Genomic DNA, 56603 nt, shown 5'->3' with positions numbered 1-56603 from the left:
TACGCCTACCCCTATGGCATCTCGGTGAACACGAACGGCGAGCGGTTCTTCGACGAGTCCGAGCGCCACCGCACGTACACCTACGCCAAGACCGGCTGGGCCGTGTCGCGTCAGCCCGACGGCATCGCGTACCAGATCTACGACCAGCAGGCGACGGCGCTGTTCCCCGACGCGTACCGCTCGGCGACGCCCTACCAGGCCGACTCGATCGCGGAGCTCGCCGAGAAGATCGGGATCGACCCCGTGGCGCTCGAGCGCACCGTGTCGGAGTACAACGCCTCCGTCAACGAGTCGGTCACCTACGACCCGACGGTCGAAGACGGCCGCAACGCGCAGGGCCTGGTGCCGCCCCACAGCAACTGGGCGCTGCCGATCGAGAAGGGTCCCTTCCTCGCCTACGCCGTCACCGGAGCGATCACGTTCAGCTTCGGCGGCGTCAAGACGAACGCGGACGGCCAGGTGCTCAACACCTCGCAGAAGCCGATCAAGGGTCTCTACGCCAACGGCGACATCGTCGGCATGTTCTACCACAACTACCCCTCCACCAGCGGCATGACCCGCAACGTGGTGTTCGGCGGCCGCGCCGGTGCGCATGCGGCCACCGAGGCAGGACGATGACGACCCTCGCCGCCGACGTGCGGGTCACCCGCGCCGTGGCGGAGTTCGCCTCGGGACTCGAGTACGCCCAGATCCCGACCGATGTGCTCGAGCGCACGCGCCTGCTGCTGCTGGACGGCATCGGATGCGGTCTGGTCGGGGCGAAGCTGCCGTGGGCGCGTAAGGCTGTCGAGGCCCTCGGCATCGTCGAGTCGGGCACCGGCGCCACGCTGTGGGGGTGGGGCAAGAGCGTCTCGCCCTCCAGCGCAGCGCTGCTCAACGGCACGTTCGTGCAGGGCTTCGAGCTCGACGACTTCCACGCGCACGGTGCGCTGCACTCCTCCGCGGTCGTCGTCACGGCGGCGATGGCGGCGGCGGACGTGCATCCCGATGCCACGGTGGGCGACCTCCTGCGCGCCTTCACCGTCGGCTACGAGGTCGGCCCGCGGGTGGGCATGGCCATGGGTGGCGGGCGTCTGAGCACCATCGGCTGGCACACCGGATCGGTGTACGGCACGGCCGCCTCCGCCGTCGCGGCGGGCTCGGTGTTCGGGCTGGATGCCGCGCAGATGGAAAGCGCCATCGGCAACTCGGTGACGCGGGCCAGCGGACTCATGGCGGCACAGTACAAGTCGATGGTCAAGCGCATGCACCACGGCATGGCCGCGCAGTCGGGTCTGGTGGGTGCCGCCCTGGCCAGCCGCGGCTTCGTCGGCACGGAGTCCGTCATCGAGCATCCCTACGGGGGTCTCGCTGCGGCGATCCTGGGCGACGCCGGCGAGGCGGACTTCACCAAGCTCACCGACGGGCTCGGTGACGAGTGGATCCTGAAGAGCATCGGCATCAAGCGGCACGCGTGCCTCATCATGCTCCACTCGACGATCGATGCCATGGTCGAGCAGCGCGGCGAGGGCCTGCGGGCAGACGATGTCCAGAGCATCCGCATCGGCGTGAGTGAGAGCGTCGCCCGCCGGACGTCCTGGGAGATGGAGCCGCCGGGGGAACCCTTGAGCGCGCAGATGAACCTGCGGTTCGCGACCGCCGTGGCGCTGCTGGACGGCGCCGCCTACGTCGAGCAGTTCTCGCGCGCGTCGCTCGCCCGGCCCGAGGTCTGGGATCTCATGCGACGCATCGACGTCGTGCATGACCCCCGCATCGACGAGCTCGGGCGTGCCCGGCGCTTCGTCACCGATGTCGAGATCCGCCTCGCGGACGGCTCGGTGCGGACGCTTCAGACCACGCCCCCGCAGGATCGGGAGTTCGACGGCGACGTCGTCAAGACGAAGTTCCGCGGTCTCGTGCGGGGGCTCGTCACCGATGAGCGCCTCGCAGCGATCGAGGACTTCGTGCTCACCGCCGGGCCGGACGTGCCCGCCGCAGCGCTCTCGGAACTTCTGGCAGCACCCGTCGAGCCCGCACTCGCGGACCTCGACTGAGTTCTGGAGGCGGGTCGCCGAAGTAAAACCCATTCGGCGACCCGCATATCCAGTATTCTATAGTTTATATTTAGTAGGTCTGTCAGGCTCTCGGGCGATGGCACAGCCTGCGTTCCTGACGATGGGAGTGGAAACGATGAAGTTGCCGACTCAACAAGGCGGATCCGACACGATCCTCCGGGTCGAAGGGCTCCGCGTGCAGTTCGGTGCGGTCAACGCGGTGGTCGACACATCGTTCGAGCTACGCAAGGGGGAGTTCCTCGGTGTCGTCGGCGAGTCGGGGGCCGGTAAGAGCGCCACCGCCAAGGCCATCGTCGGGTTGCTCGCCAAGAACGCCCGGGTCTCGGGGCGCATCGAGTTCGACGGGCACAACCTCGTCGAGGCGTCCCGCGCCCACATGCGCAAGGTGCGCGGCCGTCGCATCGGCTACATCTTCCAGGACGCGCTGACGGCGCTGGACCCGGTGTACACCGTCGGCTACCAGCTCGTCGAGGCCTACCGCGCGGCGAACCCGAAGGCGACGAAGGCCCAGGCGCGCCAGCGCGCCCTCGAGATCCTCGAGGAGGTCCAGATCCGCGACGCGCGCTCCCGGCTGGACGCCTACCCGCACCAGCTCTCCGGCGGCATGCGCCAGCGCGTTGCGATCGCGGTCGCGCTGATCGGCGACCCCGACATCATCATCGCCGACGAGCCCACGAGCGCCCTCGATGTCACCGTGCAGCAGCGCATCCTCGAGCTGCTGCAGAAGGTCTGCCGCGACCGCAACGCCGCCGTCGTCCTCATCACGCACGACCTCGGCGTCGTCGCGCAGACCTGTGACCGCGTGGTCGTCCTCTACGGCGGCATCGTCGCCGAGGAGGCCGGGGTCTTCGACCTCTTCGATGAGCCGCGGCATCCCTACACCAGGGCGCTGCTGGACACGCTGCCCAAGCGCGGCCAGAAGTCCGCGCTGCGCCCGATCCCGGGGCAGGCGGTGCCCGTGGTGGGGGAGGCCAGGTCCTGTCCGTTCGTGCACCGCTGCGCCTCGGCGACGCCCGTGTGCCACCAGCAGGTGCCCCAGCCGGAGCCGGTGGGCGCGAGCACCGTGCGCTGCTTCAACCCGCTCCCGCAGCCCTCGCTCCTGGCGGAAGGGGTACTCCGATGACCATCGCACTGGACGTCCGCAACCTCGACAAGGTGTTCCGGGCGGGAGGGCTGTTCGCCAAGAAGTCGGCCGTCCACGCCGTGAACGACGTGTCCCTGTCCGTCCGCGAGGGGACGACGATGGGCCTGATCGGCGAATCCGGCTCGGGCAAGTCGACGACCGCGCGCATGGTGTGCCGGCTGCTGACCCCGGACAGCGGGCAGATCTTCTGGCGCGGCAAGGACATCGTCAAGCTCTCGCGCAAGGACGCCGCCGAGGTGACGCGTGAGATCCAGATCGTGTTCCAGGACCCGGGCTCGTCGCTCAACCCGCGCTGGCGCGTGGGGTCCCTCGTCGCCGAGGGCATGCTGACGCACGGGCTCGGTGATGCGGCGCAGCGCCGTGCGCGGGTCGCGGAACTGCTGGAGATGTGCGGGCTGCCCGGCTCCGCCGCGGAGAAGTTCCCCCACGAGTTCTCCGGTGGTCAGCGCCAGCGCATCGCCATCGCCCGGGCGCTGGCCGTGGCGCCGAAGCTGCTCATCCTCGATGAGCCGGTCTCCGCGCTCGACGTGTCCATCCAGGCGCAGATCCTCACGCTCCTCCAGGACCTGCAGCGGGAACTCGGCATGACCTACCTCATGGTGTCGCACGACCTCGCCGTGGTCGAGCAGTTCTGCGACGACGTCTGCGTGATGCGCAACGGTCAGGTCGTCGAGCAGGGCGAGGCGGGCAGAGTGCTCAGCTCCCCCGCCGCGGAGTACACCCAAGAGCTCATCAACGCGCATCCCGAGCCCGATCCGCGACGATCGCGGCTTCGTGTCGAGAACGGAAGGTAAGACAGTGAATCCCCAGAAGCAACGACGCTCCAGGATGACCCGCACGCCCGCGCGGGCGATCGCCGTGGGCATCGCCGGCCTCGCGCTGGTCCTCACCTCCTGCGCGGGCGGATCGGGCCAGGCCGGCGGGTCGGTGCAGGGCACCGAGCTCGTCATCGCCCAGACCGAAGCGGTGCAGACGTTCGACCCGGCCGCCTTCCGCGGGCGGGCGACGCAGTACGTCGTGCGGCAGATCATGACCCCCCTCGTGGAGCTCGACAACGACCTGCAGGTCATCCCCGCTCTCGCCACGGACTGGGAGATGGTCTCGGACACCACCTGGCAGCTGAAGCTGCGGGACGACGTCACGTTCACCAACGGTGAGGCTTTCGATGCCGCCGCCGTGAAGTACAACTTCGACCGCATCCTCGACCCCGCCACGGCCTCGCCGCGTCGTTCTCTCGTGGTCACCCTCGACAGCGTCGAGATCGTCGACGAGCACACCGTCAACTTCCACACCACGCAGCGTGACGGGGCGTTCCCCCTTGCGCTCGCCTACATCGAGATGGCAGCTCCCGGCTATATGGAGGAGGTCGGTCCGGAGGAGTTCGCGAAGCACCCGATCGGCACCGGTCCGTTCGTCTTCGTGAGCAACAACCCCGGCCGCGGCATCATCATGGAGCGCAACGACGACTTCTTCGGCGACGTGGCGAAGGTCGAGCGCCTGGTGATCAAGATCATCCCCGAGACGGCGAGCCGCATCGCGGCGCTGCAGTCGGGCGAGGCGCACATCATCGGCAACGTGCCCGCGGACCTGGCCGCCACGCTGTTCGGCAGCACCGAGGCCGTCGCCGCCTCGGGCACCGAGGTGTGGCACCTGGGGATGCAGGTCGAGCGCGGCCAGTTCGCCGACAAGAGCGTCCGCCAGGCGATGCAGCAGGCGGTCAACCAGAAGGAGATCGCCGAGGCGGTCTTCGAGGGTGGGGCCGAGCCGTTGAACCAGCCGGCGTTCGAGAACATGAACTGCCACAACCCCGACTTCAAGGGCTACGAGTTCGACCCCGAGGAGGCGTCGAAGGTTCTCAGCGACCTTCCCGCCGTCACGCTCGACACCGTCGAGAGCGAGAAGCACGTCGCCGAGGCGATCGCCGGCCAGCTGCGCGCAGCCGGGCTGAAGGTGAACGTCAACTCGATGGAGGACGGCGCCTACCTCGCCCGCATCAACGCGGGAGACAGCGAGCTGTACCTGGCCAGTTGGGGTGCCGGTCGCGGCACCTGCGACGAGATCTGGCGTCAGCACTTCCACAGCACGACGCGCGAATCGCAGGTGTTCACCGGCTACACCTCCCCCGAGGTCGACCGGCTCATCGACACCGCGTTCAGCCACGTCCCCGACATGGACGCGGCGAACGAGTACTACGAGCCGCTCATCGAGATGCTGATGGACGACTCCCCGTGGGTGCCGATCGTCAACCCCGACCAGATCTACGGCGTCTCCACGTCGGTCAAGGGATTCGTCCCCTCGCCGATCGGGCAGTACAACGTCACCGGCGTCGAGCTGAAGGAGTGACGGCGGCATGATCGGCTTCATCGGACGCAGAGTCGCACAGGCGCTGCTGGTTCTGTTCGGCGCATCCATCATGGTGTTCCTCCTCGTGCGCGTGCTGCCGGGAGATCCGGTCGATCTCCTGTCGGCGGAGGAGGGGGCCACCGCGGAGCAGCGGGCGCTGCTGCGCGCGGAGATGGGACTGGATCAGCCCCTGCCGCTGCAGTACGCGACCTTCATCCTGCAAGCCATCCGGGGCGACCTCGGCATCTCGATCACCCAGCGCATCCCGGTGTCGACGGCGCTGCTGGAAGGGCTCGGCGCGACGCTGCAGCTGACGATCGCCGGCATGATCGTGGCCGTCTTGATCGCCCTGCCGCTCGCGCTCGTCTCCGCCCTCAAGCAGAACAGCGTGTGGGACCGCCTGGGCACCGTCGGCAGCATGTTCGGGGTCTCGATGCCGACGTTCTGGCAGGGCATCATGCTGATCCTCCTGCTGTGCGTGGCGTTTCCGATCTTCCCCACGGGCGGGATCATGGGGTCCTCGTACAACGTGCCGGTCGTGACGTACATGCCCATCATCGATGCGATGATCGCGGGCTCCCCGGATGCCGTCTGGTCCAACCTCCGCCACCTGGTCCTGCCGGCGATCACCCTCGGCACGTCCGCGGCGGCCATGCTGACCAGGCTTCTCCGCGCCAGCCTGCTGGAGGTGAAGAACCAGGACTTCGTGGATGCCCTGCGCGCCCGCGGCATCTCCGACGGGCGGGTCATCATGCACATGCTGCGAAACGCCCTGCCGACGACGGTCATCGTGTTCGGCTCGAAGCTGGGCACCCTGCTCGGTGGAACCCTCGTGATCGAGGTGGTCTTCAGCTGGCCGGGCCTGGGAGCGCTGCTGGTCGAGGCGATCAGCGCGCGCGACTACCCGGTCGTCCAGGGCGCCGTGCTCGTCGCCACGATCATGGTGATCCTCTGCAACCTGCTCGCCGACGTCGCCCAAGGGTGGCTCGATCCGCGCGTGCAGTACGCGAAGTGAAGCGGAACCGGAGAGAGAAATGACGTCATCCATCCACCTTCCGCGCACCGAGTTCGACCCACGCGGCCCGGCGACGGGCGTGGTCACCACACGGCTCGCGCGGCGCAGACGCCCGCTGCCGCCGCTGTTCGTCGCGGTGCCGATGCTCATCATGCTCGTGTTCCTGTTCGTGGGCATCTTCGGGCAGTGGATCACCCCCTACGACTACAGCGAGCAGAACCTGTCCAACCGCTTCGCCCCGCCGGGAAGCGAAGGGCATCTGCTCGGCACGGACCACCTGGGGCGCGACATCCTCTCGGGCCTCATCGGGGGAGCGCGCATCACCCTCATCATCGGCTTCGTCGTGCTCATCTTCGGCGTCGTGCTGGGCGTGGGCATCGGCGTGATCAGCGGATACGTCGGCGGCCGGTTCGATGCGTTCATGATGCGCATCACCGACATCTGGCTCGCCTTCCCGTTCCTGATCCTCGCGATCGCCCTCGTCTCGGCCCTGGGTGGGGGGCTCGACAAGCTGATCATCGCCCTGGTCCTGGTCGCCTGGGTCGTCTTCGCACGCCCGATCCGCGGCGAGGCGATGTCTCTGCGGGAGCGGGAGTACGTCCTCTCGGCGCGGGCTCTCGGCGTCTCGCCGACGAAGATCGTCGTGAAGCATCTGCTCCCCAACCTGCTGCCGTCGATCCTGGTGCTGTCCTCGCTGGAGCTGGGCGCGATCATCCTCATGGAGGCGTCACTGTCGTTCCTCGGGCTGGGCGTGACCGGCGGCGAGGCGACGTGGGGCGGGATGCTGTCCGACGGCCGTGCGTACATCGGCTCGTCCTGGTGGCTCGCAACCATCCCGGGCCTCGCGATCTTCGCGCTGGTGATGTCGGTGAACGTCATCGGCGAGTGGTTCCGCGACGTGTTCGACCCGCGCAACAGCTCGCGGGCGCAGGTCTCGCAGGAGATCACCCTGCCGTGAGCCCGCGTCCGGGCGAGCCGAGTTTCGAAGTTCTTTCATCAAAGGAGTGGGAATGACCGATCTGTCAGCATCCGACGTGCGACCGATGTACGTAGGCGGCGAATGGACCCATGGACGCGGCGGCAACCCGCCGATGGCGACGTTCGACCCGACCACCGGGCGCGAGATCGCGCGGGTGACCGCGGCGACGGCAGCCGACGTCGACGACGCCGTCCTCGCCGCGCAGCGAGGGGCCGCCCAGTGGCGCGCGCTGTCCTGGACCGCGCGGGCGACCGTGCTCCGCGAGATGGCGAAGCGCATCCGCGACGACGTGGAGCGCCTGTGCCTCATCGACGTCGAGAACGCCGGCATCCCGATCTCGGCCGCACGCCGCGACGTGCTGCGCGCGGCCGATGAGATCGAGTACTTCGCCGGCATCGCCGGTGAGGTCAAGGGCAGCACGATCCCGGCTCCGGCCGGTGGACTCGCGTACACCCTGCGGGAGCCGTACGGCGTGGTCGGGCGGATCATCCCGTTCAACCACCCCTTCAATTTCGCGGCGGCCAAGGTCGCCGCACCCCTGGCAGCCGGCAACGCCGTGATCCTCAAGGCGCCCGACCAGGCGCCCCTCGGGCCGCTCGCCCTCGCGGAGCTGGTCGGCGATCTGTTCCCCGCCGGCGTCCTGAACGTCCTCACCGGCACAGGCATCGAGGTCGGCCACGCCATCTCGTCGCACCCGAAGATCCCGCGCATCGGGTTCATCGGCAGCGTCCCCGCCGGTCAGGCCGTGATGCGGGCGGGCGCCGAGCACATCAAGCACGTGACGCTGGAGCTCGGCGGCAAGAACCCCATGATCATCTGCGAGGACATGGACCCGAAGCTGGCCGCCCGCGAGGCGATCAACGGCATGAACATGCGCAAGACCATGGGGCAGTCGTGCCAGTCGAACTCGCGCGTGTTCGTGCACGAGAGCATCGCCGAGGAGTTCGTCGCGGAGCTCGAGCGCATCGTCCGCGGAATCGAGATCGGCGACCCCCGCGAGGAGAGCACCGAAATGGGGCCCGTCGCGTTCGAGGCGCACTTCGATCGCGTGCTCACGCACATCGATCAGGCCCGCGAAGACGGCGCGCGCCTGGTGTTCGGCGGCGGCCGCCCGGAGGGTCGTGAGGAGGGCTACTTCATCGCGCCGACCGTCTTCGACGGCGTCACGCCCGAGATGCGCCTGTTCCACAACGAGGTCTTCGGCCCCGTCATGGCGGTGTGCCGCTGGAGCGACGAGGACGAGATGATCGAGCAGATCAACGCCACCGAGTTCGGCCTCACCGCCCGCATCTGGACGAACGACCTGGGCCGGGCGAACCGCATCGTGTCGAAGGTGGATGCCGGGTTCGTCTGGATCAACGAGTCGGGACGCAAGGACCGTGGCATCCCCGTCGGCGGGTTCAAGCTCAGCGGTCTGGGCAAGGAGTCCTGCCTCGAGGAGATCATCAGCTACACCCGCGAGAAGTCGGTCACGACGACGTTCGCCGTCCACGCATGAGCGCGCGTCGAGTGCTGGCCGCGGTGATGAGGAGCGCGCGATGAAGGGTCTGGTGTTCACCGGCGAGGAGTCGGTGGAGGTACGGGACTTCCCGGACCCGCAGGCCGGCGCCGGCGAGGCCGTCGTGCGGGTGCGTGCGTCGGGCATCTGCGGCAGCGACCTGCCACGGTTCCGCGATGCGGCGGGCAGCAAGGGCATCATCCCCGGTCACGAGCCGGCGGGCGAGGTCGTCGAGCTCGGACCCGGCGTGCCGCCGGGGCTGCGCGTGGGCGACCGGGTCATGGTGCACCACTACGCCGGGTGCGGTTTCTGCGAGGTCTGCTCGATGGGATTCGAGCAGGCGTGCCCGAACGACCGCGTGACGTACGGCACGGGGGCCCACGGTGGCCACGCCGAGTACGTCACCGTGCCGGCGCGTACGCTCGTGCACCTCCCGGAGGAGCTGTCGTTCGAGGCCGGCGCGGCGATCGCGTGCGGCACCGGAACGGCGTGGAACGGCCTGAAGAAGATGGACATCTCGGGGCGGGACACCGTCGCCGTCTTCGGGCAGGGCCCGGTCGGGGTCAGCGGCGTCGTGAGCGCGAAGGCGATGGGTGCGCGCGTGATCGCGGTCGACATCTCCGCCGAGCGGCTCGATTTCGCCCGTGACCTCGGCGCCGACGTGACGATCAACCCGATGGAGACGGACGTCGTCGCCGCGATCGCGGAGGTCACCGGGGGCCGCGGCGCGTCGGCATCCCTCGAGACCTCCGGTGCGGAGGTCGCGCGTCAGCAGGCCCTCGAAGTGCTCGCGTACTTCGGGCGCTGCAGCTACATCGGCAACGGGGCGCCGAGCCGCATCGACATCCGGGGCGAGGTGATCCGCAAGGTGCTCACGATCTACGGCTCGTGGACGTTCACGAAGGCCGAGCAGATCGAGATCGCCCGCTTCATGGTCGACAACCGTGTGGACCTCGACGCGCTCATCAGCACGCGCTACCCCCTCGATGAGGCGGGCCGCGCGTACCGCGAGTTCGCCGCGGGTGCCATCGGCAAGCCGATGATCGTCTTCGACGCCTGACGCAGGCCCTGTGATCCACCGCCGTCGCCCTCCCCCCAGGGCGGCGGCGGTGCTTTCTAAGCATCGAGCCCGGTGACGAACTCCAGAATCGCGGCGGCCATGCGCTCCGGAGCCTCGAGGGCGACATAGTGGCCGACCCCCTCGAGCTCGACGTGCGTGACCGGCCCCGCGACGACCTGCTCGAGCGTCGTCGCGGTGAAGCGTCCGCCGAATCCTCCGATGGCGAGTGCGGGGACCTTCAGGGGTGTTGCGCTGCGGGAGCGGAAGTCCTCGCCCTCGGCGAGCATCGACCGGTACAGGCCCACCGCGCCGTTCCACCCGCCCTCGCGCGAGTACCCACGGGTGAACTCCTCGACGTCCGCGGCGCCGATCGATCCCGTCACGGCCGTCATCGAGGGGAACGCCCACGTCTCGAGGAGTTCGCGTTCACGACCGGTGAAGAGCATGCGGGCGATTCCCGGTGCCGCGAGCGCGCCGATATGCCAGGAGCCGCCGTGCGTGATGTCGCCGAAGGCTTCGAGGCCGAAACCCGCGAGCCCCATCTCCACCGCGGTGATGCTCCGCACGTTGTGCCGGTGGTCGGTCGCCAGCCGGTACAGGGTGCCGCCGGCGATGTCCTGCCCGACCACGTGTACGGGACCGACGCCGAGGGTGTCGATCAGGGCGTGCACGTCATCCGCCGCCGTGGCGCTGGTGAAATCCTCCTCGGCGACGGCGGAGTCGCCGAAGCCGCGCAGATCCACGGCGAAGACGCGCAGGCGTGACGACAGGAGCGGGATGAGCTTGTGGAAGGCCCACCAGGATTCCGGGAAGCCGTGCAGGAGCAGGACGGCTGGTGCGCCAGCATCCCCGGCAGACACATAGTGCAACGTGGTGCCGTTGACCTCGGCGGTGTGGTGCTCGACCTCGGGGATCGATGCGCCTCGCGGCGCGACGGTGGGGTTCATGGCGGATCTCGCTTTCATGGATAGGCAACGTGGTTGTCAATGTAGGTAACGACAACCGGGTTGTCAATGTTCCTGCGCCGCGATAACGTCGACGCGTGGACGAGATGACCGGTGCCCGCTTCGCCCAGCTGCTGTACCGCTCCTTCGATGCGATGGTCGACGCCGTCCACGCGGATCTCGTTCGGGCGGGACACGGCGGCCTCAGCGTCACTCACGAGTTCGCCATGCAGGCGATCGACGGCGGTGCCGCCGACGCTGCCGGGCTCGCCAGGGCGCTCGGCGTCACGCGGCAGGCGGCCGCCAAGACGATCGCGGCCCTCGAGGCGCTGGGCTACGTCGTGCGCACGCCGGATCCCGGCGACGCGCGCCGCAAGCGCCTCGTCGTCACCGAACGGGGCCACGACGCCATCGCCATCGGCGCCCGCGGGTTCGACTCGCTCTATGAGAGGTGGCGAGCGGTGGTCGGCGGGGAGAGGGCGGATGCCGCCATCGCGGCGCTGCAGGAGATCTCGGCGCCGCGGGTCGTCGGGCCGGCGGAGCGATCCGCCGATTAGCCGATCAGGCCGTCAGCCGATCAGCTGAACGAGATCGTCCACCGTCATCCCGTAGTTGATGCGGATGCAGGGGAGCGCGAGCTTGTCGGCGCCCGGGCGCACGTAGCCCTGCTCGATCGTGCGGGCCAGCTCGAAGCCCGCCTGGCGCAGGCCTTCCTTGGCGGTGTCGTTGTAATGGCCGAAGGGGTACGCCACGACCTCCTTCGCGCCGAGGATCTGCGCAGACGTCTCCATGTCGGCAGCGATCTCGGCAGGCGACCAGTTGACGATGCGTCCCTCGCCGTTCGAGCCCGCCTCGTGCATGGCATGCGTGTGGGAGCGCTGCAGCACGAACGGGTTCGGTGACGGCTCGGAGCGGAACTCGGTGATGACGAACGACGTCGCGAGCAGCCCCTTGGCCGCGACGATCGGGGTGGCCAGCTCCAGCCAGGTGTGGTGGGCATCGTCGTCGGTGATGATCACCGAGCGGTCAGGCAGGAACAGCGCGCCGTCGATGAAGGCGCTGAGCTCATCCCACGTCGGCAGGTAGAACCCGCCGGCGGCGATGTGATCCATGTGCGCCTCGAAGTCGCCGATGTAGGCGTAGTTCAGCCGCAGCCAGTCGTCTTCGCCCTCGGGTTTGGTCGTGAACTGGTGGTACATCAGGATCGGGACGGCCGTTTGTTCGGCCGCGACCTCGTCGGCGGTCTTCCACGCTCCGTAGACCGTCTGCTGCCGGTCGGTGCAGGTGGCGAGATCCGCGCCGTTGATCCGCGTCGGCGTCGCGTAGCCCGCGGCATCCGCCGCCGTCGCGTACCAGCCGGCGAACACCGCGCCGTCGCGGCGGGGGATGGGCAGGCCACCGTAGAGCCGGCCCTCGGCGACCAGCACCGGGTCGAGTGGGGTGCCGTCGAGGTCGAAGGAGACCGCGCACGCGTTGGGGTCGGTCGTCGTCGCGAGCAGCTGTTCCGCCGCGGTCAGCGGCGTCGGAGTCGGCGTGGGGGTCGCGGTGGTGGGAGGGGCGGTCGGGGGTGGGTTACTGGATGCCGTGAGGCTCGGGATCAACCCCGTCGCGACGGCCACACCACCCGCGACCACGACTGCCGCCGCGATCGCCGCCACTGCTGCGGCCCGGCGCCGTCGACTGCTCGTCCGCCGTCCGCTTGATCCGTGGCCAGCCATCGCCATCGTCGCTCCCCTTGATGCGCCCCCAGCGGCGCCTATGACGCGAGCCTAGGGGAAGTGGATCGTGCGCTTGGACCTGCGGGGATGTGGTGGCGAGCTGTCCCGGTGGGCCCACCCTGCGTGCTGGGCTCGCGCTCGTCTCCACGCGGCGCGTCGAGGGTGACGCGTGCGCATCCCGCGCTCGTCGGGCAGAGTGGGCGCGTGCGCTACGCCCCGGCTGTCCTCGCCTTCGTGCTCGCCGTTGCTGAGTTCCTCGGTGGGGCCGTGCTGCTGGTCGTGGCGCTGCCCGACAGCAGGACCGGCGCGGGGTCCTTTCTCGGCGTCGCGCTGGGTCTTGCGGGTTTCATCGTCGCGGCGTGGGCGGTCGGCCGGATCCGCCGCATCCGGGACCTGACGCCGGAGGCGATCATCTCGCCGTCCCACGAGACCGACAGTCAGCACTCATAGCGACGCGCGGGGATGACACGCTCGTGATCTACACCTTGACGGCGATGCTCGCCGTCAGCGTCGGGGCGATGTTCGGGCGCTCAACGCGGTCGGGCGCACAGTCCCCGTGCGGCGGCCGCGATAGGCGCGATCGGGGGAGCGCCTGCCACGTACGTTTCGGACGATAGATCAGCCGAGTCGGCCGCGGCGTGCTCGAGCGCCGAAGGCGTCGAGCGCCTCGAGGATGTCGGGCGCCGCCCAGATGCGGTTGCGGCGACCGGAAGAGACCTTGACCAGCACGCCGGCGTCGACGAGGCGGTCTATGGCGTTCTGCGCGGCGACGTCACTCACTCCGACAGCCTCGGCGACGGTCTTCGCGTTCACGACCGGCTGACGCAGCAGGTACTCCTTGACGCGATGCACCGACGAGTGACTCCGAGCGGTCACGAGCTCGTCCCACCGCGCAGCCGCGGTCTGGATGTCGTCGACGAGGGCGCGGCCGTTGTGTACAGCGCTGAACGAGGCGTGCACGACGGTGTCGACGATGGGTCGGAGATCGCCATCACGGTAGGCCGACAGGGCGGCGAAGTAGCCATCGAGGTCGGCGAGGAGTCCTGCGGAGACGGGGACGGTGACGTTGCGGGTGAGCCCGCCGTGGCGGAGTATCCCCTGCAGCAACGCACGGCCGGTTCTGCCGTTGCCGTCGGGGAACGGGTGGATCGTCTCGAACTGCGCGTGAGCGAGGGCCGCCTGGATGAGCACGGGGATGTCGGTGCGCTCGGTGAAGGCGACCAGGTCGCCCATCAGCTCGGGCACGCGCTCGTGGTGCGGCGGGACGAAGGACGCCGCGTGGGGAGAGATCGCTCCGCCCCCGATCCACACCTGCTGGTCACGCCACCCGCCGACGAAGTGCGGGGCGCTCTCGCGCAGCAGGGCGTCATGCATTGCGAGGATCGACTCCTCCTCAAGCCGGTCCGCCAGCGCCAGGGCGGCGTTCATCGCGCGGACGTTCGCGACGACGAGGTTCGCCTTGCCGGAACTGGACGCTCCGATCTCGGCGAGGGCGACCTGCTTCGCGCTCGAGGTGAGGTTCTCCACCTCCGAGCTGGATGCTGATTCAGTGCGGAGGAGGATCGACGCGAACGGCGCGGCGATGAATCCCGCCTCGGCGTCGAAGCGGGCAAGCTCCGCGCTCGCGTCATCGGCGGCCGCGGTCAGCTCACTGTCGAGGGCGACCACCAGCTCGGCGATCTGCGGCGGCACCGCCGCACGGTACGGGCCGCGGGCCTGCAGCAGCGCGCGGCGCGAGGCGACCTCATCGCCGGAGCGCTGCCAGGGCCGCTCTTCGTAGCCGACCGCCGGCCAGGAAGGCGAACTGCCGGTTTCCGTTGCCATGGGGTCACTTTACCGAACTTTAGAGCAGAAACGTTTGGTATGGCGTGCAAATGTCCTCCGCCTCAGGGAAGATGCCGCGCCCAGAACTCGTCTCGCGCCCACGTTACCGCTCATCGGAAACAGGTCGACTCATGTCCGATTGGTCGGCGACCTCGCCATGTGGCGAGAGTGACGTGCGAACTAGCAACGGGAGATTCGAGAACGCCGTGACGAGTTGGGCTACCCCGGTCTGTCGACGCACGCGTTTCGCAAGACAGTCGCCACCATCCTGGGCCGCGAAGGCCTCTCCGCGACCGAGATCGCCGACAATCTCGTCCACCCCAGCATGACCCAGGACGTCTACATGAACACCCGAGGGGATCGACGAAGGCCGCCGGTGTGCTGGACCGCACCCTGAGCGACCTCATTTTGAAGGTGCGGGGTTTGTGCGGACTGCGCGGCTGAGTTCTCGCGCGAGCGTCTGGGCGGCGGAGGAAGCCTGCCGGGAAAGGCGAAACCCCCGCCATGTAGAAGCTAGGCGAGGGTTTCTAGGGTGACTGTAACGGTCACCCGTGTGGCTCCGACGGGCGTCGATCCCGTGACCTCACGATTTTCAGTCGTGCGCTCTACCAACTGAGCTACAGAGCCGCGCGGCCGTGCGATGACTGCCGCGTCCGAGACGAAAGGCCCTTCCGAAAAAGGGCCCGTCGCTCTGGAGCGACCCTGACGGGACTTGAACCCGCGACCTCCGCCGTGACAGGGCGGCACGCTAACCAACTGCGCTACAGGGCCATGCATATTCAATTGTAGGTGTGACCCCAACGGGATTCGAACCCGTGCTACCGCCGTGAAAGGGCGGCGTCCTAGGCCGCTAAACGATGGGGCCGGGTGAGCCCGTTGGGACGAACCCGGTGCTCATGCTTACCGACGACCAAGCATAAGCATTGCTGGGGCAAAACGCCAATCGAGGGCGCGTCCTCCCGCATCCCGCGCGCGTCGCGGGCACCATGGGCGAGGGCGGAACCGCCGGTCGGTACGGGAAATCCGGCCTCTACCGTTGCGTGTGGGGCTGATGTTGCTACTGTGAATGCTGTCTTCGTTCCCCCCGAATCGGCGAAGAGATGAGGTACCGCGTGCGTTTCCGGTCTGAGGAAACCCCGGAGGATTGCGGCTGTGCCCCCACCGAGGCGGAACAGCGCGCTTTCTCCAGCGGAATCACCCGCCGCGGGGCACTGACCGTCGGCGCGTTCGGCCTGATCGCCGCAGGTGCCCTCGCCGCCCCCTTCGTACCGGCCGCTTTCGCCGCCGGCTACCCCTCGTGGGACGACGTGCAGCGGGCCAAGCAGAACGAAGCGGCCAAGAACGCCGAAGTCGCCCGCATCGAGAAGCTCATCTCCGACCTCACCGCCGACGTCGCCTACAAACAGGCCGAGGCCGAGCGCCTGGGCCTGGAGTACCAGGCCGCGCAGGAGGCTTTCGAAGCCGCCGTCGACCGCGCGCTGTCGTTGCAGGCGCAGGCCGATGCCGAAGCGGCACGGGCGACGGAGGCCGCTCAGAAGGCCGGTCAGGTCGCCGCGCAGCTGTACCGCAACGGCGGCGACGACACGTCGCTCGAACTGTTCTTCTCGGGCTCTGCGGCCTCCGCCGACGACCTGCTCGCCCGCCTCGGCACGATGGACAAGCTCCTCGCCGCCAACCAGGCCGTCTACACCGATGCCGTCAGCGCGCGTGACAACGCGCAGAGCCTCAGCGACCAGGCATCCGTCGCCCGCAACGAGCGCGACCGCCTGCAGCAGGAGGCGGAGCGCAAGATGGCCGAGGCCCAGGCTGCCGCCGAAGCCGCGCAGGCGGCCCTCGCCGCGCAGACTGAGCACCTCGGCACCCTGCAGGCGCAGCTCGCCGCGCTGAAGGACACCACCGCGCAGACGGTCGCCGGCTACCAGGCCGGCGTCGAAGCCGAACGCCTCGCCCGCCTCGAGCGTGAGCGCATCGCCCGCGAAGAGGCCGAGCGCAAGGCTCGTGAAGAGGCCGCCAACGCCGGCGGTGGCGGTGGTGGCGGCGGAGGTGGCGGTGGCGGAGCCCCCGGCGGCGGCTCCGGCGGCGGTCAGGGATGGGTGCGGCCGCACGGTGGCTGGATCAGCTCGTGGTTCGGCGGACGTGACAGCATCTGCGGCGACAACGGCTGCAGCGGCAGCGGTCACCGCGGCATCGACTTCGCCAACGGCTGCGGGGCGCAGATCTACGCCGCGGCAGCGGGACGCGTGATCTACGCCCAGTTCAGCTACGGCGGCTGGGGCAACTACATCAAGATCGACCACGGCGGCGGCATCGTCACCGGGTACGCGCACATCCGCAACGGTGGCTTCGCCGTGGGCGTCGGCCAGAACGTCGGTGCCGGACAGGTCATCGCCTACGCCGGCAGCACCGGTGTCTCGCAGGGCTGCCACCTGCATTTCGAGGTCTACTCGGGCGGCGTGCGCATCGACCCCGCCCCCTACCTGCGCAACCGCGGCGTCTCGGTTTAGCAACGACGAAGGGCGGACGCCGCAGCACCCGCCCCTCGTGACACTCTCCGTCGTCAGACGGTCTTGGGCGCCTCGCCCTCACCCTGCGTGCGGGTCTCGCCCTCGTGCTCCTCGAAGCGTGCGAATGCCTCGGTCACCAGGCGCTCGGCCTCTGCGGCATCCGCCCACTCGTCGACCTTGACCCACTTGCCGGGCTCCAGATCCTTGTAGTGCTCGAAGAAGTGGTTGATCTCGCCCTTCGTCCACTCGTCGAGGTCGGAAACGTCCTGGACGTGAGCCCAGCGCGGGTCCTTCGCGAGCACGGCCACGACCTTGTCGTCGCCGCCGGCCTCGTCGCTCATCTTCAGCACGCCGACGGGGCGGACCTTCGCCATGACGCCCGGGTACAGGTCGCGGTCCAGCAGCACCAGCACGTCCAGCGGGTCGCCGTCTTCGCCGAGTGTGTTCTCGAAGAACCCGTAGTTGCTCGGGTACCCCATGGGGGTGAACAGCACGCGGTCGAGGAAGACACGGCCGGTGCCGTGGTCCACTTCGTACTTCACGCGGCTGCCGCGGGGGATCTCGATGACGGCGTCGTACGCGCCCATGCTGGTGCTCCTTCAAGACAGGGGTGGGATGCGGCGACCAGCCTAGTCGCGCGGGCTGTCGCGATGGTGATCGATCCCTGTGCACAATGTCGCTGATCCGGGGCGGTGCGGGCCCAGAAAGCCCCGGTCCGGGGCTGCGGGCGGTGCATTGGCGACGCTGTGCAGGGTGGCATGCGGCGCCCTCGGCGCTCCGGGGCAGCACCGGCCCCTCCCCGGGGCGGCTACCGTGGTCGCGTGCCGTCCCTCAGCCCCGCCATCGCCGAGATCCGCCGCGCCGTGCGCACCGCGCTGCAGCCGTACGCCGGCTCCGGCACGGCGATCGTGGCCCTCTCCGGCGGCGCGGACTCGCTCGCCCTGGCCGCCGCGACCGCGTTCGAGGCCCCGAAGCTCGGGCTCGCCGTGCGCAGCGTCACGGTCGACCACGCCCTGCAGCCCGGTTCGGCCGAAGCGGCGGCGGATGCCGCGGCAGCGGCCACCGCGCTCGGCATCGACGCGGCGGTGGTGCGCGTCACCGTCGGCGGGGACGGCGGTCCCGAAGCCGCCGCCCGCGACGCCCGGTATCGCGCGCTCGCCGAGGCGGCACAGGCCACACCCGGAACCGTCGCCGTGCTGCTCGGTCACACCCTCGACGACCAGGCCGAGACCGTGCTGCTCGGGCTCGCCCGCGGGTCGGGGGCATCGAGTCTGGCCGGCATGGCGCCCGCACGTCGCGACGAGGCGACCGGGGTCCGCTGGCTGCGGCCGCTCCTCGCCGTGCGCCGCGACACGGCGCGCGCGGCCTGCGCCGCCGCCGGCCTGACGCCCTGGGACGACCCGCACAACACCGACACCCGGTTCGCCCGGGTGCGCGTGCGCGAGCGGGTGCTGCCGGTCCTCGAGACCGAGCTCGGCCCCGGTGTCGCCGAGGCGCTCGCCCGCACCGCCGAGCAGCTGCGAGAGGACGCCGAGGCGTTCGCCGAGATGATCGACGAGACCATCGAGGACATCGTGCAGCCCGCCGAAGCCGGCATCGCGGTGTCGGTCGCCGCGCTCGCCGCCAATCCGGCAGCGCTGCGTCACCGCATCATCCGGCACGTGGTGGCCAGCGAGTTCGGCGCATCGCTCTCCCGCTCCCAGACGTGGGAAGTCGCCCGGCTCGTCACCGACTGGTCGGGTCAGGGGCCGATCGATCTGCCGGGATGCCACGCCCGCCGCCGTGGCGGGCTCATCGAGTTCACCGCCGGCCCCGAGGGAACTTAGACTCGTAGGCATGCGCGCCGCCGATATCTCGGACCAGCTCTCCGACATCCTCGTGACCGAGGAGCAGATCCGGGAGAAGCTCGACCAGCTCGCGGCCCAGGTCGACGCGGACTACGCCGGCAAGGATCTGCTGCTGGTGGGTGTGCTCAAGGGTGCGGTCATGGTCATGGCCGACTTCGCCCGGTCGCTGCAGAGCGACGTCACGATGGACTGGATGGCGGTGTCCTCGTACGGCGCCGGCACGAAGTCCAGCGGTGTCGTGCAGATCCGCAAGGACCTCGACACCGACCTGCACGGCAAGCACGTGCTCATCGTCGAGGACATCATCGACTCCGGCCTCACCCTCAGCTGGCTGCTGGAGAACTTCGCCTCGCGCGGCGCGGAGTCGATCGAGGTGCTGGCGCTGCTGCGCAAGCCCGAGGCCGCCAAGGTGAAGATCGACTGCCGCTACGTCGGCTTCGACATCCCGAACGAATTCGTCGTCGGGTACGGCCTCGACTACGCCGAGCGCTACCGCAACCTGCGCGACGTCGCGGTGCTGGCGCCGCACGTCTACGCCTGAGCCGCGGCGCTTCCCGGCATCCGCGCGACCCCTCGCATGGGGTCCTGCCGCGTCGATTCAGCCCTGGGCGAATGCACAGATCACCCGGAGAGCGGGGCGGTAGCCTGAATCCCTGTTGCCCGTCCTGCGTACGGGCTGCTCTGCGACGAAAGGGATCGGGCGCCGGCCCCGCACCATGGACTTCAAGAAGATCACCCGCAATCCGCTGATCTATATCCTGCTGATCGGCGTGCTGCTGCTCGTCGGGTTCTCGCTGATCTCCAGTCTCGGCGGCGCCAAGCAGGTCACCACCCAGGAGGGTCTCGAGCTGCTCAAGGGCGGCACCGTGACCGAGGTGCTCAACACCGACGGTGACCAGCGCGTGGACATGACCCTCTCCGAGCCGCACGACGGCGCGACCGACGTGCAGTTCTACTACGTCGAGGCCCGCGCGGACGAGGTCATCAACGCGATCGATGCCGCAGAGCCCAAGGACGGGTTCAACGACGCCGTGCCGCGTGCCACCTGGTTCGACGGGTTCATCTCGCTCTTCCTCCCGATCCTGCTGCTGGGGCTGCTGTTCTGGTTCCTGCTGTCCTCCGCCCAGGGCGGCGGCGGCAAGGTCATGCAGTTCGGCAAGTCGCGCGCGAAGCTGGTCACCAAGGAGACCCCCACCGTCACGTTCCAGGACGTCGCCGGGGCCGACGAGGCGATCGAAGAGCTGCATGAGATCAAGGACTTCCTCAAGGACCCCGCCCGCTTCCAGGCCGTGGGCGCCCGCATCCCGAAGGGCGTGCTGCTGTACGGCCCTCCCGGAACCGGCAAGACCCTGCTCGCGCGCGCCGTCGCCGGTGAGGCGGGCGTGCCGTTCTACTCGATCTCGGGTTCGGACTTCGTGGAGATGTTCGTCGGTGTCGGTGCGAGCCGTGTGCGCGACCTGTTCAATCAGGCCAAGGAGAACGCCCCCGCCATCATCTTCATCGACGAGATCGATGCCGTGGGTCGCCACCGCGGCGCGGGTCTGGGCGGCGGTCACGACGAGCGCGAGCAGACGCTCAACCAGATGCTCGTCGAGATGGACGGCTTCGACCCCAAGGCCAACGTCATCGTCATCGCGGCCACCAACCGCCCCGACATCCTCGACCCGGCGCTGCTGCGCCCCGGCCGCTTCGACCGTCAGATCGGCGTGGATGCCCCCGACCTCAAGGGCCGCCTGAAGATCCTCGAGGTGCACGGCCGCGGCAAGCCCCTGGCCGACTCCGTCGACCTCGAGGTCGTCGCGCGCAAGACGCCCGGCTTCACCGGTGCCGACCTTGCCAACGTGCTCAACGAGGCGGCGCTGCTGACCGCCCGCTCCAACGCGCAGCTCATCGACATGCGCGCGCTCGACGAGGCGATCGACCGCGTCATCGCCGGTCCGCAGCGGCGCACCCGCGTCATGAAGGACAAGGAGAAGCTCATCACCGCCTACCACGAGGGCGGGCACGCCCTGGCGGCGGCGGCGATGAACCACACCGACCCCGTGACGAAGGTCACGATCCTGCCGCGCGGCAAGGCGCTGGGCTACACGATGGTGCTGCCGCTGGATGACAAGTACTCCGTCACCCGCAACGAGCTGCAGGACCAGCTGACGTATGCCATGGGCGGTCGCGTCGCGGAGGAGATCATCTTCCACGACCCCACCACCGGTGCCTCCAACGACATCGAGAAGGCGACCAGCATCGCCCGCAAGATGGTCACCGAGTACGGCATGACCACCGAGGTCGGCCCCGTCAAGCTCGGCGCCGCCTCGGGCGAGATGTTCCTCGGCCGCGACATGGGCCACGGCCGCGACTTCTCGGAATCCATCGCCGAGCGCGTCGACATGGAGGTGCGCGCGCTCATCGAGCAGGCGCACAACGAGGCCTACCAGGTGATCAACGCGAACCGCGACATCCTCGACAAGCTCGCGCTGGAGCTGCTGGAGAAGGAGACCCTCGACCACATCGAGCTGGCCGAGATCTTCAAGGACATCACGCACCTGCCGCCGCGTCCGCAGTGGCTCTCCAGCAGCGAGCGTCCGGTGTCGCCGCGTCCGCCGGTGGAGGTGCCCCGTCGTCGTGAGGACGCCGGGCTCGCCGCGGCGGTCGAGGCCGACGAGGCCGTGGAGAAGTCCGCGCGTCGCCGCCCCACCGGGCAGGCGCGCCCCGCGACCGCGTAGGCTCGGAGCGTGTCCGTCGACCGTGAACGCGTGTCTTCCCTGGTGCGGGAACTGCTCGTCGCGATCGGCGAGGATCCCGATCGTCCGGGCCTGCGGCTGACGCCGCAGCGCGTCGCCGAGGCGTACGCCGAGTTCTTCGCCGGTGTGGGAGCAGACCCCGCAGAACCGCTCGCCCGCACCATCTCGGTCTCGCGCGGCCCGGCGCCGGACACCCTGCCCTCGGGCGCGGTCATGCTGCGCGACATCCGCTTCCGTTCGACGTGCGAGCACCACCTGCTGCCGTTCGCCGGGTACGCGCACATCGCGTACCTGCCGGGGGAGCAGGTCGTGGGTCTCGGCGCCCTCCCGCGCGTCGTGGACATCCTCGCCGCGCGCCCGCAGGTGCAGGAGCGCCTGGGTGAGCAGGTGGCCGACACCATCGCGGGCGCCATCGACGCCCGCGGCGTGCTCGTCGTGCTGGATGCCACCCACCAGTGCGTCACGATGCGCGGCGGCCGACAGCCCGACGCCTCGACGGTGACGGTGGCCGCCCGCGGCGAGATGGCGGAGCCGGCCGCGCGCACCGAGGTCATGGCGCTGCTGGCGGGGACCCGCCGATGACCGCGATCATGGGCATCGTCAACGTCACCCCCGATTCGTTCAGCGACGGTGGACGCTATGCCGACGCGGATGCCGCCATCGCCCACGGCCACCGCCTGCTGTCGGCGGGTGCCGACCTCATCGACGTCGGCGGCGAATCGACCCGTCCCGGTTCCGAACGCGTCGACCCGGCCGCCGAGCAGCAGCGCGTGCTGCCGGTCGTGGCCGCCCTCGCCGCCGCCGGGGCGACGGTGAGCATCGACACGATGAACGCCGCCACCGCGACCGCCGCGATCGCCGCCGGTGCCCGGCTCGTCAACGACGTCTCGGGCGGGCTCGCCGACGACGACATGTTCGCCGCCGTCGCCGAGACCTCCGCGGACCTCGCGATCGGCCACTGGCGCGGCCACGCCACCGACATGTACGCCCGCGCCGACTACGACGACGTGACCGCCGAGGTCGTCGCCGAGCTCGGCGCGCGCCTGGACGCCGCCGAAGCCGCCGGCATCCCGCGCGAGCGCATCGTGCTCGACCCCGGCATCGGCTTCGGCAAGCGGGGCGAGGCGAACTGGCGGGTGCTGTCGCAGCTGCCGCGACTGGTGGCCCTCGGCCCCCGAGTGCTCGTCGGCACGAGCCGCAAGCGGTTCCTCCTCGACGCGCTCAGCGCCGACACGGATGCCACGGCCGCCGCCGCCGAGATCGACGAACGGCGGCGCGACCTCGCTACCGCCGTCACCAGCGTGCTGGCCGCGCAGGCAGGCGTGTGGGCGGTGCGCGTGCACGACGTCACCGCCACCCGCGACGCCCTGCGTGTGGCACGCGCCTGGCAGGAAGGAGCCGCCCTGTGACCGTCCTCGACGAGATCGCCGTCACCGGCATCCGTGCGTACGGCCATCACGGCGTGTACCCCGACGAGCGCCGCGAGGGGCAGGAGTTCGTCGCCGACGTGGTGCTGTACCTGTCCACGGCCGCCGCGGCCCGCAGTGACGACGTCACGGACACCGTGCACTACGGCGAGCTGGCGGAGCAGGTCGCGGCGATCCTCGCCGGCGACCCGGTGGACCTGCTCGAGACGCTCGCGGCACGCATCGCCGATGCCGTGCTCGGCCACGCCCTCGTCGAGCGTGTGCGGGTCACCGTGCACAAGCCCGCCGCCCCCATCCCCGTCCCCTTCGGTGACGTCACCGTCACCATCACCCGCGGGCGCACGCAGTGAGCCGCCGGCTGGCGCAGGGGTTCTCGGGCGAGGCATCGGCCCCGCCCGCGGAGCCGAACGTCGCCGTCGTGGCGCTGGGGGCGAACCTCGGTGACCGGGCCGAGACGATCGCGTCGGCGATACGGCAGCTCGCGCGCCTGCCGCTGACGACCGAGGTCGTCGCCTCGGCGCCGATCGAGTCGGTCGCCGTCACCGCCGACGGGCCCGACCCGCAGGCCCCGGGCTACCTCAACGCCGTCGCCCTCGTGCGCACGCGGCTCGCGCCCAGCGTGCTGCTGGGCTACCTGCACGCCATCGAGGCCGAGCACGGCCGGCCCGCGCGCGGGAAGGATGCCGTGCGCTGGCTCGACCGCACCCTCGATCTCGACCTCATCGCGTACGGCGATGTGCGCAGTTCCGACCCGGCGCTGCTGCTGCCGCATCCGCGCGCGGCGGAACGCGACTTCGTGCTGGGCCCGTGGCTGACCGTCGACCCCGACGCCGTCCTGCCCGGCCAGGGCCGCGTCGAGGAGCTGCTGCAGCGGCTTCGGGGGGAGCGCTCGTGAAGCGCACCGGAGTCGCCACCCTGGGTGTCGCCGCCCTGCTCGGGCTCGGGACCGGCTACCTCGTCGACCAGGCGCTCACTGCGAGCGGCCGCGCCACCTTCACCCCCTCGATCATGCTGCCGGTGCTGTTGGTGGCACTCGGGGCGATCCTCATCGTGCTCGCCCTGCCGATCGCGCGCGCGACGCGCGGCACCGCCGGCGACATGGCGCGCCCCGTCAACCCCTTCCAGGCGCTGCGCATCGCGATGCTCGCGAAGGCCTCCAGCATCGTGGGCGCCGCCGTTGCCGGCTTCGGGGTCGGGCTGGGCGTCTTCATCGCCTCCCGACCCGTCGAACCGTCGCTAGGCTCGGTGGGGACGATCCTCGCGACCGCCGTCGGCGGGGCGATCCTCGTCGCCGCAGGGCTGATCGCCGAGCAGCTGTGCACCATCCGGAAGGACGACGATGACGAACCCCCAGCCCCCGGGCCCGGCACCACTCCCTCCCACCACTGACCCCGGCGAGGTCGAGGCGGTCGGCACGCCCGGCATCGACGCGACGCTCGACGACGGCACGTACGACCGGCTGATCGAACCCCGCAACCCCGGCCGCCTCGCCCTCGAGGGCGGGGTGTGGCATCAGATCTCCCGTAAGTACCTGTGGGAGCAGCTGGCCAGCTACGGCGCGATGCTGATCCTCACCGTCGCCGCAGTCCTCGTGCTCGGCCTCGTGCTGGACCAGACCTGGGTGTACATCCCGGGCGGCATCCTCGCCGTCATCCTGGTGTGGACCATCGCGATCCTGCCGCGCCAGGTGCGCGCCATCGGATATCAGCTGCGCGCCGACGACCTGGTCTTCCGCCGCGGCATCCTGTGGCAGCGCATGGTGGCCGTGCCCTACGGCCGCATGCAGCTGGTCGACATCACCCACGGGCCGCTCGACCGCGGGTTCGGGGTCGCGCAGCTGAAGTTCGTCACGGCCGCCGCGACCACCGGCGTCACGATCCCCGGGCTCTCGCAGCAGGCCGCCGAGGCGCTGCGCGATCACCTCATCGCCGTCGCCGAGAGCCGGCGCACGGGCCTGTGACCGACCACGCCATGACCGAGCCCACCGCCGTGACAGCACCCTCGCCGACGCTCGTGCGCTCGCCGCTGAGCGACGGCGAATGGCATCGCCTCCACCCCCTCACCCCGCTGCTGCGCGGGGGGCTCGCGCTCATCGTCATCGTCGGCATCGTCATCGCCAACCTCCGCGACCGGCTCATCGCCATGTTCGTGCCGGGGATGAGCGAGGAGGACGCCGAGTCCGGCGACTGGGAGACCGAGGCGATCGACTGGGTGCTCGCGAACAACCTGGTGTTCGTCGCGCTGCTGGTGGTGCTCGGGGTCATCCTGCTGCTCATCGCCGGCTTCTACATGTCGTGGCGGTTCCACACCTTCCGCATCACCGGCGACGACGTCGAGGTGCGCAGCGGCATCCTGTTCCGCACGCAGCGGCGCGCGCCGCTGGACCGCGTGCAGGGCGTCAACCTCACGCGCCCGATGATCGCGCGGCTGCTGGGCATGGCCAAGCTCGAGGTGGTCGGAGCGGGAACCGACGGCAACGTCAAGCTCGAGTACCTCTCCACCACCCACGCCGAGGCCGTGCGCGCCGACATCCTGCGCCTGGCCTCCGGGCGGCGCCTGGGCGGAGCCGCGGCGGCCCGCGCGGGCGGGACGCTGTCGCAGACCGTCAGCCGCGGCATCTCGGGGATCATCGAGGGGGATGACCGCAGCGACCTCGTGCCCGAGTCGGTGGTCCACATCCCGGCGGGCCGACTCGTGGCCTCGCAGATCATCAGTCCCGCGACCGTGGCGCTGCTGGCGGGCGTCGTCGCGGTCATCATCGGCGCCGTCGCCGGGCTGCCGTGGCTGCTGCTGGGCTTCGTGCCCGCCGTCATCGGATTCGGTGCCTACTGGCTGCGTCAGATCATGCGATCGCTGCGGTATTCCATCGCCCCGACCCCCGACGGCGTGCGGATCACGTTCGGCCTGCTCACGACGATCACCGAGATCGTCCCGCCCGGCCGCGTGCACGCGATCGAGGTGAGCCAGTCGATCCTCTGGCGCGGCTTCGGCTGGTGGACGATCAAGATCAACCGCCTCACCGGACGCAGCGCCTCGGACACGACCACCGACCAGTTCACGACTGTGCTGCCCGTCGGCACCTACGCCGATGTCGAGCGCGTGCTGGCCCTGCTCGTTCCCGAACTCGCCGAGGGCGATCGCCCCGCGCTCGTGCGGCAGGGCGTCGACGGCCCCACCGGCGACGACCCGTTCACCACGACCCCCAAGCGGGCACGCATCATCCGGCTGCTGTCGTGGCGCCGCAACGGCTTCCTGCTGTCGGGTGACCTGCTGCTGCTGCGCCGCGGCGCGATCTGGCGCAAGCTCGCGGTGCTCCCGCTCGCGCGGCTGCAGTCCATCGGCATCCACCAGGGTCCGATCGACCGGATGCTGAGGGTCGCCGCCGTGCGCGGCAGCATCGTGGCGGGGCCGGTGTACCCCAACGTCTCGGCCATCGACCGTGACGAGGCGATCGGCGTGTTCGAGGCGGTCGCCGCCGGCGCCGTGCGCGCGGCCGCGTCGGACCGCTCGCACCGCTGGGCGGACGAGCAGGATGCCGCGCCCGAGCCGCCGGCGCTGCTGCGCCGTGTGAGCCCGCCGGAGGCGGAGCGTCCCGTGGCGGTGCCGCCGCTGTCCGAGAGCCCGGTCGCAGAGCCGCCCGCGCGCCTCGGGCACGCCGACCCCGATGCCGCGCCTCGCACGCCCCGGCCCCCGGATGCCGTGATCCCCGAGGACCCGCGGTGAATCGCAGCGCCCGTCTCGGCGTCGGCGTCATCGGCGCCGGGCGCGTCGGGCCCGTGATCGGCGCCGCCCTCGCCGGCGCGGGCCACGCGCTCGTCGGCATCACCTCGGGATCCGACCCCGACCGCGTCGAGGCGATCCTGCCGGGTGTGCCGGTGCTGGATGCCACCGAGATCGCCCGCCGCAGCGAACTCGTGATCATCGCGGTGCCGTCGGACGAGCTGCCCGCCCTCGTGCGCGGTCTCGCCGACGTGGGCGCATGGCAGCCCGGGCAGCTCGTGCTGCACACCGACCCCGCCCACGGGTACGGAGTGCTCGCTCCGGCGGCGGCGAAGGGCGCGATCCCGCTCGCGCTGCATCCGGCGATCACCTTCACCGGCACGTCGACCGACGTGCGCCAGCTCATCGACGCGCACGCCGCGGTGGCCGCCCCCGCCGCCGTGCTGCCGATCGCGCAGGCCCTCGCCGTCGAACTCGGCTGCGAGCCGGTCGTCATCGCCGAAGAGGACCGCGCCGCGTACGCCGAGGCGATCGCGACGGCCACCGCGTTCTCGCGCTCCATCGTCACGCAGGCGGCGGCGCTGCTGGCGCAGGCAGGCGTCGAGAACCCGGGCAGCTACCTGTCGACGCTCGTGCACTCCACGATCGACCAGGCCCTCACCGCCGCCGGCACGACGCCCGCCGACGACGACGGGCTCGACCCGCTCGACTGAGCTCAGTCGAGGTCGACCGCGTGGTGGTCGGCGATCCCGGGCGTCTCGTCGCGGGGTCTGCGCCCGGTGGCATCGGCCACCGCGATCGACACGCTCTGCACGATCGGGTCGGGAAGACCCACCAGGCGCACGTCGCATACCAGCGCGCCGCGCTCGCACGGCACGATCCAGCGCAGGGCTGCGGCGTCGGGCGCCGTCAGGACGCGGGCCTCGAACGGGGCGATGTCCGTGCGCACCGCGCCGACCTCCGCGTGCGCGGCGGCGATGCGTTGTGCACGCACGCCGGCCGGCACGTCGGTCAGCACGTTGCCGGCGAGCAGGTCGCCGGCATCCGTCAGCGGGCGTCCGGCCACCAGCAGGTCGTCGATGCGCCGGGCCGCCGCGAGGGTCTCGGGCCAGGGCCGCACGACCGCGGCGGGCGCGTTCACGCGGCCCAGCATGTCCGCCAGGAGCGGGGTGGCGACCCCGCCCGCCCGGAATGCGTCGGAGTTGCCGAAGACGACGACGCCGATGCCGGTGGCCGGATGCCAGCGCATGTGCGACGAGAACCCGGGAAGGCCGCCGGCGTGCTGCACGATGCGACCGAACCGACGGTCGTGCTCCACGACGAGGCCGTACCCGTAGCCGGCGCCGGCGAGCCCGAACCCGTGGCCGGCCCTGGCGAGGTTGGGCTCGCCGGTCGTGACGTTCATGAGGGTGTGCGCGGTCTGCATCTCACGGCGGGATGCCGCGGCGAGCACTCCGGCAGCCGCGGGGGCGTCGCCGAACGCGGAGCCGAGGAACTGCATCCAGGTCGCGATGTCGTCGACCGTGCTGAACAGGCTCCCGATGCAGGCGAGCGCACCGGAGCCGACGTAGGGCTCGGGGGTGAAGGTGGCGCCGCCGTCGAACGTGCGGAAGCCGCTCGCCAGGTCGGTGCCCGGCGCGTAGGCGTCCGCCGAGGGGCGGGTGTCGGCGAGGCCGAGGGGGTCGAGCATGCGCGCGCGGATGACCTCCTCCACGGGGCGCCCGGTGACTGCCTCGATCGCGCGGCCGACGAGCGACTGGCCGATGTTGGAGTACTGGTACTCGGTGCCCGGCGGCGCCGACAGCGGGAGCCCGGCGGCCACGAGGGCGCCCAGCTGCGCGCGGGAGTCGCCCAGGTGGTCGTCGCCCCACGCGTTGTCCTCGCCGAGGCCGCTGCGGTTCGACAGCAGCGCATCGAGGGTGAGCCTCACGGGGGTGCCTTCGAAGTGGGCCGCGGCGACCTCGGGCACGTAGTCGGCGGCGGGCGCGTGCAGGTCGAGCAGTCCTTCGTCTCGCAGCGACAGGGCGGTGGCGGCGAGGAAGCTCTTCGACATCGACGCGATGCGGAAGACGGTGCCGCGCGCGGTGGGCGCACCGTCGCGCCGGGGTTCGCCGTGCGCGGCGACGGCGAGCACGCGCCCGCGGTGGGTGATGGCGGCAAGCGTCGCCGGTGCCGGGCGCGTCGCTGCGGCGTCGAGCCGTGCGGCGAGGGCCGCTTCGGCGTGGGTCGTCCACTCCGCGGGAGCGACGGCGGGCGGCACGGGGCGGCGGGTGCCGAGGGCCGCCGCGCCGGTCATGACAGCACCCCCGCGCCGCGGTCGGCGGCTGCCGCGGCGGTGCGCGCCGCGGCTGCCGCGCGCACCTCGGCGGCGAACCCGGCCGCCAGTGCCCGGCTGACCCGGGTGTTGTGGGCGTCGACCGCGCGCGCGGCATCCACCAGCTCCGCCACCGGGCGGTCCTCGGGGGTGGGTGTGGTGGGCTCGGTCCACCCCAGCAGGTCGTCGGCGCCCACCTCGGGGTGGAACTGCAGCCCGCGCACGCGCTGGCCGAGGCGGAACGCCTGCAGCGCGACGGCGTCGCTCGAGGCGAGCAGCACCGCCCCCGGCGGGAGCACCGTGATCATGTCCTGGTGGTTCTCGATCATCGGGGCGCCGTCGCCGAGCGCGCCGATGACCGCGTCGACCCGGCCGTCGGCCGAGGTCGTGATGCCGGTCGCCCCCCGTTCCTTCGGTCCGAACGAGGCGCGCACCTCACCACCGGCGACGTGGGCGAGCAACTGCCCGCCGAGGCAGATGCCGAGGGTGGGGAGGTCCGCCGAGATCGCCTGCTGTGCCAGCTCCCGCTCCGCGGCGAGCCACGGCGCGCGGTCGTCGTCGTCGGGCATGAGCCCGCCGCCGAGCATCACGAGTCCGTCGTATCCGGCGAGGGTCTCCGGAAGACCCTGCTCGCCGGCTACCACCTCGACGGCGATGCCCTCGTCGGCGAGCCACCCGCCGAGCCGGCGCACGCCCGACGAGGCGGCGTTCTGCACGACCAGCACCCGAGGCTGCGCAGCCGCCCGTGCGGCGACGTCGACGGCGGGGCGCAGCGCCGCGGCCGAGGGGGGAGCGGCCTTCCCGGCGAGGAAGGCGAGGTGGTCGGCGTCGGAGGCCTCCAGCACACGCAGCACGTTGCCGTGCGCGAGGGCTTCGAGGTCGGCCTGCGACCAGCCTCGCCCGCGCAGCTCCGACAGCAGGTCCTGGTACGTCGAGACGTCGTGCAGGCCGTCGGGCATGGCATCCGTGCCGTCGTAGTCGGCGCCGAGGCCCACCGCATGCACCCCGGCGATGCCGCGGATGTGCTCGATGTGGTCGGCGACGTCGGCGATGCCGACGGCCGGGGCAGGGCCCCGCTCGCCGGCCCGCACCCAGTCGCGCCGCGCCTGCGACACGAAGGACGGGACGAAGGCGACCATGACGACCCCGCCGCCGGCGCCGATGGCCGCCAACACGTCGTCGGGCACGTTGCGGGGGTGGTCGCAGAGAGCCAGCGCCCCGGAGTGGCTGACGATGACGGGCCGGATGCTGACCTCCAGCGCATCGCGCATCGTGCTCGGCGCCACGTGGGAGAGGTCGACGAGCATGCCGATGCGGTTGAGCTCGCGCACCACGTCGCGCCCGAACTCGGTCAGCCCGCCGTGACGCGCGTCGTCGGTCGCCGAGTCGGCCCACGGGATCGTCCGCGACCAGGTGAGGGTGAGGTAGCGGGCGCCGAGCCGGGCGTACTGGCGCAGCACCGCGAGCGATCCGCCCAACTGGTCGCCGCCCTCGACGCCGATGAGCGAGGCGATGCGCCCCGCTGCCATCGCGTCGCGGACGTCCTGCGCGGTGCGGGCGAACGCCAGGCGGTCGGGATGGTCGCCGATGAACCGGTGCACGAAGTCGATCTGCTCCAGCGTCGCTGTGACCTGCTCGGGGCCCGTGAGCGCGGCATCCACCCACACCGACCAGAACTGTCCGGCCACCCCACCTGCGGCGAGCCGCGGCAGGTCGGTGTGCAACGTGGGCACCGAGCCGCGCAGCCCCGTCGTGTCGTAGCCGTGGTGCTCGCGGCGCGCCCAGGCGAGGTCGTTGTGGCCGTCGATGACGGGGATCATGGCGTCACTTCCTCCGCGCGTCGAGGTGGTCGCGCAGTCGCTCGGTGAGGACGTCGTCCACAGCGAACTCCGTCCCGTCGATCGAGCGTACGGCGGCCGCACCGCGCGTGCTGGAACAGAGCCATACGGCATCGGCTCCGAGCAGATCGGGGACCGTCAGCCGCCGCGTGGCGACCTGTTCACCCCACCCGCGCAGCGCGGCGAACACGTCGGCCTGCGTCGTGCCGGGCAGGATGCCGAGGTCGGGGGGCGGGGTGAGGTACCCGCCGTCGATCCGCACGATGAGGGTCGAGGTCGGACCCTCCAGCACGAACCCGTCGCTGCTGACGAACACCACATCCTGCGCGCCGCGCCGCCGCGCCTCGCGCAGGGCCGCCATGTTGACGGCGTACGAGAGCGTCTTCGCGCCCTGCAGCAGCCAGGGCGAGGTCTGGGCGACGTCGTGCCGGTAGCCGCGATCGAGCAGCACCACGTCGATCGGGGCGGGCGGCGCTGCGGGCGGCGCGCTCGGCGCGAACCCGAGCAGCCAGCCCGTGCCGGCGCCGTCGCCGGCCTCGTCGCCGCGAGAGAGGACGAATTTGATCGCCGCGCGCGGGCGCAGGGTGCCGAGCTCGGCGGCGGCGGTGAGCACGGCGTGACGCCACAGGTCGCGTCGAGGGTCGGGCAGGTCGAGCAAGGCGGCGGAGCGTGCGAAGCGGTCGAGGTGCTCCTCGAGGGCCTGCGGGGTGCCGTCTACAACGAGCACCGTCTCGAAGACGCCGTCGCCGCGGGTGGCGCTGAGGTCGGTCGCGGTCAGCACGGTCTCCCGCGCCGGGACGCGGCGCAGGGCCAGGTCGGGAGCGGCGCCGGAGGCGAGGTCGAGCACATACAGGACGAGCGGTTCCATGCTTCCTTCGTTCTCAGGCGGCGACTGCGGCGGTGTCGAAGCGCCGCGAGGTGTTCTCGATGATCCAGTCCACGTCGACGTCGTGGCCGAGCCCAGGCGAAGCGGGCACCGTCACCCGCCCGCCCTCCGCCACGACCGGCGGCACGATGACGTCGCGGGCGTAGTACTTGTCCGACCCGGACACGTCCGACGGCAGTGTGAACCCGGGCAGCGACGAGAGCGCGACGTTGGCGGCGCGGCCGACCCCGAACTCGTGCATGCCGCCGCACCACACCGGCATCCCCGCGTCCCGCGCCACGTCGTGCGCCCGGCGGGCCGCGGTGAGGCCCCCCATGCGGGACACCTTGATGTTGAGCACCCGCCCGGCGTCGAGGGCGAGCATGGTGGCCAGATCCGCCAGGTCGACGATCGACTCGTCGAGGCACAGCGGTGTGGACAGCTGCGCCTGCAGCCGCGCGTGCGCGACGAAATCCCGCGGCGCGAACGGCTGCTCGATCATGGTCAGCTGCTGGTCGTCGAGCGCACGGAACACCTCGAGCGACTCGGCCGTGTCGGGATAGGCACCGTTGGCGTCGACGTGCAGATCGAGGCGGGGATGCGCGGCGCGCACGGCGGCGACGGGCGCGGCATCCCACCCCGGGGCGATCTTGAGCTTGACCCGCCCGTACCCGGCGGCCACCTGGCGCTCGACCTGCGCGAGCAGCGCGTCGATGCTGGGCTCGATGCCGAGCGACACCCCCGCCGTCACCGTCGTGCGGGTGCCGCCCAGCGCCGCGGCGAGCGGCTGCCCCGTGGCGCGCGCGTGCAGATCCCACGCGGCGATCGAGAAGCCCGCCTTCGCGAACTCGTGCCCGCGGATCTTCGCCCACGCCTGCTCGAGGTCGGCAGGGGTCTCCCAGTCGGTGGCGAGCACCGCCGGCACGAGATAGCGCACCGCGATGGTCCACGCCGTCTCGGTCGTCTCCGAGCCGTAGTAGGGGTCGGCGGGCGAGGCGATCTCGCCCCACCCGACCGTGCCGTCGGCGGTCGTGGCCTCCACGAGAAGGTGATCGAGCGACGTCTTGCGGTGCGAGCTGGTCTCGAACCCGTGCACGAGTGGCAGGCCGACGTCGAAGATGCGCAGCCGGTCGATCCTCACGCGTTGGACTCCTTGCCGGGTTCGGGGTGGTGCAGGCCCAGATCCGCCGCGAACCGGTCGCGGTTGGCGAGCCGGCGGCGGGCGCCCTTGGCGCTGGCGGTGGTCAGCGTGCTGAGCAGGTGGCACACCGCGGCGACCGCCGTGGGCGAGTCGGCGTACGAGGCCGAGTGGGTGTGCACGCGGATGACGGCGGATGCCACCTCGGTCAGCGGCGCGCGGTCGCTGTCGGTGATGAGGATCAGCTGCCCGCCCGCCTCGTGGAACAGCCGGCCGAAGCGCACCGTCTCCTCCCGGTAGCGGCGCATCGTGAAGGCGACCAGCACGTCGCTCGCGCGCACGTCGGTGAGGACCGTCAGCGGTGAGAGGGCGCGACCGTCGACGAGGAAGACGTTGGAGAGCGTGGTGGCGAGGTCGGCGCTGAGCAGCTCGGCGTAGGCGGCCGTCTTGCCGCGCCCCGTGACGTACCGGCGGCGTGCGCCGAGGATGAGGGCGGCGGCGTGAGTGACCTCGCCGGTGCGGCTGAGCTCCTCGAACGTACGCGCAAGCGACCGGGTCTCGGCCTCGATGACGCGCGCCTGCAGCGCCTCGGCCGACATGTTGGTGCGGAAGCGCTCGCCGTAGCGGGCGCCGGGGGAGTCCAGCGAGCGGTCCAGCTCGCTGTCGTCCATGTCCTGCGGCTCGGTGGTCATGAGGCCTTCACCCCTTCCCTGGGTGGCATGGTCGCGCGGCGCGGGACGGCGAGGTAGGCAGCCGTCCCGGCATCGATCCTCCGGCACGCGACGAGCACTCTCCCGCCCTCGATCAGCGCGGTCATGGCGGTGCGCACGCGGCCGCGCAGGACGTCGGCTGCGGCATCCGCCTCGTCCTGTCGCCCGGCGACGCCGGCGATGTCGGCCGGCACGGCGAGCCACGCGGCGGCGTGCGTGCCGCCGTCGGCCGCGGCGAGGGTGCCCGGGACGACGCGCCCCCAATCGGCGCGGCCGAGCGCGGGCGGCTCGGCGTCGCGGAGGGCCGCGTAGGGGTCGGTGGTGCGGCGCAGCGGCCAGTCGACGACGATCCGGTCGGTGCCCGGTCGGTCGTAGTAGTCGGGCACGTAGGCCACGCCCTCGGCACCGAGCACCGAGAAGTTGAAATGCGCGTTGCGGGACAGCAGTGCGTCGAAGGTCCACCGCATCGTCTCGTGGCCCCACTCCAGCGCCACGCGTCGCTGACATTCCTTGAGCAGGCGCCCGACGCCCCGGCCCTGATGATGGGGATCGACGACGGCCGCCTGGGAGTAGTGGAACTCGCAGCCGTCGGCGTCGCGCCCGGCGAACCCGTAGGCGAACCCGACGAGCTCGTCGTCGGGGGTGAACACGCCCACGGCCGAGCCGCCGTTGCGGGCGAGTGCGCTCAGTAGGTTGGGGTTCAGCGAGAAGTCCGGGTCGGCGTAGCCGAAGACGCGCGCGTAGAGAGCGGCGGCCTCGCGGTAGGCGGACGCATCGCCGAGGCACTCCGCACGAAGGGGCAGGGAGGGTGCTGAGGGCACGATACGTATCCGATGTTGGAGGAATTGCGGGCTACGCGACTGAAATTATCTGACCGTACCGGCGGTAGCAAGACTCGATATGTTACGTAAAACGAAAATCTGGAAGGGTCGCATGAAGGACACTGCCGCCGAACGGACGACCGTGCTCGATCGCCTCGAGCAGCTGGTGCGCGTCGAGTCACCCTCGCGCGACGTCGCCGCCAGTGAGGCGATGGTCGACCTGCTGGGTACGTGGTGGCGCGACCTCGGCGCCTGCGTGCGCGTTGTGCGCACGGATGCCGGCTGCACCCTCATCGCCGACCTCGATGGCGACGGCGACCCCGTGCTGCTGCTCGGCCACTCCGACACGGTATGGCCGCGCGGCACCCTCGAGGGGGACCTACCCTGGTCCGTCGACGGCGACATCGTGCGTGGTCCCGGGGTCTACGACATGAAGAGCGGGCTCGTGATGATGCTGGCCGCCGTCGAACGACTTGTGGATCGGCCCCGCCGCGCGGTGCGGGTCGTGGTCGTCTGCGACGAGGAGATCGGCTCGCCGACGACGCAGGAGCTGCTGCGCGAGGCCGCGGCCGGTGCCGCAGCCGCGATCGGGTTCGAGTCGCCGCACCCCGACGGGGCGCTGAAGGTGGGCCGCCGCGGCAGCACGCGGGTGAACCTCCGCGTCCGCGGCCGGGCCGCGCACGCCGCCCTCGATCCCGCGGCGGGCGTCTCGGCGATCGACGAGCTCGTGGATCAGCTGATGGCGGTGCGGCAGACCGTGATCGACCCGTCCCTGCCGAGCGAGGTGCTGTGCAACGTCGGCACCGTGCGCGGCGGTGGGCGGGCCAACGTCGTGCCCGCCGAGGCCGAGGCCGAGATCGGGCTGCGCTTCGTCGACCGCGACGCCGAGGAGCGGGTGCTGCAGGCGTTGCGCTCCCTCGCGCCACTGCGTGCCGATGCCGCGGTGACCAGCACGGTGCTGAGTCACCGCCCGGCGTGGCAGGCCTCCGACGGCGACCGTGCGCTGCTGGACGAGATCGCCCGGGCGGGCGCGCCGCTCGGGCAGCGGGTGGAGGGTCGTCCCGCGGCGGGGGCCGGTGACACGAACCAGGTCGGCAACTTCGGCATCCCCACCGTCGACGGGTTCGGGCCGCGCGGCGGCGGCGCCCATGCGTTGACCGAGCACCTGTCGCTGTCGTCGCTGTGGGAGCGCATCGCGCTCCTGGCGGCCGTGCTCGAGCGATAGTCGGAAGGTGGATCATCCGTTACGGATGATCGGGCCTATGCGCATCGGCATCGCGGCCGCTGTCGTGCGCATGCTGCATGCCCATCTGTGCTGATACCGCGCATGTTGCGCATTATGTACGTGTCACGCGCAGTTTCTGTGCAGATCGAACAAGCGTGGTGACGCGTGTCGCCATGTAACAGTCATGTGAAATCGTCGCGTAATCGGCACGATCGGACACAAATACGTTGACCCCGTCATCGACGATGAGGTTCTATGTAGTCCATCGCCGGCCCGGAACGCCGCGGCCGAGGTTCTTCATGAAAGGAACCCTCATGCCCCACCGTTCTGGAAGGCGTGCCCGTTGCACGCTGGCCGTGGTCGCCGCAGCGGCGCTGATCGCCCTGCCCGTCGGCGCCGCCCACGCCACAGACACCGCTCCCGCGGTGGTCGCCGCCGAAGCGACCGCGACGCCCGAAGCCGATGCCACGACCTTCCGCATCGCCACCTCCGGCTTCGTCGACACGTTCAACCCGTTCGTGTCGATCTACCTGCTCCCCACGAACACCATCCGCTACGTCTACGAGTACCTGGTGCAGAACAGCGCCGAGGACGGCTCCCCGACGAAGGGCCTCGCCGACGACTGGGAGGTCGAGGACGACGGCATGACGTGGGTCTACACCCTGCAGGACGACCTGTTGTGGTCCGACGACGAGCCGATCACCTCGGCCGACGTCGTCTACACCTATGAGCAGATGATGACCGTGCCCGAGCTCAGCGTCGCCAACGGCAACCTGGTGTCGAACTTCGAGAGCGTCGAGGCCCCCGATGACAAGACCGTTGTCATCCGGCTGAAGACCCCGCAGGCGCCGAACCCGGGCACCGAGGTGCCGATCGTCCCGAAGCACATCTGGGAGGAGATCGACGACCCGGCCACCTACGCCAACGACACCGACGTCGTCGGCTCGGGGCCTTACGTGCTGGAGAGCTACAGCGCGAACCAGTCGATCACGCTCCGCGCCAACCCCAACTTCTGGCAGGGCGCGCCGAAGGTCGACCGCATCCAGTACGTCTACTACACCAACTCCGACGCGCAGGTGCAGGCGCTGCGTGCCGGCGAGGTGGACTTCGTCTCGGGGCTCACCCCTACGCAGTTCCAGGCGCTCGACGGGGTGGAGGGCATCACCGCCCACTCCGGTGAGGGACGCCGCTACCACTCGATCAGCATCAATGTGGGCACGGTCACGCGAGACGGCCAGCCCTACGGCACCGGCAACGAAGCGCTCAAGGACGTCAACGTGCGCCAGGCGCTGCGCCTGGGCACCGACACCGAGACGCTGCTGGAGCGCGTCATGGAGGGCCGTGCGACTCCCGCGACCAGCTTCATCCCCGCGTCGTTCCCGAAGTGGGCCCTGCCCGCCGACGACGAGGTGATCATGGCGTACGACCCCGAGGCGGCGATGGCCAAGCTCGAGGAGGCCGGCTGGGTCGTCGGGGCCGGTGGCATCCGGGAGAAGGACGGTACGCCGCTGCAGCTGCGTCTGCTGGTGGATGCCGATGACATCATCGAGCAGTCCATCTCGGAGTACTTCGTGCCGTGGATGCAGGAGATCGGCGTCGGCATCACGGTGGAGTCCACCGACGGCGACACCATCAGCGACCGCGCGGTCAAGGCCGACTACGACATGTACTTCAGCGGGTGGAGCGTCAACCCCGATCCCGACTACCAGCTGGGGATCAACCTGTGCTCGACGTTGCCCACGGGCACCGACGGTTCGGGCGGCACGAGCCAGGACGGCTACTGCAACCCCGAGTTCGACGCGATGTACGCCGAGCAGCGCTCGGAGCTCGACGAGGAAGCGCGTCAGCAGATCGTCCACGACATGCTGGCGATGAACTACACCGACACCGCCCAGATCGCCACGTGGTACCCGAACTCGCTCGAGGCCTACCGCTCCGACCGCTTCACCGGCTTCACACTGCAGCCGAAGGACGGCGGCATCATCGCCAGCCAGGCCGGGTACTGGGGCTTCCTCACCGTCGAGCCCGTCTCGGCCGAGGCGGCGCAGGCGGAGGAAGGCGGAGTGCCCACCGGGCTCATCGTCACCGGCGTGATCGTCGCCGTCCTCGTGATCGGCGGCATCGTGTTCGTGCTACTGCGCCGGCGGAAGATGGCCGACGTCGAATGAGTGAGGGGATGCCGCGACCGAGACGATCGGCCGCGGCATCCCTGCCATCGCCCGCACCCCTGGACGAAAGAACCGCATGACCAACACGGTGCCGCCCACCGAGGAGATCCTCCTCGCCGAGACGGGGTCGGACAAAGCGCCGCGACGCGTCTCGGCGCTGTCGTACTTCCTGTCCAAGCTCGGCGGCGCCGCCGTGAGTATGGCGATGGTGATCCTGCTCGGATTCTTCGCGTTCAAGATCCTCCCCGGCGACCCGGTCGCCGGCATCGCGCGCGAGCGCCAGCTCAGCCCTGAGCAGATCGCGCAGCTGCGGTCGCAGATGGGCCTGGACAAACCGCTGTGGCAACAGTTCACCGACTATCTGGTGAATGTGTTCACCCTCAACTTCGGCGAAAGCTACGTCTACCGCACGCCGGTGGCGGAGCTCATCGGCGACTACTTCTGGAACACGATCCTCCTCACCGGCACGTCGGCGGTGATCGCGATCACACTCGGGCTGTGGCTCGGGCAGAAGGCCGGCTGGCGGCCGGGGTCGCTGTTCGACCGCATCACCTCGGGGATGGCGCTCGTGCTGTGGTCGGTGCCGACCTTCTGGCTGGCGCTCATCCTCCTCATGGTCTTCGGCGGCACGCTGCAGTGGTTCCCGACCGGAGGCATGACCTCCCCCGACCCGCCCACCGATCCGCTCGCCCTTGTGCTGGACGTCGCCGCGCACATGGTGCTTCCGGTGGTGACGATGGTGGCCGTCGTGTACGCCCAGTACGTCATGGTCATGCGTGCCTCGCTCATGGAGGAGAAGAGCGCCGACTACCTCGTCACGGCGCGGGCGAAGGGCCTGCGCGATGACCTCGTGCGCCGCCGGCACGCGGTGCCCAACGCGCTGCTGCCCGCCGTCACCTTGATGTTCCTGCATATCGGCGGTCTCATCGCCGGTGCCGTCACGGTCGAGACCGTCTTCTCCTGGCCGGGCCTGGGCAAGCTCACCTTCGAAGCCATCAGCGGGCCCGATCTGCCGCTGCTGCAGGGCACGTTCGTCGTCTTCTCGGCCGTCATCATCGCCACCAATCTGATCGCCGATCTCATCTATCGACGACTCGACCCGAGAGTGAGGCGCGGATGAGCGCGCACGTCGCATCCCGTTCCCCGCGCGCCATGGCGTGGGCGCGGCGCCGCACGGCGTTCGCCCGGTTCGCCCGGGAGTTCTCCCGCAGCCGCTCCGGCATGGTGGGGCTCGTCTTCCTGGTCGTCATCGTCGCGCTCGCCTTCCTCGCACCGGTCCTCGCCCCGGCGTGGATGCTCGATGTCACCAAGGTGATGGACTCGCCGCGGTTCGCGCCGCCTTCGTGGGAGCATCCTCTCGGCACCGACCACCAGGGCCGCGAGCTGTGGGTGCGCATGCTCTGGGGTGCGCAGGTGTCGCTGCTGGTCGGCTTCGCCGCGACGGCGATGTCGATGATCATCGGCACGATCGTGGGCATCGCGGCGGGGCACTTCACCGGCATCCCCGGCGCTCTGCTCATGCGCCTCATCGACTTCTTCTTGGTGCTGCCCTCGCTCATCCTCGCGATCGTGCTGTCGACGGTGCTCTCGCGGGGCGTGTGGACGATCGTCATCGCGATCGGGCTCACCTCATGGGCAGGGACCGCCCGCGTCGTCCGCGCCCAGACGCTCTCGGTGGAGTCCCGTGACTACGTCGAGCGCTCCCGCGTGCTGGGCGCCGGTCACTGGCACATCATCGTCAAGCATCTGCTGCCCGCCGTGCTGCCGCTCGTGCTGGCCAACACCACTCTCACGGTCGGTTCGGCGATCATCTCGGAGTCCACCCTCGCCTTCCTCGGCCTCGGCGACACCACCCTGCAGTCGTGGGGTGCGGTGCTGCGCAACTCCATGGACGTCTCGGCCGCGACCAGCGGCTACTGGTGGTACGTGCTGGTGCCCGGCATCGCGATCGTGCTGGTCGTGCTCGCCTTCACGCTCGTCGGTCGCGCCGTCGAGACGATCGTCAACCCGACCCTGAGGAGCCGCTGATGCCCGATCTGAGGTTCGAGGACGTCTCCATCACCTACCGGACCGCGGGCGGCGGGGTGCGTGGCGAGATCGCGGCGGTGCGCAGCGTCGACCTGACCCTGCCCGCCGGCGGCACGCTCGGCATCGCGGGGGAGTCCGGTTCGGGCAAGTCGACCCTCGCGATGAGCGTGCTGCGGCTGCTGCCCGGAAACGCCCAGCTCACCGGACGGGTGATGGTGGGCGACACCGACGTGACGGAGCTGAGCTTCGGCAAGCTGCGGGCGCTGCGCTGGGCGGATGCCTCGATCGTGTTCCAGGGTGCGATGCACTCGCTCAACCCGGTGCGCACCGTGGGTCAGCAGATCCTCGAGGCACTCGAGCTGCACGTCGCCGACGGCTGGAAGACCGAGGCCGCGCGCAAGGAGCGCGTGAGTGAGCTGCTGCGGGCCGTCGACCTGCCGCCGCTCAAGGCCGACTCGTACCCGCACGAGCTGTCGGGCGGGCAGAAGCAGCGCATCATGATCGCGATGGCCCTCGCGTGCGAGCCGGAGATCATCATCGCCGATGAGCCCACGACAGCCCTCGATGTCATCGTGCAGCAGCAGATCCTCGAGATGATCAGCCGCCTGGTCACCGAACGCGGCATCTCGCTGCTCATGATCAGCCATGACCTGTCGGTGCTCGCGAGCGCCTGCCAGCGCATCGCGATCATGCGCGGCGGCGAGGTCGTCGAGGTCGGCGACGCGCTGGAGGTCTGCACGCGCGGGCAGCACCCCTACACGCGCCAGCTCGCCGACGCCTTCCCGACGATCGGCGACCCGGCCTCGCGGCGTAATCCGGTGACGCGGCGCGACCGCTCGGATGCGGCATCCGACCCGCAGCGCAGCCCCATGACCGATGAGGTGCTGTTGGAGGCCCGCGGGCTCAGCGTCACCTTCCACAGCCGCACGAAGTCGGCCCGCGCCGTGAAGGACGTCGACCTCGTCGTGCGTCGCGGCGAGATCCTCGCACTCGTGGGCCAGTCGGGCTCGGGCAAGACGACGCTCGCCCGCACGCTCGTGGGTCTGCAGCAGCCCGACCCCGGTTCGGTCGTCCGCTTCCGCGGACGCGACCTGCCACGCAAGGGCAAGGGTCTGCACGCCTTCCGCAAGGAGGTGCAGATGGTGCTGCAGGACCCCACCGCCGCCCTCAACCCCAAGCTCAGCGTGTACGAATCCGTGGCCGAGGGGCTGCGCGTGCAGCACTACCGCGGCGACGAGAAGGAGCGGGTGGCGCAGAGCCTGACCGATGCCGAGCTCACCCCTCCGGAGGACTTCTTCACCGCGATCCCGCAGGAGCTCTCCGGCGGACAGCGTCAGCGCACCGTGATCGCCGGCGCGCTCGCCGTGGGGCCGCAGCTGCTGGTCGCCGACGAGCCCGTCGCGTCGCTGGACGCGTCCGCGCGCGGCGAGATCCTCGGCCTGCTGCTGTCGCTGCGCGACCGGCTGGGGCTCAGCGCCCTCGTCATCACGCACGACCTCGGGCTTGCGTGGAACATCGCCGACACCGTCGCGGTCATGTACGAAGGCGTGATCGTCGAGTACGGCCCCACCGAGCAGGTGCTGCTTCGCCCGCAGCACGAGTACACCCGGCAGCTGCTGTCGGCGGCGCCCACGATCCAGCGGACCATCGCGTGAACGCGCCGGCGCTCGCCGCGGACCGGGCCGCCTACCTCGACTCCGCGCCGCTGAAGCAGGGCGACCGGGTGCGCTTCGTCTCCCCGTCGGGGCCGGGCAGTGCCGAGAGCCTCGAACGCGCGGTGGGCTACTACCGCGACTGGGGGCTGGACGTCGTCGTCGGCGACCACGTGCTCGACCCGCACCCGCGCGCGACCTACCTCGCCGGTGCCGATGAGGTGCGCAGGCAGGACCTCGTGGATGCCTGGTGCGACCCCGACACCGACGCGGTGGTGTGCTTGCGGGGCGGCTACGGGGCGATGCGGCTGCTCGACGGCATCGACTGGGCATGCCTGCGCGAGGCGTCCTCGCGCCGCGACGGACGACCGAAGCTGCTCACCGGATCCTCCGACGTCACGGCGCTGCACGAGGCGTTCCGCGTGCACCTGGACGTGCCCACGCTCTTCTGTCCCATGCCGGGCAACGACGTCTTCCGAGATGTCGAGGGCATCCGCGACGACGTGCGCCGGTGGCTGTTCGAGCCGTGGCGGGGCCGGAGCATCGTCGGCCCGCGCACGGAGGTGCTCGTGCCGGGCCGTGCGGCCGGCCGCTTCACCGGCGGCAACCTGTCGCTGCTGGCGATGGGGCTGGGTTCACCCGAAGCCACGGTGGTGCCGGACGGCATCCTGTTCCTGGAGGACATCAACGAGGACGCCTACCGCCTCGACTCCTTCCTGCTGCAGCTGCGGCGCTCCGGCAGGCTCACGACCGCCGCGGGGATCGTGCTGGGGTCGTGGCACACCTGCGCCGAGCCGGACACCGTGCGCGCGCTCATGCAGGACGAACTCGGCGGCCTCGGAGTGCCGGTGCTGTGGGAGCAGGGCTTCGGCCATGCGCCCGACGCGCTGAGCATCCCGCTCAACGTCGACGGCGTGCTCGAGGCGGATGCCGGCGGGTCCGCGGCCGCGGGTGTGCGTCTGGCCGTGGGGGAGCGGGCGTGACGCCGCTCGTCCTGCCCGCGTTCGACCCGCGCGCCCAGTGGTCGGTGCGGGTCGTCGCCGACGACGGCACGGTGCTCGCCGAGCACGACCCCGACGTCGTGTGCGAGACGGCCAGCGTCGGCAAGGTCTTCCTGCTCATCGAGGTCGCCCGGCGCCTGCAGACGGGCGAGATGTCGCCCGAACAGCGCATCGAGATCCCCGTGGAGCACCGGGTCGCCGACTCCGGGCTGCTGTACCGCATGGCCGATCCGCGGGTGAGCGTGTACGACGCCGCGCTGCTGGTGGGCGCCGTCAGCGACAACCTCGCCACCAACGCCCTGCTGTGGATGTGCGGCCTGGACGCCGTGCGCGAGGTCGCCCCCGCGCTCGGGTACCGGGATACGGCGTTGCACGACTACATCCGCAACGAGCGCACCCCCGACCTGCCCTGGACACCGTCGTACGGCACCGGCGCGGAGCTGTGCGACCTCATGCGGCGCCTCGGCGCAGGCGACGTGATCTCGCCCACCGTCAGCGAGCAGGTGTTGACGTGGCTCGCGGCCGACACCGACACGTCGATGGTCGCCGACGCGCTGCTGCTGGACCCGCTCGCGCACGCCGAGGCCGAGTACCAGGGCATGGTGCTGCGCCACAAGACCGGCACCACCTCGTTCGCCCGCATCGACGTGGGGCACCTCGCCGGTCCCGCCGCGAGCGTCGCCTACGCGGTCGCGGCGAACTGGAAGGGCTCGCGGTGGGACCTGCGTGCGCCGGTTCTCGATGCGATGCGCGAACTCGGCGAGACGCTGCGCGCGCACGTCACGGCCCGTCCGCGCGACGCCGAGCCGCTCACGTGAGCGTCGTCGTCGAGCGCCCTGGGGAGGTCTCGGGCCTGGAGTGGACGGTGCTGCGCGGCGACCGGGAACAGGTGTTCCGGGCGCTCGGCGAGGTGCACGCCGCAGGCATCGCGCGGGTGCGCGAGCGCCAGGACGGCATGTGGCAGAGCCTCGTGCGCCGCGCCGAGGGCGCCGCGAACGATCGGTTCGCGCAGGTCGTGGCATCCAGTACTCGTCTGCTGCCGGTGGAGGCGCAGGAGGTCGAGTGGATGGCCGCCGGCGCCGGCGTCGAGGTGGCGGAGCTGTGGGCGCTGAACCTGCGCGGCGACCTCGGCCGCGACGGCCTCGGCTGCAGCGACCTGGCGGTCGCCGTCGACGGCGGCGTCGTGATGGGCCACAACGAGGACGGCGACGGCGAGCTGCAGGGCGACGTGCGCCTGGTCACCCTCGACATCGAGGGTGACCCCTCGGTCACCGCCGTCTGGTACCCCGGCATGCTGCCGGCCAACGCGTTTGTCACGACCTCGGTGGGGCTGAGCTTCGGGATGGACCACGTCTCGGTCGCCGTGGCCGACCTTCGCGGCGCCGGCCGGCACCTGGTCGCCCGGCACGCGCAGCGCCAGCACGACGGGGATGCCGCGCGGGCCGCGCTCACCGACGTCGCCTGCGCCGGCGGATTCGCGTTCGACATCGCCGACGCGGCCGGCCGGGTCGACCTCGTCGAGAACGCAGCGGGGCGGGTGGCGACCGCTTCCGGCGGATTCGGCGCGCTGCGTCACACCAACCACCTGTGCCTCGACGATGTCGCCGGGTTCCTCGGCGCGGACCCCGACGCCGCCGGACTCGCGGAGAGCCGGGGGCGCCTTGCCGCCCTCACCGCCGCGTGCCCGAGCCCTGCAGACCGCGGCGACGTCTTCGGGGCGCTGCGGGCGCCGGGCGTTCTCAACCGCGTCGAGGATCTCTGGACCTACGCGACCATCGTGGTCGACACCGCCGCGGACACCGTGATGCTGCAGGCATCCGACGACCTCTGGACCGGACGACTGAGCGCGTTCGCGCGCGGAGAGCGGGTGAGCGCATGAGCATCGACTTCGACGCGTGGGAGCAGCGGCTGCCCGGGCTGCACGTCTCGGCGCTCGCCGTCGACCTCGACGACGATACCGTCGTGTTCGACCACCGCCCCGACCTCGTGCTCGACACCGCGAGCGTGGGCAAGATCTTCCTGCTGCACCGGCTGCTCACCGAGGTCGACGAGGGTGCGCGGAGCCTGGAGGACACCGTCACGCGCCGGCCGGTGGAATGGATGGACGACTCCGGTCTCTGGTACCTGCTGCAGGCCGACACCCTGTCGCTGCACGACGTGGCCGCCCTGATCGGTGCGGTCAGCGACAACGCCGCGACGAACACGCTCTGCCGCGTGATCGGGCTGCCGATCGTGCAGGAGCACACCCGCACGCTCGGCTACCTCGACTCGGGTCTCGACGACGTGGTGCGCTGGCCACGCCCGCCCGGGGCGCCGGTGACGCTGTCGCACGCGACGGCTGCCGACCTCGTGCGGTTCGTGCGGCGCACCGCCGACGGCGTCGACCTCAGCCTCGCGTCGACCGACACGCTGCAGCGCTGGCTCGGGGCGGGGATGGACCTGTCGATGGTGGCATCCGCGTTCCATCTCGACCCGCTCGCGCACTACGGCTACGACCGCGGTGTGTGGCTGTGGAACAAGACCGGCACGATCTCGACGGTGCGTGCGGACACGGGGCTCGTGATGTCGCCGACGCGGCGCATCGCGTACGCCGTGCTGGCGAACTGGGAGCGCGGCACCGACGTGCGCGACGAGGTACTGGAGGCGATGCGTCAGGCGGGCGAGGTACTGAAGGCCGGGCTGAAGCGGGAGTGATGCGCCGGCCGGTCGCGGGTGTGGGGGCCGCTTCGGCACGCAGGGAGCGCTGAGATGCCGCCGGTAGACTTGGGGCGACTTTCCAAGGAGCCATTCGTGACGACGCCGCCTTCCCCCACGCCCATCGAGCCCGCCTCTGAAGAGGATGTGTTCGAGCAGAAGGCCGTGCGACTCGCCAAGCGCGAGCGCCTGATCGCCGAACGCGCGGATGCCGCCGGGGGTGCCTACCCGGTGTCGGTACCCGTCACCGACACCATCCCCGCGCTGCGCGAACGATTCGCCGACCTGGAAGCCGGTGCCGAGACCGGCGTGATCGCGGGTGTCGCCGGACGCGTGGTGTTCAGCCGCAACACCGGCAAGCTCTGCTTCGCGTCGCTGCAGGCCGGCGACGGCAGCCGCATCCAGGCGATGGTCTCCCTCGCCGAGGTGGGCGAGGAGTCGCTGCAGGCGTGGAAGGAGCTCGTCGACCTCGGCGACCATGTGTTCGTGAGCGGGCAGGTCATCTCCAGCCGCCGCGGCGAGCTGTCGATCATGGTGACCGAGTGGGCCATCGCCGCCAAGGCGCTGCTGCCGCTGCCGAACCTCTACACCGAGCTCAGCGAGGAGAGCCGGGTGCGCTCGCGCTACCTCGACCTCATCGCCCGCGAGCAGGCGCGGGATGCCGTCGTCGCGCGCGCCAAGGTCAACGCGAGCCTGCGTCGCACGTTCACCGAGCACGGCTTCATCGAGGTGGAGACGCCCATGCTGCAGGTGCAGCACGGTGGCGCCGCCGCCCGCCCGTTCGTGACGCACTCCAACGCGTTCGACACCGACCTGTACCTGCGCATCGCGCCCGAGCTCTTCCTCAAGCGCGCCGTCGTCGGCGGCATCGACCGGGTGTTCGAGATCAACCGCAACTTCCGCAACGAGGGTGCCGACTCCACGCACAGCCCCGAGTTCGCGATGCTGGAGGCCTACCAGGCCTACAGCGACTACAACGGCATCGCCGACCTCACCCAGGAGCTCGTGCAGAACGCGGCCGTCGCCGTCGCCGGCTCGACGACGGTCACGTGGGCGGACGGCACCGAGTACGACCTCGGTGGCGAATGGGACCGCATCTCGATGTACGAGTCGCTGTCGGCGGCATCCGGTCGCACGATCACCCCCGAGACGACGCTCGACGAGCTCACCGCGTTCGCCGCGGAGGTCGGTGTCGAGGTGCCGGCGAAGATCGCCACCCCCGGCAAGTTCGTCGAGGAGCTGTGGGAGCACTTCGTCAAGAGCGACCTCACCCGCCCGACGTTCGTCATGGACTTCCCGCTCGACACGAGCCCGCTGGTGCGCGAGCACCGGTCGATCCCCGGTGTGGTGGAGAAGTGGGACCTGTACGTGCGCGGCTTCGAGCTGGCGACCGGCTACTCCGAGCTCGTGGACCCCGTCATCCAGCGCGAGCGGTTCGTGGAGCAGGCGAAGCTGGCCGCCCGCGGTGACGATGAGGCGATGCGCGTGGACGAGGAGTTCCTGCGCGCGCTCGAGCACGCGATGCCGCCCACCGGTGGCATGGGCATGGGCATCGACCGCCTGATGATGGCGATCACGGGCCTCGGCATCCGCGAGACGATCCTCTTCCCCCTGGTGAAGTAGCCCGCCCGCGGTCGGCGGTCGCCCGCCCGCGGCCCGCCCGCCCGCCGCCCGCCCGCCCGCCCGCGGCCCGCCCGCCGCCCGCGCGCCGCCCGCCCGCGGGTGCCGGGCGGTTCCGGTGTCACTTGTGGCGGGTGTTTCGTCCGCGGACTGTGCGGAAGTGACACTCGACCGGCGCTGCGGCGTCGCCGGGCGGTTCCGGTGTCGCTTGCGGTGGGTGTTTCGCGTCCCGACTGTGCGGAAGTGACACTCGAGCAGCGTTGCCGGTCGCCGCGGATGCCGCGAGGCGCGGGCCCGCCCGCGGTCCGCCCGCGGTCGCCGGCCGGCCCGCGGCCGCCGGGCGGCTCCGGTGTCACTTGTGGCGGGTGTTTCGCCCGCGGACTGTGCGGAAGTGACACTCGAGCAGCTCAGCGCGAGCACGCGCGGCACCGCGACGGCCGCAACACGGCGGCCTGACGCGCGGGGCCTCAGGCGCGGCGGAAGGCCCAGTCGGGGAGGTGCCCGGCGGCGACGAAGGACAGCACGATCTCGCTGAGCCCGTGCTCTGGCTCGACGTCGGTCGCCAGCTGCGCGTACCGCTCGGCGTGCGTCGAGCGACCGAGTGCCCACGACAGCCAGGCGCAGGCCGCGAGTGCGCCCGGCCGCATCGTCGTCGGGGCGAGCGCGGCGACCTCGCGGGCGACCTCGAGGGCACGCGAGAGGCGCTGCGGGTCGGGCCGCGGCCCCTCTCCCCACATCGTCATCGCGAGGTCGACGGGATACTCGGCACCGTCCTCCCAGCGCCGCTGGGCCTCCAGTGCGCGCTCGCCGCGCTGCGCATCGGCGCTCCACTGCACCAGGGCGACATCGCGCAGCGCAGGCCGGGCCAGGCACCACACGAGCAGCGCCGCGTCGTACGGCGGAAGCGTCGCGGCATCCGCCTCGAGCACCTCTTCGAAGTACCGCGGCACGTCGTCGAGACGGCAGGCCGCCGCCAGCGCGGCCGGATCGATGCGCCGGTCGCCGTCCGCGATGCCGCCGGTGACCTCATCGGGGTCGGGCGGTTCGTCGCGGTCGCCGCACAGGGTCCGCACTGCCCAGTACAGGGCGCGCAGCGCCGTCGCCACAGCCTCGGCGCGGGCGACATCGCGCGGCGGCAGCGTCGCGCCGGAGGCCTGATCGCCGGGCGCGATCGGCGCCGCCGCGGGCGCGGCCAACTGCAGCGCGGCGAGGGGCCGGCCGCCGGGCGGGCAGTCGGCGTCGAGGTGCGAGCCCCACCCGTCGCCGCCGACGGAGAGGGCGTCGGTCAACCGCAGCCCGCAGGCATCGGCGCTCCTGCGGAGGCTCGCGACCAACTCCGCGTGCGGCAGACCGTCGCGGCACGACGCGTCGGTGAAGACGGCGACCGCGAGGCCATCGGCATCGGGCAGCCGGCACACCATGCCGAGGCAGGTCGCCGCGAAGGCGTCGAGATCGACCTCGGCGCGCGGAAGATCCATGCGCATCGCGCCGATGCTGCGCCCGCGATGGAACGGCACCAGCACGAGGCTGTGGGTCGGGGTGAACCCGAGCATCGCGGGGACGAGGGAGAGGAAGTGCGCGGCATCCGCCGCTTTCACGATCGTGGTCATGGCGTCAGCGTGCTCGGATCGATGGATGCCGGTGGGGCCGAAACCGCCCGAGTGTGGACGATCCGGGGGTTTCGCAGCCGGTTAAGAAGGCGCCGGCGGCACGTACGATGGAGTCATGGACGAAACCTGGAGCGCGGTGGTGTGGGCGCTGCTGCCGACCATCGTGGTCGTCTTCCTGTTCTGGTTCGTGCTGCGCGGCATCCTGCGCATGGACCGCACCGAACGCCGGGTGCACGCCCGCATCGAGGCGGAGGAGCGCGCCAAGCGCGGCCTGCCGCCCGTTGCGGACGCCGCTTCCGCAGGTCGCCCCGCCCGATGACCGCCGCTCTCGCTACGCTGACCGAGTGAGTAGCGAGGGGGATCAGTGATCAGCATCACTGTCGATTGGACGTGGTGGGTCATCCTCGTCGGGGTCGTCGACCTCATCGTCCGCATCACCGCGATCATCGTCGTCCCCCGCAACCGGCGCCCGACGGCGGCGATGGCGTGGCTCCTGGCCATCTACTTCATCCCGCTCGTGGGCGTCTTCCTGTTCCTGCTGATCGGAAACCCGCGGCTGCCGCGCAAGCGCCGCCGCAAGCAGACGCAGATCAACGAGTACATCCACGACACCAGCGCGCACCTGGACTTCGGCACGCTGCGCCCCCACGCGCCGGAGTGGTTCACCTCCACGGTGACCCTCAACCGCAATCTGGGAGCCATGCCCTTGGCGGGGGACAACGCCGCCCACCTCATCGCCGACTACGAGGCATCGCTCGCCCAGCAGGCCGAGGCCATCCGCACCGCGAAGCGCTACGTGCACGTCGAGTTCTACATCCTGCAGACCGACGCGACCACGGATGACTTCTTCCGCGCCCTCGAAGAGGCGTGCGCCCGTGGCGTCACCGTGCGCGTGCTGATGGACCACTGGGCCAACCGCGGCAAGCCGTACTACAAGCAGACACTCAAGCGGCTCACCGACATGGGCGCGCACTGGCAGCTGATGCTGCCGGTGCAGCCGTTCCGGGGCAAGTACCAGCGGCCCGACCTGCGCAACCACCGCAAGCTCCTCGTGGTCGACGGCATCGTCGCCTTCATGGGCTCGCAGAACATCACCGACTCGACGTACAACCTGCGGCGCAACATCCGCCGCGGGCTGCACTGGGTGGACCTCATGGTGCGCGTGGAGGGCCCGGTCGTGGCATCCATCAACGCGGTGTTCCTCTCGGATTGGTACAGCGAGACCGACGAGACCCTGGCCGACGAGATCGATCTGTTCGAGGTCACCGCCGGTCCCGGCGACCTGGACTGCCAGATCGTGCCGTCGGGGCCGGGGTTCGAGTTCGAGAACAACCTCAAGCTGTTCCTGAGCCTGATGTATGCCGCGCAGCGCAAGCTCATCATCGTGAGCCCGTACTTCGTGCCCGATGAGGCGATGCTGCTGGCGATCGCCACGGCCTGCCAGCGCGGCGTCGACGTGCAGCTGTTCGTCTCCGAAGAGGGTGACCAGGCGATGGTCTACCACGCGCAGCGCAGCTACTACGAGGCGCTGCTGCGGGCCGGCGTGCGCATCTGGATGTACCGGAAGCCCTTCATCCTGCACTCCAAGTCGATGACCGTCGACGACGAGGTGGTCGTCATCGGCTCGAGCAACATGGACATGCGCTCGTTCGGTCTGAACCTCGAGGTGTCGATGCTCGTGCGCGGCGAGGAGTTCGTGACGGAGATGCGCGACGTCGAGCAGTCGTACCGCGAGCTCAGCCGCGAGCTGACGCTGGACGAGTGGATGCAGCAGCCGCTGCGCTCCACGGTCCTCGACAACCTGGCACGGCTCACCTCCGCTCTGCAGTGAGCCCGCCCGCCGGCGTCGATGCGGCCGGGCGGGCGAGTGTTATCGCCTCGTGACCGGCACCACCGGCAGCGTCCAGGCATAACCGACATCATGGAGCCATGACTCATCGCTCTCGCTCCCTCGTCGCCGGCGCCGGACTGGTCCTTCTCCTGGCGGGCGCGCTCACGGCGTGCGCGACGGCGTCTCCCGCACCGGGGACGACGAGCGGGACGGGCGCGGGCGCGACGACCGAGGCCGAGGTGGATGCCGCCTGGCTCGACGGCGGTCGCTTCATCGGCCTGGTGACGCAGGGGTCCTCGACGTGCGTCCCGATCGCGGATGCCGCGACCGTTTCGTCCAACGGCACGCTGGAGGTGACGCTGGTCGAGCCGCCCGCCGACACCGCGTGCACCGCCGACATGTCGCCGCGGGTGACGGTGGTCGGCGTTCCGGAGGGCGTGGATCCCTCGAAGGATCTGGAGATCACCGTCCGGGGCGAGGGGTACGAGGGCGACACCGACCTCGACGGGCTGGCAGGGGTCACCGCCCCCACGGGCGAGACGGACTACCTCCCGAGCGCCGGGTGGGTCGACGACGACGCGTTCGTGATCCTCACGTGGGGATCCTCGACGTGCGCCCCCGTGGTCGAGGCGATGGAAGTCACCGCCCCCGACGCCGTCACCGTGACGTTCGCGACGCCCGCGGAGAACCAGGTCTGCACGATGGACATGGCCCCGCGCGCGGTGCTGGCCGTCCCCGGCGAGGGTCTCGACGACGATGCGCCGGTGACGCTGACGCTCACCGGTGGCGGCCCCGCCTTCGAAACCCCGGTCACGACGACGATCCTCGGCTGACCCCGGATCGCGCGGGCGCCCTTCGCGTGCGCTGCCGCGCGGGTGCGCGCCGCGTGCGGGTGCGCTCCGTTGCGGGTGCGCGCCGCGTGCGTTGCCCGCCAGTGCTGCTCGAGTGTCGCTTGTGGTGGGTGTCGCGGGTGAACATTGTGCGGAAGTGACACCGGAGCAGCCCGGGCGCGGGCCAGCGCTGCTCGAGTGTCGCTTGTGGTGGGTGTCGCGGGTGAACATTGTGCGGAAGTGACACCGGAGCAGCTCCGGCGACGCGAGGTGCCGAGGACGGGTACGGGTACGGGCGCGGGTACGGGGCGGCGCGGGTTCCTCCACAGGTGGGGGATCGGCGGAACTGTCCACGATCGGGGCGGAGAGCGCTGCGGCGGATGGCCGTGACCTGCCAGGTTCTCGGGCATGCGACGTCATCCGCTTCCTCCGCACCTGCTTCCCGTCTTCACGACGGCGGATGCCGCGGCATCCGCCGTCCCACGCTCGCGGTTGCGCGCGGCGGACCTCACGCGGCCCTACCGTGCGGTGTACACGACGCTCGAGGAAGTGCCCGCCGACGACCCGGCGGCGGAGATCGTCAGGCGCGCGCAGATGGCCGAGCCGCGTGTGGGGGACGGCTTCTTCTCGCATCTCACCGCCGCCGCCATCTGGGATCTGCCGCTGCCGTGGGCTTCCCTGGTGTCCCACGACGAGTTGGATGTCGCCGTGCTGCATCCTGCCCGTCCGCTGCGGGTGACAGGTCTACGCGGGCATCGCGTGCAGCCCGAGCACGTGCGCATCACCCGGCATCCGCGCCACGGGTTGCCGGTGCCGAGTCCAGCCAGCACGTGGGCGATGCTCGGGCGGGTTCTGCGGCATCCGTACGATCTCGTCGCTGCTGCCGAGGGCATCATCAGTGATCGGCGGGTGCGGGATGACCCGCCGTTGGCCGGCGTCGCGCAGTTGCAGGCAGCGGTGTTCTCGAAGCGCCGTGTCGGCATCGTCGCGCTGCGGGAAGCCCTGGTGCGGGTGCGGCCGCACGTCGCATCGCGCACCGAGACTTGGACGCGGTTGCTTCTCGTCGATGCGGGCCTGCCCGAACCGCTCATCAACGAGGCGGTCTTCGACGCGCTGGGGCAGTTCCTCGCGTGCGTGGACCTGGTCTACCCGCAATGGAAGATCGCGATCGAGTACGAGGGATCCCACCACCTCTTCGACGAAGCGCAGTGGGGGATCGACATCGACCGATACGAGCGGCTCGCCGCGGCGGGGTGGCACGTGATCAGGGTCACGAAGGACGAGCTGTTCCGGCATCCGGATCGCCTCATCGCGCGGGTGCGCCGCGCCATCCGCGCCGCCGCGTGACGTCCGCGGGTGGCGCGTGCGCCGCGCCACCCGCGCCGCTCCATCCGGGACGCCGCGCCGCGCGCACCCGCGCCGCTCGTGTGTCACTAATGGCGGATGCCGGGCCTCACCACTGTGCGGAAGTGACACGTGAACCGCCCCAAACCGCCGGGCCGCCCGAACCGCGCGCCCCGCGCCGCCCGAACGCGCCGCCCCGAACCGCGCGCCCGCGCCCCGCGCCGCCCGAACGCGCCGCCCGAGCCGCGCGCCCGCACCGCGCACCGCCCGCGCGGCTCGAGTGTCACGAATGGTGGGTCCTGCGGCCCGCGACTGTGCGGCAGTGACACTCGAGCAGCCCAGCCGACCCGGCCGCCCCGCCCGGCCGCCCCCGGCCGGCACCCCCGACACCAGCGCGGGTCAGCGGGGGTCGGCGCGCACCAGCAGGTCGCCGACCTCGCAATCCAGCGCGCGGCACACCGCCGACAGCGTCGAATACCGGATCGCCCGCGCGCGGTCGTTCTTCAGCACCGACAGGTTCACCACCGACACCCCCACCAGCTCCGACAGGCGCGCGAGCGTCATCCCGCGCTCGTCGAGCAGCTCGTCCAGCCGGCAGTGGATGCCGCTGGGGCCCTCGTCGTCGGCGGGGCTCATACCAGGCCCTCCGTCTCGCGCTGCAGGCGGTCGCCCACCACGAACACCGTCGAGGCGAGCGCCACCACGAAGGCGACGGCGAAGAGGGTGCCGACATCCACCGTCATCACCACGTTGTCGAAGGTCCGATCCGACAGCGCGGCGAACGCCCCGTTGGCGGCCATGTTGCCGAAGAACGGGTAGGCGGCCACGCCGATCAGGGCCGTGAAGCCCGCGACGTTCACCAGCACCGTGTTGCCGCGGCTGAACACCCGGTCGCGCAGCACATTGCGCGCGAGCAGCAGCAGGCAGGTCACCACCGTCACCACTCCCACGACCATCAGCACCTGCTGGATGACGATCGCCCACAGGGATGCCACGGGCAGATCGGTCAGCGTCAGCACCGCCGTGTCGAGCGCCACCTCGACCCCTGCCCCGTCGACGCCGATCGGTGCGACGGCGGGCGTACCCGCGAACTCCGCGAACACCTCGACGCGCGGGCTGCTCAGCACGTCGGCGATGCGCACGACCGCGGCGACGACGGTGCCGAGCATGAGGGCGCCTCCGGCGACCATCATGATCAGCAGGCCGACGCGATCACCGGTCGACAGTGCCCGCTTGGGTGGGGCCGTGGTGGTCATGTCTGCTCCTTCGTAACGAATATCGTTGTTATCGATAAGCGTTAACATAACGACTGTCGATAGGGCCGTCAATTGCGGCTCCGGGGGAGGGAAGGCATCCGCCCGTGGCGAACAACGGGCATACAGGCATCCACTGGTCGTTACCCTTTTGCGTAAGCGCCAGAACTGTGCGCTTGAAGGAGTCGACGATGTTCGAGAGATTCACGGACCGTGCCCGTCGCGTGGTTGTGCTCGCCCAAGAAGAGGCGAAGATGCTCAACCACAACTACATCGGCACCGAGCACATCCTGCTCGGCCTCATCCACGAGGGCGAGGGGGTCGCCGCCAAGGCGCTCGAGTCGCTGGGTATTTCGCTGGACGCTGTGCGCGAGCAGGTGCAGGACATCATCGGGCAGGGTCAGCAGCAGCCGACGGGTCACATCCCGTTCACGCCGCGGGCCAAGAAGGTGCTCGAGCTGTCCCTGCGCGAGGCGCTGCAGCTGGGCCACAACTACATCGGGACCGAGCACATCCTGCTCGGCCTCATCCGCGAGGGCGAAGGGGTCGCCGCGCAGGTGCTGGTCAAGCTCGGCGCCGACCTCAACAAGGTGCGCCAGCAGGTCATCCAGCTGCTGAGCGGCTACCAGGGCAAGGAGCCGGCCGGCGTCGCCGCCGGACCCGGTGAGCAGAGCTCGCCCGCCCAGGGTGGCTCGGCGGTGCTCGACCAGTTCGGGCGCAACCTCACCCAGGCCGCGCGCGACAACAAGCTCGACCCGGTCATCGGGCGCGAGAAGGAGATCGAGCGGGTCATGCAGATCCTCTCCCGCCGGTCGAAGAACAACCCCGTCCTCATCGGCGAGCCCGGCGTCGGCAAGACCGCCGTCGTCGAGGGCCTCGCGCAGGCCATCGTCAAGGGCGAGGTTCCCGAGACGCTGAAGGACAAGCAGGTCTACTCGCTCGACCTCGGCTCGCTCATCGCCGGGTCCCGCTACCGCGGTGACTTCGAGGAGCGGCTGAAGAAGGTCACCAAGGAGATCCGCACCCGCGGCGACATCATCGTGTTCATCGACGAGATCCACACCCTCGTCGGTGCGGGGGCTGCCGAAGGCGCGATCGACGCCGCCTCGATCCTCAAGCCCCTGCTCGCCCGCGGTGAGCTGCAGACGATCGGTGCGACGACCCTCGACGAGTACCGCAAGCACTTCGAGAAGGATGCCGCGCTGGAGCGCCGCTTCCAGCCGATCCAGGTCGCCGAGCCGAGCCTGCCCCACGCGATCAACATCCTGAAGGGGCTGCGCGACCGCTACGAGGCGCACCACAAGGTGCAGATCACCGACGGCGCCATCGTCGCGGCGGCCAACCTCGCCGACCGCTACGTCAGCGACCGCTTCCTCCCCGACAAGGCCATCGACCTGATCGACGAGGCCGGCGCCCGCCTGCGTCTGTCGATCCTGTCGAGCCCGCCGGAGCTGCGCGAGTTCGACGACAAGATCGCCAAGGTCCGTGAGGACAAGGAGCGCGCCAGCGAGGAGCAGGACTTCGAGAAGGCCGCGGCTCTGCGCGATGAGGAGAAGTCGCTGCTGGCCGAGCGTCTGCGCCTGGAGAAGCAGTGGCGCTCCGGTGACGTCGCCAGCCACGCCGTGGTCGATGAGGGTCTCATCGCCGAGGTGCTGGCCCAGGCGACCGGCATCCCGGTGTTCAAACTCACCGAGGAGGAGTCCAGCCGACTCGTCTTCATGGAGAAGGCGCTGCACCAGCGCGTCATCGGCCAGGACGAGGCGATCGCGGCGCTGTCGCGCACGATCCGTCGTCAGCGTGCCGGCCTCAAGGACCCCAAGCGCCCCTCGGGCTCGTTCATCTTCGCCGGCCCCACGGGTGTCGGAAAGACCGAGCTCGCCAAGGCGCTCGCGGAGTTCCTCTTCGACGACGAGCACGCGCTGATCTCGCTCGACATGAGCGAGTTCGGTGAGAAGCACACCGTCTCGCGCCTGTTCGGGGCCCCTCCCGGGTTCGTCGGGTTCGAAGAGGGCGGCCAGCTCACCGAGAAGGTGCGCCGGAAGCCCTTCTCGGTCGTGCTCTTCGACGAGATCGAGAAGGCCCACCCCGACATCTTCAACTCGCTGCTGCAGATCCTGGAGGAGGGACGCCTGACCGACGGTCAGGGTCGCGTCATCGACTTCAAGAACACCGTGATCATCATGACGACCAACCTCGGTTCGTCGGCGATCGCGGGCGGCCCCGTCGGCTTCCAGGTCGAGGGCAACGCGCAGACGTCGTACGACCGGATGAAGGGCAAGGTCGACGAGGAGCTCAAGCGTCACTTCAAGCCCGAGTTCCTCAACCGCCTCGACGACATCATCGTGTTCCCGCAGTTGAACAAGGACGAACTGCGCCAGATCGTCGGACTGTTCACCAAGCGCCTGGCCGAGCGCCTGCTCGACCGCGACATGACGGTTGAGCTGTCGCCGGCGGCGACCGACCGCCTCATCGAGATCGGGTTCGACCCGACCCTCGGTGCCCGGCCGCTGCGCCGCGCCATGCAGCGCGAGATCGAGGACCAGCTCTCCGAGCGCATCCTGCACGGCGAGCTCAACGCGGGCGACCACGTCAAGGTGGATGCCACCCCCACCGGATTCACCTTCGAGCACGCTCCGCGTGGCGAGAAGGTGGCCGTGGGCGTCGGCACCGCCGGTGAGATCACCGCCACCCCCGACCTCCTGGCCGGCGGCGGCGACGCGTAATCGCCACCCGCGCCCACGCGCAACACAGAAGAGGGGGTGGCACCCCGGATACGCGCGTGATTGTTTTACTGGCGGAACCCGGGGGGCGGCGACCCGAACCCCCCCCGGGGAGGGAGTGGCCAC

At 70.7% G+C, this 56603-nt stretch carries 51 protein-coding genes and 3 tRNA genes (1 of these 54 cut by a window edge); 38 read left to right on the top strand and 16 right to left on the bottom strand.

The genetic code is table 11. The annotated features are described in order from the left end of the window. The 9 genes from tcuA to ACFVR6_RS15320 form a co-directional block, all read left to right on the top strand. On the top strand, positions 1 to 618 hold the 3' end of the coding sequence (tcuA, locus tag ACFVR6_RS15360) for an FAD-dependent tricarballylate dehydrogenase TcuA (RefSeq protein WP_386964595.1). The gene continues 846 nt to the left of window position 1, outside the view; 618 of the gene's 1464 nt are visible here — the last part of the coding sequence; the start codon falls outside the window, past its left edge; it ends in the stop codon at positions 616 to 618. Next, positions 615 to 2033 (top strand): MmgE/PrpD family protein, encoded by a 1419-nt coding sequence (locus tag ACFVR6_RS15355; protein WP_386964593.1) that lies wholly within the window; start codon positions 615 to 617, stop codon positions 2031 to 2033. Before tcuA ends, ACFVR6_RS15355 begins: the two co-directional genes overlap by 4 nt. A gap of 97 nt (positions 2034 to 2130) precedes the next feature. Further along, positions 2131 to 3177 (top strand): ABC transporter ATP-binding protein, encoded by a 1047-nt coding sequence (locus ACFVR6_RS15350; protein WP_386964591.1) that lies wholly within the window; start codon positions 2131 to 2133, stop codon positions 3175 to 3177. Continuing rightward, entirely contained in the window at positions 3174 to 3992 is an 819-nt protein-coding gene (locus tag ACFVR6_RS15345; protein ID WP_386964589.1) for an ATP-binding cassette domain-containing protein, read from the top strand. Before ACFVR6_RS15350 ends, ACFVR6_RS15345 begins: the two co-directional genes overlap by 4 nt. A 34-nt stretch (positions 3993 to 4026) precedes the next feature. Continuing rightward, entirely contained in the window at positions 4027 to 5541 is a 1515-nt protein-coding gene (locus tag ACFVR6_RS15340) for an ABC transporter substrate-binding protein (RefSeq protein ID WP_386964587.1), read from the top strand. Between the two features lie 7 nt (positions 5542 to 5548). Continuing rightward, positions 5549 to 6556 carry an ABC transporter permease gene (locus tag ACFVR6_RS15335; RefSeq protein ID WP_386964585.1) on the top strand — a complete coding sequence of 336 codons (1008 nt, stop codon included), beginning with the start codon at positions 5549 to 5551 and terminating at the stop codon, positions 6554 to 6556. A gap of 19 nt (positions 6557 to 6575) precedes the next feature. Beyond that, positions 6576 to 7514 carry an ABC transporter permease gene (locus tag ACFVR6_RS15330; RefSeq protein WP_386964583.1) on the top strand — a complete coding sequence of 313 codons (939 nt, stop codon included), beginning with the start codon at positions 6576 to 6578 and terminating at the stop codon, positions 7512 to 7514. Positions 7515 to 7566: 52 nt separating this feature from the next. Continuing rightward, complete coding sequence (locus ACFVR6_RS15325; RefSeq protein ID WP_386964581.1) at positions 7567 to 9033, top strand: aldehyde dehydrogenase family protein; 1467 nt, start codon at positions 7567 to 7569, stop codon at positions 9031 to 9033. Between the two features lie 40 nt (positions 9034 to 9073). Further along, complete coding sequence (locus tag ACFVR6_RS15320; protein ID WP_386964579.1) at positions 9074 to 10093, top strand: zinc-dependent alcohol dehydrogenase family protein; 1020 nt, start codon at positions 9074 to 9076, stop codon at positions 10091 to 10093. Between the two features lie 56 nt (positions 10094 to 10149). Here ACFVR6_RS15320 and ACFVR6_RS15315 read toward each other — a convergent pair whose 3' ends face one another. Beyond that, on the bottom strand, positions 10150 to 11058 hold the full coding sequence (locus ACFVR6_RS15315) for an alpha/beta fold hydrolase (protein WP_386964577.1): 909 nt from the start codon (positions 11056 to 11058) through the stop codon (positions 10150 to 10152). A gap of 86 nt (positions 11059 to 11144) precedes the next feature. On the opposite strand from ACFVR6_RS15315, the gene ACFVR6_RS15310 reads away from it, so the two are divergent. Then, on the top strand, positions 11145 to 11594 hold the full coding sequence (locus ACFVR6_RS15310) for a MarR family winged helix-turn-helix transcriptional regulator (RefSeq protein ID WP_386964731.1): 450 nt from the start codon (positions 11145 to 11147) through the stop codon (positions 11592 to 11594). A 12-nt stretch (positions 11595 to 11606) separates the two neighbouring features. Here ACFVR6_RS15310 and ACFVR6_RS15305 read toward each other — a convergent pair whose 3' ends face one another. After that, complete coding sequence (locus ACFVR6_RS15305) at positions 11607 to 12695, bottom strand: polysaccharide deacetylase family protein (RefSeq protein ID WP_386964575.1); 1089 nt, start codon at positions 12693 to 12695, stop codon at positions 11607 to 11609. 264 nt (positions 12696 to 12959) lie between these two features. Here ACFVR6_RS15305 and ACFVR6_RS15300 point away from each other — a divergent pair, with 264 nt between their 5' ends. Next, complete coding sequence (locus ACFVR6_RS15300; protein ID WP_386964573.1) at positions 12960 to 13205, top strand: hypothetical protein; 246 nt, start codon at positions 12960 to 12962, stop codon at positions 13203 to 13205. Positions 13206 to 13373: 168 nt separating this feature from the next. Here the strand turns inward: ACFVR6_RS15300 and ACFVR6_RS15295 are convergent, their stop codons facing one another. From ACFVR6_RS15295 to ACFVR6_RS15280, 4 genes are all read right to left on the bottom strand, one after another. Next, positions 13374 to 14579: a Fic family protein gene (locus ACFVR6_RS15295; protein WP_386964571.1), complete on the bottom strand. Its 1206-nt coding sequence runs from the start codon at positions 14577 to 14579 to the stop codon at positions 13374 to 13376. 554 nt (positions 14580 to 15133) lie between these two features. Then, positions 15134 to 15206 (bottom strand) — tRNA-Phe (locus ACFVR6_RS15290). Positions 15207 to 15276: 70 nt separating this feature from the next. Continuing rightward, positions 15277 to 15350, bottom strand: a tRNA-Asp gene (locus tag ACFVR6_RS15285). 21 nt (positions 15351 to 15371) lie between these two features. Then, positions 15372 to 15444, bottom strand: a tRNA-Glu gene (locus ACFVR6_RS15280). A 235-nt stretch (positions 15445 to 15679) separates the two neighbouring features. On the opposite strand from ACFVR6_RS15280, the gene ACFVR6_RS15275 reads away from it, so the two are divergent. Beyond that, positions 15680 to 17083 carry a M23 family metallopeptidase gene (locus ACFVR6_RS15275; protein WP_386964569.1) on the top strand — a complete coding sequence of 468 codons (1404 nt, stop codon included), beginning with the start codon at positions 15680 to 15682 and terminating at the stop codon, positions 17081 to 17083. Positions 17084 to 17136: 53 nt separating this feature from the next. Here ACFVR6_RS15275 and ppa read toward each other — a convergent pair whose 3' ends face one another. Then, complete coding sequence (gene ppa, locus ACFVR6_RS15270; protein WP_386964567.1) at positions 17137 to 17670, bottom strand: inorganic diphosphatase; 534 nt, start codon at positions 17668 to 17670, stop codon at positions 17137 to 17139. Positions 17671 to 17904: 234 nt separating this feature from the next. Between ppa and tilS the strand changes: the two genes are divergently transcribed. The 11 genes from tilS to ACFVR6_RS15215 all read left to right on the top strand — a co-directional run bounded on the left by tilS (position 17905) and on the right by ACFVR6_RS15215 (position 27528). Then, entirely contained in the window at positions 17905 to 18909 is a 1005-nt protein-coding gene (tilS, locus tag ACFVR6_RS15265) for a tRNA lysidine(34) synthetase TilS (RefSeq protein WP_386964564.1), read from the top strand. Between the two features lie 10 nt (positions 18910 to 18919). After that, positions 18920 to 19471, top strand: a complete 552-nt coding sequence (hpt, locus tag ACFVR6_RS15260) for a hypoxanthine phosphoribosyltransferase (protein ID WP_386964562.1) — start codon at positions 18920 to 18922, stop codon at positions 19469 to 19471. A 175-nt stretch (positions 19472 to 19646) separates the two neighbouring features. Further along, a complete protein-coding gene (ftsH, locus tag ACFVR6_RS15255; RefSeq protein WP_386964560.1) occupies positions 19647 to 21650 on the top strand; it encodes an ATP-dependent zinc metalloprotease FtsH in 2004 nt (667 codons plus the stop codon). Between the two features lie 9 nt (positions 21651 to 21659). Beyond that, positions 21660 to 22250: a GTP cyclohydrolase I gene (folE, locus tag ACFVR6_RS15250; RefSeq protein WP_386964558.1), complete on the top strand. Its 591-nt coding sequence runs from the start codon at positions 21660 to 21662 to the stop codon at positions 22248 to 22250. Continuing rightward, positions 22247 to 23077, top strand: coding sequence for a dihydropteroate synthase (folP, locus tag ACFVR6_RS15245; protein WP_386964556.1), 831 nt, complete (start codon positions 22247 to 22249; stop codon positions 23075 to 23077). Before folE ends, folP begins: the two co-directional genes overlap by 4 nt. Then, positions 23074 to 23445 carry a dihydroneopterin aldolase gene (folB, locus tag ACFVR6_RS15240; protein ID WP_386964554.1) on the top strand — a complete coding sequence of 124 codons (372 nt, stop codon included), beginning with the start codon at positions 23074 to 23076 and terminating at the stop codon, positions 23443 to 23445. Before folP ends, folB begins: the two co-directional genes overlap by 4 nt. Then, complete coding sequence (gene folK / locus ACFVR6_RS15235) at positions 23442 to 23990, top strand: 2-amino-4-hydroxy-6-hydroxymethyldihydropteridine diphosphokinase (RefSeq protein ID WP_386964552.1); 549 nt, start codon at positions 23442 to 23444, stop codon at positions 23988 to 23990. Before folB ends, folK begins: the two co-directional genes overlap by 4 nt. Continuing rightward, positions 23987 to 24484 (top strand): DUF3180 domain-containing protein, encoded by a 498-nt coding sequence (locus ACFVR6_RS15230; protein ID WP_386964550.1) that lies wholly within the window; start codon positions 23987 to 23989, stop codon positions 24482 to 24484. The genes folK and ACFVR6_RS15230 overlap by 4 nt, the downstream gene beginning before the upstream one ends. Then, positions 24435 to 25055 (top strand): PH domain-containing protein, encoded by a 621-nt coding sequence (locus tag ACFVR6_RS15225; protein WP_386964548.1) that lies wholly within the window; start codon positions 24435 to 24437, stop codon positions 25053 to 25055. Before ACFVR6_RS15230 ends, ACFVR6_RS15225 begins: the two co-directional genes overlap by 50 nt. A gap of 11 nt (positions 25056 to 25066) precedes the next feature. Continuing rightward, on the top strand, positions 25067 to 26818 hold the full coding sequence (locus tag ACFVR6_RS15220) for a PH domain-containing protein (RefSeq protein ID WP_386964545.1): 1752 nt from the start codon (positions 25067 to 25069) through the stop codon (positions 26816 to 26818). Further along, entirely contained in the window at positions 26815 to 27528 is a 714-nt protein-coding gene (locus ACFVR6_RS15215) for a DUF2520 domain-containing protein (RefSeq protein WP_386964543.1), read from the top strand. The genes ACFVR6_RS15220 and ACFVR6_RS15215 overlap by 4 nt, the downstream gene beginning before the upstream one ends. 2 nt (positions 27529 to 27530) lie before the next feature. Here ACFVR6_RS15215 and ACFVR6_RS15210 read toward each other — a convergent pair whose 3' ends face one another. The 6 genes from ACFVR6_RS15210 to ACFVR6_RS15185 are packed head-to-tail and all read right to left on the bottom strand — an operon-like array spanning position 27531 to position 34501. Next, positions 27531 to 29111, bottom strand: a complete 1581-nt coding sequence (locus ACFVR6_RS15210) for a serine hydrolase domain-containing protein (protein WP_386964541.1) — start codon at positions 29109 to 29111, stop codon at positions 27531 to 27533. Next, positions 29108 to 30949, bottom strand: coding sequence for a membrane dipeptidase (locus ACFVR6_RS15205; RefSeq protein WP_386964539.1), 1842 nt, complete (start codon positions 30947 to 30949; stop codon positions 29108 to 29110). Before ACFVR6_RS15205 ends, ACFVR6_RS15210 begins: the two co-directional genes overlap by 4 nt. Positions 30950 to 30953: 4 nt before the next feature. Continuing rightward, positions 30954 to 31835 (bottom strand): aminodeoxychorismate lyase, encoded by an 882-nt coding sequence (locus tag ACFVR6_RS15200; RefSeq protein ID WP_386964537.1) that lies wholly within the window; start codon positions 31833 to 31835, stop codon positions 30954 to 30956. 13 nt (positions 31836 to 31848) lie between these two features. Further along, positions 31849 to 32973, bottom strand: coding sequence for an o-succinylbenzoate synthase (menC, locus tag ACFVR6_RS15195; RefSeq protein WP_386964535.1), 1125 nt, complete (start codon positions 32971 to 32973; stop codon positions 31849 to 31851). Continuing rightward, positions 32970 to 33662, bottom strand: coding sequence for a MurR/RpiR family transcriptional regulator (locus ACFVR6_RS15190; RefSeq protein ID WP_386964533.1), 693 nt, complete (start codon positions 33660 to 33662; stop codon positions 32970 to 32972). The genes menC and ACFVR6_RS15190 overlap by 4 nt, the downstream gene beginning before the upstream one ends. Then, positions 33659 to 34501 carry a hypothetical protein gene (locus ACFVR6_RS15185; protein ID WP_386964531.1) on the bottom strand — a complete coding sequence of 281 codons (843 nt, stop codon included), beginning with the start codon at positions 34499 to 34501 and terminating at the stop codon, positions 33659 to 33661. The genes ACFVR6_RS15190 and ACFVR6_RS15185 overlap by 4 nt, the downstream gene beginning before the upstream one ends. 112 nt (positions 34502 to 34613) lie before the next feature. Between ACFVR6_RS15185 and ACFVR6_RS15180 the strand changes: the two genes are divergently transcribed. From ACFVR6_RS15180 to lysS, 10 genes are all read left to right on the top strand, one after another. Beyond that, a complete protein-coding gene (locus ACFVR6_RS15180) occupies positions 34614 to 35726 on the top strand; it encodes a M20/M25/M40 family metallo-hydrolase (RefSeq protein WP_386964529.1) in 1113 nt (370 codons plus the stop codon). 314 nt (positions 35727 to 36040) lie between these two features. Next, positions 36041 to 37894 carry an ABC transporter substrate-binding protein gene (locus tag ACFVR6_RS15175; protein ID WP_386964527.1) on the top strand — a complete coding sequence of 618 codons (1854 nt, stop codon included), beginning with the start codon at positions 36041 to 36043 and terminating at the stop codon, positions 37892 to 37894. A gap of 76 nt (positions 37895 to 37970) precedes the next feature. Next, a complete protein-coding gene (locus ACFVR6_RS15170; protein ID WP_386964525.1) occupies positions 37971 to 39014 on the top strand; it encodes an ABC transporter permease in 1044 nt (347 codons plus the stop codon). Beyond that, a complete protein-coding gene (locus ACFVR6_RS15165; RefSeq protein ID WP_386964523.1) occupies positions 39011 to 39922 on the top strand; it encodes an ABC transporter permease in 912 nt (303 codons plus the stop codon). The genes ACFVR6_RS15170 and ACFVR6_RS15165 overlap by 4 nt, the downstream gene beginning before the upstream one ends. Then, positions 39922 to 41577, top strand: coding sequence for an ATP-binding cassette domain-containing protein (locus ACFVR6_RS15160; RefSeq protein WP_386964521.1), 1656 nt, complete (start codon positions 39922 to 39924; stop codon positions 41575 to 41577). The genes ACFVR6_RS15165 and ACFVR6_RS15160 overlap by 1 nt, the downstream gene beginning before the upstream one ends. After that, positions 41574 to 42557 (top strand): S66 peptidase family protein, encoded by a 984-nt coding sequence (locus ACFVR6_RS15155; protein ID WP_386964519.1) that lies wholly within the window; start codon positions 41574 to 41576, stop codon positions 42555 to 42557. The genes ACFVR6_RS15160 and ACFVR6_RS15155 overlap by 4 nt, the downstream gene beginning before the upstream one ends. After that, positions 42554 to 43393, top strand: a complete 840-nt coding sequence (locus ACFVR6_RS15150) for a serine hydrolase (RefSeq protein ID WP_386964517.1) — start codon at positions 42554 to 42556, stop codon at positions 43391 to 43393. Before ACFVR6_RS15155 ends, ACFVR6_RS15150 begins: the two co-directional genes overlap by 4 nt. Continuing rightward, positions 43390 to 44454, top strand: coding sequence for a C45 family autoproteolytic acyltransferase/hydolase (locus ACFVR6_RS15145; protein ID WP_386964515.1), 1065 nt, complete (start codon positions 43390 to 43392; stop codon positions 44452 to 44454). The genes ACFVR6_RS15150 and ACFVR6_RS15145 overlap by 4 nt, the downstream gene beginning before the upstream one ends. Further along, positions 44451 to 45269: a serine hydrolase gene (locus ACFVR6_RS15140; RefSeq protein WP_386964513.1), complete on the top strand. Its 819-nt coding sequence runs from the start codon at positions 44451 to 44453 to the stop codon at positions 45267 to 45269. Before ACFVR6_RS15145 ends, ACFVR6_RS15140 begins: the two co-directional genes overlap by 4 nt. Positions 45270 to 45323: 54 nt before the next feature. After that, complete coding sequence (lysS, locus tag ACFVR6_RS15135) at positions 45324 to 46892, top strand: lysine--tRNA ligase (protein WP_386964511.1); 1569 nt, start codon at positions 45324 to 45326, stop codon at positions 46890 to 46892. A gap of 464 nt (positions 46893 to 47356) precedes the next feature. Here the strand turns inward: lysS and ACFVR6_RS15130 are convergent, their stop codons facing one another. Continuing rightward, positions 47357 to 48499 (bottom strand): DUF4192 family protein, encoded by a 1143-nt coding sequence (locus ACFVR6_RS15130; RefSeq protein ID WP_386964509.1) that lies wholly within the window; start codon positions 48497 to 48499, stop codon positions 47357 to 47359. Positions 48500 to 48614: 115 nt separating this feature from the next. On the opposite strand from ACFVR6_RS15130, the gene ACFVR6_RS15125 reads away from it, so the two are divergent. The 4 genes from ACFVR6_RS15125 (at position 48615) to ACFVR6_RS15110 (ending at position 52507) form a co-directional block, all read left to right on the top strand. Then, positions 48615 to 48818: a hypothetical protein gene (locus ACFVR6_RS15125; protein ID WP_386964508.1), complete on the top strand. Its 204-nt coding sequence runs from the start codon at positions 48615 to 48617 to the stop codon at positions 48816 to 48818. A 45-nt stretch (positions 48819 to 48863) separates the two neighbouring features. Then, positions 48864 to 50330: a cardiolipin synthase gene (gene cls / locus ACFVR6_RS15120; protein WP_386964506.1), complete on the top strand. Its 1467-nt coding sequence runs from the start codon at positions 48864 to 48866 to the stop codon at positions 50328 to 50330. A gap of 98 nt (positions 50331 to 50428) precedes the next feature. Next, the gene (locus ACFVR6_RS15115) at positions 50429 to 51163 is read left to right on the top strand and encodes a hypothetical protein (RefSeq protein WP_386964504.1); all 735 of its coding nucleotides are present in this window, start codon (positions 50429 to 50431) and stop codon (positions 51161 to 51163) included. 405 nt (positions 51164 to 51568) lie between these two features. After that, positions 51569 to 52507 (top strand): DUF559 domain-containing protein, encoded by a 939-nt coding sequence (locus ACFVR6_RS15110; RefSeq protein WP_386964502.1) that lies wholly within the window; start codon positions 51569 to 51571, stop codon positions 52505 to 52507. 396 nt (positions 52508 to 52903) lie between these two features. Here ACFVR6_RS15110 and ACFVR6_RS15105 read toward each other — a convergent pair whose 3' ends face one another. Together ACFVR6_RS15105 and ACFVR6_RS15100 are read right to left on the bottom strand one after the other, a co-directional pair. Beyond that, entirely contained in the window at positions 52904 to 53140 is a 237-nt protein-coding gene (locus ACFVR6_RS15105) for a helix-turn-helix domain-containing protein (RefSeq protein WP_386964500.1), read from the bottom strand. Next, positions 53137 to 53760: a hypothetical protein gene (locus ACFVR6_RS15100; RefSeq protein ID WP_386964498.1), complete on the bottom strand. Its 624-nt coding sequence runs from the start codon at positions 53758 to 53760 to the stop codon at positions 53137 to 53139. Before ACFVR6_RS15100 ends, ACFVR6_RS15105 begins: the two co-directional genes overlap by 4 nt. A 188-nt stretch (positions 53761 to 53948) precedes the next feature. Between ACFVR6_RS15100 and ACFVR6_RS15095 the strand changes: the two genes are divergently transcribed. After that, positions 53949 to 56480, top strand: a complete 2532-nt coding sequence (locus ACFVR6_RS15095) for an ATP-dependent Clp protease ATP-binding subunit (RefSeq protein WP_386964496.1) — start codon at positions 53949 to 53951, stop codon at positions 56478 to 56480. Positions 56481 to 56603 lie beyond the last annotated feature (123 nt).

The sequence above is a fragment of the Microbacterium sp. NPDC058021 genome (assembly GCF_042885955.1).
Classification (GTDB): Bacteria; Actinomycetota; Actinomycetes; order Actinomycetales; family Microbacteriaceae; genus Microbacterium.
The sequence above is the reverse complement of the archived record's forward strand: the minus strand, read 5'-3'. Positions and strand labels throughout refer to the sequence as shown.

Coding starts and splice junctions, on each gene's coding strand:
- ACFVR6_RS15165 (WP_386964523.1), top strand. CDS start 39,011: ATGAGCGCGCACGTCGCATCCCGTTCCCCGCGCGCCATGGCGTGGGCG.
- ACFVR6_RS15350 (WP_386964591.1), top strand. CDS start 2,131: ATGGCACAGCCTGCGTTCCTGACGATGGGAGTGGAAACGATGAAGTTG.
- ACFVR6_RS15275 (WP_386964569.1), top strand. CDS start 15,680: ATGAGGTACCGCGTGCGTTTCCGGTCTGAGGAAACCCCGGAGGATTGC.
- ACFVR6_RS15095 (WP_386964496.1), top strand. CDS start 53,949: ATGTTCGAGAGATTCACGGACCGTGCCCGTCGCGTGGTTGTGCTCGCC.
- ACFVR6_RS15355 (WP_386964593.1), top strand. CDS start 615: ATGACGACCCTCGCCGCCGACGTGCGGGTCACCCGCGCCGTGGCGGAG.
- hpt (WP_386964562.1), top strand. CDS start 18,920: ATGCGCGCCGCCGATATCTCGGACCAGCTCTCCGACATCCTCGTGACC.
- ACFVR6_RS15100 (WP_386964498.1), bottom strand. CDS start 53,760: ATGACCACCACGGCCCCACCCAAGCGGGCACTGTCGACCGGTGATCGC.
- ACFVR6_RS15130 (WP_386964509.1), bottom strand. CDS start 48,499: ATGACCACGATCGTGAAAGCGGCGGATGCCGCGCACTTCCTCTCCCTC.
- ACFVR6_RS15170 (WP_386964525.1), top strand. CDS start 37,971: ATGACCAACACGGTGCCGCCCACCGAGGAGATCCTCCTCGCCGAGACG.
- ACFVR6_RS15315 (WP_386964577.1), bottom strand. CDS start 11,058: ATGAAAGCGAGATCCGCCATGAACCCCACCGTCGCGCCGCGAGGCGCA.
- ACFVR6_RS15190 (WP_386964533.1), bottom strand. CDS start 33,662: ATGACCACCGAGCCGCAGGACATGGACGACAGCGAGCTGGACCGCTCG.
- ACFVR6_RS15205 (WP_386964539.1), bottom strand. CDS start 30,949: ATGATCCCCGTCATCGACGGCCACAACGACCTCGCCTGGGCGCGCCGC.
- ACFVR6_RS15105 (WP_386964500.1), bottom strand. CDS start 53,140: ATGAGCCCCGCCGACGACGAGGGCCCCAGCGGCATCCACTGCCGGCTG.
- ACFVR6_RS15115 (WP_386964504.1), top strand. CDS start 50,429: ATGACTCATCGCTCTCGCTCCCTCGTCGCCGGCGCCGGACTGGTCCTT.
- lysS (WP_386964511.1), top strand. CDS start 45,324: ATGCCGCCGGTAGACTTGGGGCGACTTTCCAAGGAGCCATTCGTGACG.
- ACFVR6_RS15200 (WP_386964537.1), bottom strand. CDS start 31,835: ATGGAACCGCTCGTCCTGTATGTGCTCGACCTCGCCTCCGGCGCCGCT.
- ACFVR6_RS15110 (WP_386964502.1), top strand. CDS start 51,569: ATGCGACGTCATCCGCTTCCTCCGCACCTGCTTCCCGTCTTCACGACG.
- folP (WP_386964556.1), top strand. CDS start 22,247: ATGACCGCGATCATGGGCATCGTCAACGTCACCCCCGATTCGTTCAGC.
- ACFVR6_RS15180 (WP_386964529.1), top strand. CDS start 34,614: ATGAAGGACACTGCCGCCGAACGGACGACCGTGCTCGATCGCCTCGAG.
- ACFVR6_RS15175 (WP_386964527.1), top strand. CDS start 36,041: ATGCCCCACCGTTCTGGAAGGCGTGCCCGTTGCACGCTGGCCGTGGTC.
- ACFVR6_RS15320 (WP_386964579.1), top strand. CDS start 9,074: ATGAAGGGTCTGGTGTTCACCGGCGAGGAGTCGGTGGAGGTACGGGAC.
- ftsH (WP_386964560.1), top strand. CDS start 19,647: ATGGACTTCAAGAAGATCACCCGCAATCCGCTGATCTATATCCTGCTG.
- ACFVR6_RS15160 (WP_386964521.1), top strand. CDS start 39,922: ATGCCCGATCTGAGGTTCGAGGACGTCTCCATCACCTACCGGACCGCG.
- ACFVR6_RS15310 (WP_386964731.1), top strand. CDS start 11,145: ATGACCGGTGCCCGCTTCGCCCAGCTGCTGTACCGCTCCTTCGATGCG.
- ACFVR6_RS15210 (WP_386964541.1), bottom strand. CDS start 29,111: ATGACCGGCGCGGCGGCCCTCGGCACCCGCCGCCCCGTGCCGCCCGCC.
- ACFVR6_RS15140 (WP_386964513.1), top strand. CDS start 44,451: ATGAGCATCGACTTCGACGCGTGGGAGCAGCGGCTGCCCGGGCTGCAC.
- ACFVR6_RS15340 (WP_386964587.1), top strand. CDS start 4,027: ATGACCCGCACGCCCGCGCGGGCGATCGCCGTGGGCATCGCCGGCCTC.
- ACFVR6_RS15345 (WP_386964589.1), top strand. CDS start 3,174: ATGACCATCGCACTGGACGTCCGCAACCTCGACAAGGTGTTCCGGGCG.
- ACFVR6_RS15295 (WP_386964571.1), bottom strand. CDS start 14,579: ATGGCAACGGAAACCGGCAGTTCGCCTTCCTGGCCGGCGGTCGGCTAC.
- ACFVR6_RS15325 (WP_386964581.1), top strand. CDS start 7,567: ATGACCGATCTGTCAGCATCCGACGTGCGACCGATGTACGTAGGCGGC.
- ACFVR6_RS15125 (WP_386964508.1), top strand. CDS start 48,615: ATGGACGAAACCTGGAGCGCGGTGGTGTGGGCGCTGCTGCCGACCATC.
- ppa (WP_386964567.1), bottom strand. CDS start 17,670: ATGGGCGCGTACGACGCCGTCATCGAGATCCCCCGCGGCAGCCGCGTG.
- ACFVR6_RS15220 (WP_386964545.1), top strand. CDS start 25,067: ATGACCGAGCCCACCGCCGTGACAGCACCCTCGCCGACGCTCGTGCGC.
- ACFVR6_RS15225 (WP_386964548.1), top strand. CDS start 24,435: ATGACGAACCCCCAGCCCCCGGGCCCGGCACCACTCCCTCCCACCACT.
- ACFVR6_RS15335 (WP_386964585.1), top strand. CDS start 5,549: ATGATCGGCTTCATCGGACGCAGAGTCGCACAGGCGCTGCTGGTTCTG.
- ACFVR6_RS15330 (WP_386964583.1), top strand. CDS start 6,576: ATGACGTCATCCATCCACCTTCCGCGCACCGAGTTCGACCCACGCGGC.